Genomic DNA, 56,993 nt, shown 5'->3' with positions numbered 1-56,993 from the left:
ACGAACAGCTTAAACTTGGCATCCCTGATGACGAGGCTGCCATCGCGCCAGTGCGGCGGTTTACCCTAAGCGCACCAAAATCAAAGCTGCTCTCCCGCTTTATTGTCCCGTTGGCTTTGGGGGCATGGGCCTTTATGGCCAACAAACTGGTGTCTGCTGAACTGGAAAAGGTAGAATTCCGCCACACGCCACGCCCCCACATGCCAGAAGATAAACCGTCAGCGCACAAAGAGCCGGTCACGCAGAGTCCCGAACAGCCCGATGCCGCGGCGCAGCCTGATGATGGCAAGGTTGTTCAACTTGATAAATTCCGTCCATCTCCAAAATCCGAAAGCTCTGGCAGTGATCCGCTCGGCTTTATCATCAACAGAAAAAGTGATTCATTTCAGTATATCAAAGATGAATCCCTTGGTGCCGTTCATGCCGTTGCCGTGGTCGTAGATGTAAATCCCGTCGAAGGTGACGCGACGCAGGACAACATATCGTCACACAATGAAACGTCAGGGATTGCATCGGATAGCCATAAGGTCACGCCCAGCGCCAAGACTGCGCAACCCGAGCCCAAGGACGAAAAACAAAACCACCGCCCAACCGTCGTCAGCATTGTGGATTTGGGCAAAGCGCGCAAAAACGAAACCCTGCTTATCACGGTTGCCGCACTTCTGGCTGGCGCGGTTGACGCCGATGGCGACGTTCTGAACATCTCCCAACTTTCGGTGAATGCGGGCAGCATAATTCAACGTTCAGATGGCAATTGGCTATTCACCCCCGACAAGGATTATCAAGGCCAGATCAATTTCACCTATGCGATCAGCGATGGTCAGCAATCGGTCAAACAAACGGCGTTTGCAACCTATATCCCTGCGCCGGTAACCGAAACAGCAGGCACGGCTAACGACGACATCCTGGTCGGAACCGCCGGAAACGACGTCATCGACGCCAAAGCCGGGGATGACATCGTTTATGCACGCGAGGGCGACGATGTCATTTCGGGCGGCGATGGTGATGACAGGCTGATCGGCGGCGACGGAGACGACATCATCTTTGGCGGCGGCGGCAATGACATCATCTATGGCGGTCAGGGAAATGACATTCTGTTTGGTGATGACGGCAATGACCAACTATATGGTGACGCGGGCAACGACCAGCTGTTCGGCGGCACGGGCGATGACGTCCTCTCCGGTGGCCAAGGCGACGACGATCTTTTTGGCGGCGCTGGCGATGATTTCCTTTCGGGTGGTAGCGGGCATGATCACCTCTATGGCGGCCTTGGAAACGACACCTTCGTCGTCACAGAACCCGAAGGCGGCGACAAGCTGTACGGTGGCGAAGGCACCGACACCGTGGACCTGTCAGCGACCGCGGCTGACGCAACCGTCGATCTGGAACATCATCGTTTCAGAATTGGTGACGATGACGAAAGCGAAATCCACGACGTCGAAAACATCATAGGCGGCAATGGCCGCGATACTTTGGTCGCAGACGATAATGTAAACGTCATGTCCGGCGGAAATGGCAAGGACATCTTCGTTTTCTCGACCATAGACGCCATAACCAACAAAGGCCAAGCCAATGATACCATTACCGATTTCGAAACAGGGGATCGTATTGACCTGTCGCGCCTGATGCAGGATGGCGATGGCCTCACATTGATGAAAATGTTTTTCTCTGGCTACGGAGAGGCAAATTTCAGCGATGTCGGCGCAATATCCTACATCCATTCTCTGGCCCTCGATTTGCATGAAATCACGGTTATTTCAGGTTCAGTCTGGAGCAGCGACAACGACGATGGATACGAGGTTTATTCGATCAACCTGGACGGCAACAAAACCCTCACGTCCGATGATTTTGTGCTCGACATGCACGAATTCGGAATCACGGGTTGAACACTCAGCACAATAGGATGGCTAGAAAAATGAACGTGAAATCAACCGGCACTCTGCAAACTGGATTTTCGATCAAATCTCGCGTCGTGATGTGCGTTGTTTTGGCCTCGGCGTTGCTTGTGGCTTGCGGCGTCTGGGCTGCGCGGGCCCAACTGACGGGGGCGGTCATCGCGCATGGCTCCGTCACCGTCAAATCGCAGCTAAAAGAAATTCAACATCGCGATGGTGGCATCGTCGGGGAAATTCTGGTCGAAGATGGTCAACATGTCGCGGCAGGGGATGTCCTCATCCGCCTTGATGACACCCAGTTACGCGCCGAGCTTGGTGTTCTGGAATCACAGCTTTGGCAGTTGACCGGGCGCCGTGCCCGCCTGATTGCCGAGCGCAACGGAGCCGATGAAATCGAATTCGAGCCGGGCTTTCTGACCGCCGCCGAAACCGCAGACATCGCCGAAGGCGAGCTGCGATTGTTCCGCCACGACCGCGAAATGCGCGCTGTCCAGCGCGAGCAACTGGGCCTTCAGGTCTCCCAGCTTACCGAACAGGTGCATGGCCTAGAAGCCCAACGCGCCGCCAACCAGATCGAGCGGGGGATCATATCGGTCGATTACAGCCGCGCCCATGTGCTTGTCGACAAAGGTTTGATCGAGGTTTCTAAAGTAAGCACAATCGACAGGGATCTGGCAAAGATCGACGGCCTCAGCGGCGAAATCGTCTCTAACATCGCCCGCGTCAACGGGCAGATCAGCGAAGCAAAGCTGCGCATTCTCGAACTCGACAATCAAACCCGTGCGCATGCCCAACAGGAATTGCGCGACGTCGAGGCAAGGCTTGCCGAGTTGAAAGAGCGGCTTGTCGCGTCAAAGGACCGGCTAACCCGCACCGACCTGCGGGCGCCAATCTCTGGGATAGTGAATGACGTGTCCGTGCACACGATCAACGGCGTCATTGCACCCGGCGCAACGGTGATGACAGTGGTGCCAGATGGCGAACTGGTGGTCGAGGCGCGCGTGCTGACCACAGATGTCGATCAAATAGAAATCGGGCAGAGCGTAAAGCTGCGCTTTTCCGCCTTTAACCAACGAACAACGCCAGAACTGAAAGGGACAGTCATCGTTATTGGCGCAGCCGCTATCCTCGATACAGCCACCGGCGCGCCCTATTACCTTAGCAGCATTGCAATCGACGATGCCGATACTGCACTTGGTGGTAAAACCCTCGTTCCCGGCATGCCCGTCGAAGTCTTCTTCCAGACCGGTGAACGCTCTGCTTTGTCCTATTTGGTAAAGCCATTCATGGATCAGATGAACCGTTCCTTCCGGGAAGACTGATCTAACAGCCAGCCTTGGCCAGATGCCTTTCCAAGGCTGTTAACACCCGCTGCAACGCCCCCCGCCGCATGTCGCCATGCGGCCAACCCTGATGCAAATGCGGGCTTGCGGCGCAAAGGCCACGGGGCGCATTTTACCTGTGCCCCCGCGACTTTGCCGCATCAAACAAACACCTCTGGCCCCTTTCACCTCTGCGCTCTTCGCGCTACCCTAGTGAAAATTGCACAAACCGGAGCGACCCATGACCCAACGCCTTCACCTCGTCTTTGGTGGCGAACTGATCAGCACCCAAGGCACTGCCTTCAAGGATCCGAACAATATCCATATCGTCGGCATGTTCCCGAACTATGACGCGGCCTATAAGGCATGGAAGGCCGAGGCTCAGCGCACCGTGGATGAGGCCCAGACCCGCTATTTCATCGCGCATATCCACCGCCTGCGCGAAGAGAACGAGCCCGCCTCGGCCACCGAAGAGCTGGGGGGCTAATCGCCTGAAATGGCCTATTCGCTTGGGCTGACCCTTTATAACCTTGCCAATCGTGCAGCTGTCGCCAGCAAGGCCGATCGTCCCGCGCGGCCGACGGGGCTTTTGGTGTGGCTGCACGCCCCTGGCCCTGACAGTCTGGCGCAAATCACCGGCCTTGCGGCCAGGCTGGAAGAAGACCACGGTCTGAACATCCTGCTGACCAGCCCGACCGAGCCCAAAACCCGGCACCCCGGTGTCATCTGGCAACCCCCGCCCGAAGATACCCCCGCCGATGCCCGCGCCGTACTGGACCATTGGAAACCCGATCTGATGGCCTTTGCCGAAGGCGAGCTGCGCCCCGCATTGCTGCATGAGGCACATGAACGGCGTATCCCTGTGGCACTGGTTGATGCCCGCCGCCCCGCCCTTATGCGCGGACGCGAAGGCTGGTGGCCGGGCCTGATGCGCGGGCTTTTGGGCAGCTTTAGTGCCGTTTTGGCCATTGATCATACCGCCGCCACTGCGTTGCGCCGCGCCGGTGCAGACCCGAAAATCGTCGAGATTACCGGCCGAATGGAATACCCCAGCGCCCTGCTGCGCTGCAACGAGGCCGAGCGCACAGCGCTGGCGGCACAGCTTGCCACACGCCCCGTCTGGTTCGCCGCCGCCCTGCCCGAGAATGAAGAAGATATGGTCATCGCCGCCCACGGCTCGGCGATGAAACTGGCGCACCGCTTGCTGTTGATCCTTTCACCACAAGATGCGTCGCGCATCCCCGCCCTTGCCGCCCGCATCGAGGCAAACGAAGGCTGGATCACCGCCTCTCGCAGCCAAGAGCAAGAGCCGACCCCCGATGTGCAGGTGCTGATTGTCGATCCCGATGGCGAATACGGGCTTTGGTACCGGCTCGCCCCGATAACCTATATCGGCGGCGGCATGGGGGCTGCGGGAATCTCGCGCGACCCGATGGAGGCCGCGGCGCTTGGCTCGGCCATCATCCACGGGCCACGTGGCGGCCAATATGGCGCCGCGCTCGGGCGGCTGGCTTCGGCTTCGGCCACCAGCCTTGTGACGGATACGCGCAATCTGGCCGCAACCGTAGGTGAGCTATTGTCCCCCGACCGCTCGGCCAGCCTGGCCCAGGCCGCCTGGGTCGTTGAATCAGATGGCGCCGAGGCAACGGCGAAAACCGTGACCGCCTTGTGCAAATTGCTGGACGCGTCGAAATGATGCAGGCCCCCTCCTTTTGGCACCGCCCGCCCAATGCCCCCGGCCTGCGCGCCCGCCTGCTGGCCCCGCTGGGCTGGGCCTATGCCGCTGCGACAGCGCATCGTTTGCGCAAGGCGGGTGCCTTCAAGGCCGCAATTCCCGTGATTTGCATCGGCAACCTGAACGCTGGCGGCACAGGCAAAACCCCCACCACAATCGCCTTGATCGAACGCCTGCTGGCGCGGGGCGTGGCCGTCCATGTCGTCTCACGCGGGCACGGCGGGCGGCTGAGCGGCCCTTTGCAGGTGAATGAACGCCACCACAGCGCCGCCGATACCGGCGACGAGCCGCTGCTGCTATCGGCATTCGCGCCCACATGGATCGCGCGCGACCGCGCCCAAGGCGTGCAAGCCGCGCAGGCGGCGGGTGCGCAGGTGGTGCTGCTGGATGACGGGTTCCAGAACCCTTCGGTGGTTAAGGATGTGTCAATCGTTGTCGTCGATGCCTATCGCGGCTTTGGCAACGGGCGCTGCCTGCCTGCCGGCCCTTTGCGCGAACCTGTGCCAGTGGGCCTTGGCCGTGCCGATATGGTTTTGTCTATCGGTGACAAGGCCGCACAAGACCAGTTTTCCAACCTTTGGGGTGATGCACTGCACCTGCCGCATGTGACCGGCGCGCTAGAGCTGCTGCAAATGGGCATGGATTGGCAAGGCGAAAAGGTACTGGCCTTTGCCGGCATCGGCCACCCCGAGAAATTCTTTGCCACCCTGCGCGCGACCGGCGCCGATGTGATCCGCACCGAGGCGCTAAGCGACCATCAACCCCTGTCCGATGCACTGTTGCGCAGGCTGGCGCATGAGGCAGCAAACCTTGGCGCGCAACTTGTCACCACCGAGAAAGACGCCGTTCGTTTGCCCGCCGCATTTCGGCCCAAAGTGCTGACGCTGCCGGTGCGGTTGCGGCTGACGGATTGGCAAGTTCTGGATCAGGTTTTCGACCGTCTGGGCCTGTGACACAGGGTCGGATTCAGGTATTTTTGCCAAGATGAAATCAGCGGGCGGTTCAGGGTTTACACTGGTTTTTCTAGCCGCGAACCTGCGCCAGAATATCCGCGACAATCGCCTGCAGCGGTTGGTCGATACTGACCGAAATCGCCAATTCATCCGCCATCGGCGGCTCTAACGTGGCGAATTGGCTATCCAGCAAAGCCGTTGGCATAAAATGCCCTGCACGTGCCGCCATTCGCCCGCCAATCAGTTCGCGGCTGCCCGCAAGATGGATAAAGCACACCGGCGCGCCCGCCGCCGCCACGATCCGCTTACGATAGACCCGTCGCAGCGCCGAACAGCCCAGAATCCGGTCTGGCGTGGCCAGTTCGGCACCGACCAGATCAAGCCACGGCCAGCGGTCATCATCTGTCAAAGGCACACCGCGGGCCATCTTGGCAATGTTGGCAGGCGGGTGCAGATCGTCGCCATCCAGATACTCTGCCCCAAGCGCAGGCGCCAAAGCGGCCCCGACCGAGGATTTACCGCAGCCAGAAACGCCCATCAAAACATAGCGGCTTGTTGAACCCGTGCTCATGTCGACGCTGCTCTCCCACCATCGACATACGGATTATGCCGATTTGCAAAACTGGAAACTGCCCCAAACCCACAGGCGCCTACCCGCCGCAAACGACCCGCAGGCCTGCACTTTTCCAGCCACCCGCTGAAATCAGGATCAGCTGCCAAAGCCGCCGCAGCCTTGGCCAGCGCAAGGCTGCACAACGCCATCCGCTACACCTTATCTGCGCCAATTGCGGCCAGCATCGCCTCGGCCACCTCGATATCTTGCGCACCACTGCCAGAGCCGACACCGATACCCCCCACCAGCACGCCCTCCATCCGGATAGGCAAACCGCCGGCAAGGCCCGTCAACGCGCCATCCGTCGCCAGCGCCACTGCCACCCGAACTCCCTCGGGCAGGTTTGTGCTGGGCGCGCGCGTGCTGGCGGCTGTCTGCGCCTTGGCCCGTGCCGACCGCATCGCCAAAAACTTGGCGCCATGCATCCGCATTACCCCCAGATCGACCCCCGAGGCATCTACAATTACCAAACACTGCGGTTGCCCCATCTCTTGCGCCATGGCACAGCCCGCATCCAGCATCGTCAAAATCGCGGCATCATTCAGCACCCGCGCCTCTTCGGTAAAACCCATCACTAGACCCTTTTCCAGAAAACCCTTGGCTTGACCGCAGCCAAACCCACCGTTACCGCTAGCAAATCAGCCAGGGCACAAAACTGCAACGCCCATTTTCACCAATTAAGACGAGGCTTCCCATGACCCAATCAGACATCGGCCTTATCGGGCTTGGCACCATGGGTGCAATGCTGGCCCTGAATATCGCGGAAAAGGGCTTTCCCATCGCGGTTTGGAACCGCACCACCGAGGTAACGCATAAATTCGCGCAAACCGCAGGCGACCTTGCACCGAAAATCACGCCAACCGATACGCTGGCCGATCTGGTTGCCGCACTGAAAACGCCGCGCGCGATTATCCTGATGGTGCCGGCAGGCCAAGCGGTTGATGACCAGATCGCCGCCCTGACGCCCCTGCTTGACGATGGCGATATGATTATCGACGCAGGCAATGCCAATTTCCGCGATACCAACCGCCGCGCCGAAAATGCCGCCAAGGGCGGTCCGCGCTTCCTAGGTATCGGCGTGTCGGGTGGCGAAGAAGGCGCGCGTCATGGCCCCTCGATCATGGGTGGCGGCAAAACTGCAGATTGGATCCGCGTTTCGCATATCCTCGAGGCGATTTCCGCGAAATACCAAGGCACCCCCTGCGCCACCCTGATGGGCGAGGCAGGCGCCGGCCATTTCGTCAAAGCCGTTCACAACGGTATCGAATACGCCGATATGCAAATGATTGCCGAGGTTTACGGCATGTTGCGCGATGGCATGGGCTTTCATGCCCCTGATATTTCTGACGTGTTGGCCGGTTGGAACAAAGGGCCGCTACAATCCTATCTGATCGAGATTTCGGCAGCCGTCACCGCCGTTATAGACGACAAGACCAACGAGCCTATCGTCGATGTCATCCTTGATCGCGCCGGCCAAAAAGGCACAGGCCGCTGGACGGTGATCGAGGCGCAGCACCTGTCGGCGCCAATTCCGGTGATCGAGGCTGCCGTGATGGCCCGCAACACCTCGGCCCGGCTTGACGAACGCTGCAAAGGCGAGGCGCTGTTTGGCCCCGCCCCGCAGGCGCTGCCGCGTGGCACGCTGACCGTCGCAGAATTGGAACAGGCGATGATCGCAGGCAAAATCCTCTGCTATGCCCAAGGTTTTGCGCTTATCTCGGCCGCCTCGGCCGAATTCGGCTGGTCCCTGCCCCTGCCCGAAATCGCCAAGGTCTGGCGTGAGGGCTGTATCATCCGGTCATCCATGCTGAACGATATGGCAACCGCACTGGCCGAAGACCCAAGCCGCAACCTGATGCTGGCCCCGTTCTTTGCCGCGCATCTGGAAAAATCGCATAACGCCTTGCGCAAAGTGGTGGCCCATGCCGCGCTGAACGGTCTGCCCGTACCCGCCTTGGCCGCTGGCCTTGCGTGGTTTGATATCATGCGGACGGGCCGCTCTACTGCCAATATGATTCAGGCACAACGCGACTTTTTCGGCGCGCACGGGTTTGAACGTACCGACGGCGGGTCGGGCCACCACGGCCCATGGGCAATGCAAGGCTAAGGCGGCGCTGTGCTAACGTAGTGGTGCGCTTCTGCGCACCACCCGCACCGGTTTCCGCACTGCACGTCATCGGTTAATATTTGGTAAATTTTTTCGACATTTCATCTATTATCAACAGCTTACCGATCTGTCCGCGCGCGGTCACACTACTATCCCAACTCGGCCAGCCGCCGTTCCAGCCGCGCCATCAACAGCTCTACCTCGGCCACCCCCGCAGCCGAAAGCGCCGCCCCGGGCCGCCGTTGCGTGGCATGGGAAATCACGCCTCTTTTCATCAAAACATGCTTGCGAATGGCCAGCCCAAGGCCCGGCTGCTGCTCAAATCTTGCCAGCGGAAGGTAGGCATCAAACAAATCCCGCCCCCGATCCGGCGTGCCATTCAGATGGTTTTTCACCACCGAAACCATCATCTCGGGATAGGCAAACCCAGTCATCGCCCCATCCGCCCCGCGGGCCATTTCTTCGGGCAGGAAAACGCCGCCATTGCCACAAAGAATAGAAATTCGTCGGTTCAAAACGCCTTCTTTCCGCAAGGTGCCGATCTTTTCCAACCCCGGCCAGTCCTCATGTTTCAGGCAAACACAGGTCGGCAAATCCCGCACAATCCGCGCGATGACCAGCACCGACATCTGAACCCCCGTGACCAGAGGAAAATCCTGCACCACAAAGGGGGCATCCCGGATAAATTCCACAGCCTGATGATAATAACCGACGATCTGGTCATCGGTCCGCAGATGCCCCGGCGGCGCGATCATCACCCCTGCCGCCCCGCACTCCATCACCGATTTCGTCAGCCCCGCCATCTGGGCAAATCCGGGCGCCGAGACGCCCACAATCACCGGAACACGCCCCCCAACCCGTGCAATAATCCGCCGCACGAAGGCCGTGCTTTCCGCCTCGGTCAACTTGGGCGCCTCACCCATGATCCCCAGAACCGTCAGGCCCGTCGCCCCAGCATTCAGATAGAAATCCACCATCCGGTCGGTGCTTGCCATATCCACCGCGCCATCTGGCAAAAACGGTGTCACCGCGATCACATAAACGCCACTTGCGCCCTCATCCAACATCCGCATTCCCCTTTATTCCTGCCTAGATCGCCGCCAAATGCCGCGCAAACTCTGGCCGCGCCATTAACGCCTTGCAGCGGGCAAAACGCCCCTCGGCATAGGCGCGGAAATCCTCGGCCGGGTTGCCCTCGGCCAGCTGAATCAGACCCCATAATGTCCACAACAGATCGCACATCGCCTTGTAAATCACCATCCGGCCATGATCGGCCGCGCTGGGGGCTGCGCCAAAATAGGCCTGCAACAGCTCGGCATCCTGCGCCTCGGTAAAACCGCCCTCAACCGACAAATCGCCAAGATCCCACATCGGGTCATTCATGCCCGAATACTCCCAATCGACAATCCACATCTTTGCGCCCGTATCGAGAAAATTCTCACACAAAGGGTCGCAATGGCAAGGCGCAAGCGGCATTGGCCGGCGCGCCAAGGCGGTCCGCACACCTTCGGCCTCGGCCACAACGGCGTGATAGCCTTCGGGTAAGGCGATGTTCTTGGTCGCCAATAACCCAAGGTATTCGTCAATCATCGCAAACAGCTCAAACCGAAGCGGAAACACAGCGCCCGAGCGGTGCAGCCGCGCCAAGCTTACGCCCGCCCGTGCCACAGCACCGCTACGGCTGGCAAAACCTTGTGGCGTCATTGTCACTGCACCCGCGATAAACCGCGTCACCATCACCCCGCTGGCCGCATCGGCAAAGACGACCGCGGGGGCAATACCTGCCCTCTCTGCCTCAACTGCGGCCACCGCCTCATTCGCGCGGTCGATATAACTTTCAGTCCCTGTACCCGGCAGACGCAGGCATAAATCGGCCAAACGGTACACGCGGTTGGTCAACCCGCCCAAACGCTGTATCGGGCCAGTATAGCCTGAAAGTGCAGGAATAGAGCCGGTTATTGCGCGAACCTCTGCAGTCTCATCCATCGCCAACCTCCTTGCCGTTCTATCATTAGGCTTTCACAAACCGCAGGCTATGGCTATGATTTATGCAGCAGACAGGGGGCCAAAATGGCAGATTCCACGCATGGCGGCCATCTTGGCGCCGTTTACGCCGCAACTGCGCCAAATGAGGTGGCCGCCGCCTATGATAAATGGGCCGAAACCTATGAGGATGAAATGCGCAAGGCGGGGTATCGGCACCCCTCGGTCGCATTGGCCCTGCTTACCCGCCATTTGCCGCGCGGTGCCGGCCCCATATTGGACGCAGGCGCAGGCACCGGAATGGTTGGCGAATGGATGGGGATTGTCGGCTATCCGGTAGTAGAAGCGCTTGATATTTCATCCGGAATGCTGGCTGTCGCGGCGCGCAAGGGCGTGTATTCCCAACTGCACAATGTCGCGCTTGGCGGCGCATTGCCCTTTGCCGACAGGCAATATGCCGCAATTCTTTGTACTGGCGTCTTTACCACCGGTCATGTCGGTGCCGAAGCCTTGGCCGAACTGGTCCGCATAACCCAAACCGGCGGGATTATCGTAGCAACCGTAAAAGGCACAGTCTGGGAAGGCGGTTTTGCCGCTGAGATTGACCGCCTGACGCGCGCAGGCCTGCTGACCCTGATTGAAGAAACCGCGCCCTATATTTCCATGCCGGGCGAGGCTGCAACCTCACCCAGCCGTGCGATTGTTCTACGCCTTAACCCGTGAATTGCTAGGGTCAAACGGGGCCTCAAGGATGATTTCGGCAGGATAGCTTTGCGAGGCAACGACCAACGCATAACTGCCGGACGCAAGAAAATCGTCACTAACACCGCTGGAATTGCGCACATAGCCATAGCCAATCGACTTGCCGATCGAATAGCCATACCCGCCCGAGGTCAGATATCCCACGGCGACACCATCGCGCAAAATGGTTTCACGCCCAACCAAAACTGCCGAAGCGTCATCAAGCGTGAAACCGGCAAAGCGTTTGGTCAGCGGCCCCGCATTTGCCAAGGCCTGCGCACCAATAAACCCTGCGTTTTCCTTGCGCACGGCCCAGCCCAAACCTGCCTCATGCGGCGTATCATTCGGCGTGATATCCGACGACCACGCACGATAGCCCTTTTCTAACCGCAGGCTTTCAAGGCAGCGATAGCCGACAGGGCGCAAGCCGTGCCCTGCCGCCATCAGCTCATCATAAACTTCGCCAATCGCAGAGATCGGCACATGCAATTCCCAGCCCAATTCACCGACATAGGTAAGCCGCAAGGCCCTGACCTGTGCGCCCGCGATTGCAATGTCTTGCACCGTTCCAAAAGGAAACGCCATGTTAGAGACATTTTGTTGGGTCACTGCGGCCAGAACATCCCGCGCATTTGGCCCCATAAGGGACAGCGTTCCATAGGCCTCGGTCACATCGGTCAGGGTGCAGCCTGCGGCGGGCAAGTGGCTTGCGATCCACGCATAATCATGTGTACGAAACCCTGTGCCGGTGACGATATAAAACCGATCCTCGGCCAGTCGCGCCACCGTCAGATCCGCCTCTATCCCGCCGCGCGTATTTAGCAGCTGGGTATATGTCACGCGCCCAACTGGCCGACCCACATGCCCGGCACAAATATGCGCCAAGGCGTCGGCGGCGGCTGGGCCTGACAGCTCATATTTCGCGAAAGAGCTTTGGTCGAAAAGGCCCGCGTGGGTGCGCACATGGGCGTGCTCGGCCCCGACCGCCTCAAACCAGTTTTGCCGCCCCATGCTATAAATATCGCGCGGCTCCACACCCTGGGGTGCAAACCAATTCGGCCTTTCCCACCCGAGTTTAGAGCCAAACACCGCCCTTTTGGCCTTTAGTCGGTCATATAAAGGCGACACAATCCGCGGGCGGCCACTGGTGTATTCCTCATGCGGAAAACCGATGGTGTAGTGCTTGCCATAAGCCTCTAGCGTGCGGTCGCAAACCCATTGCCGGTCGCGGTGCATATCAGAAAACCGCAGAATATCGACGGCCCACAGGTCCAGCGGCGCCTCGCCCGTCATTGCCCATTCGGCCAGCACCCAACCGGCACCACCGCCCGAAGCAATACCAAAGGCATTGAACCCCGCGCCGACATACATGTTTTCACACTCCATCGCGCGGCCAAGAATGAAATTGCCATCTGGGGTAAAGCTTTCAGATCCGTTGATCATCTGCTTTAGGCCTGCCGTTGCCAGCGCCGGAACACGCAACATCGCCTGCTCCATATGCTGTTCAAAATGGTCGAAATCATCACCAAACAGGCCAAATTCCCAATCATTCGGCACATCGCCAGTAACCCATGGCTGAGGGTTCGGCTCATACCCGCCCATCACAAGGCCGCCGACCTCTTCCTTGAAATAGGTGCGCCGGTCCGGGTCGCGCAGCGTGGGGGCATCGAGCGACAGGCCCGCAATCGGGTCGGTGATAATGTATTGGTGCTTCACAGGCTGCAACGGCACATTAATACCTGCCATCGCGCCAACTTGCCGCGCCCATTGACCGGCGCAATTTATCACCTTTTCCGCAAGAATAGTGCCTTTATTGGTGTGAACGCCTGTGATCCGCGCGCCCTCCATGGCAAAGCCGGTTACCTGCACACCCTCAAAGATCTTGGCCCCGTGCATGCGCGCGCCTTTGGCCAGAGATTGGGTGATATCGGACGGGCTCGCCTGCCCATCTGTCGGCAGCCAACTGGCGCCAACCAGATCGGAAACCTCCATCAAGGGCCACATCCGCTTTACCTCATCGGCCGAGATCAGGTGCATTTCCATGCCAAAACTGCCCGCTGTGGTCGCCAGCCGTTTATATTCTGTCCAGCGATCCTGGTTCGTGGCAAGCCGCAAACAACCGGTCATTTTCCAACCGGTTTCCAGACCCGTCTCGTCCTTCAGCCGTTTGTACAAATCTACCGAATATTTCAAAACCTTGGTGATCGAGGCCGAGGACCGCAGCTGCCCAACCAAGCCCGCCGCATGCCATGTAGAGCCCGATGTCAGCTTGCCCTGCTCCAGCAGCACCACATCGGCGCCGTGATCTTTGGCCAGATGATAGGCCGTCGAACAGCCGATAATACCGCCACCAATAACAACAACTTGGGCATGAGAGGGCACGGTCATGGCAATAGCTTTCCGTAAAGGGCCTGATAGGCGTCAATTTGCGCCACAAGCCTAGATTGGTTTTCACTGAGATAGGCCGCGTAATCGACACCCGGCGCGGACAGATGCAGGTCCGAGACCATCGCCCACATGGTTTCACGCAACAGCGCGGCAACTTTCATCGCCTCAAACGCCCGCAAAAGTGGTGGTTCGGCAGGCGTTTCAAAATAGGTATTTAGCAATGTCAGAGCCTGTTTTTGCGTCATACCAGCGTTCGAGGCTGCATTCGCCAAGTCAAACAGCGGAGTCGAGAAGCCCGCATATTCATAGTCGATCAACCAAAGCCGCGCGCCATCATCCAGTATATTCGCAGGCAACAAGTCATTATGCGAAAAGATGATCGGCAGAGGTACTTGAACAGTCTCTAATACAGCAGAAAGCGCGGTAAATTCTGGCAGGAAGCGGCTGTAAACCGACCCGTTCAAGGTGCGCGCATAATCGCGGATCACATGAAACACCCAAAACAGCGATGCCTCGCCCGAAACAACCAATGGCATTTTCTGGTGGAAGCTTCGCAAAAAAATCGCAATACGCGCTGGGTTTTGCGCTACGTCCTTGGCATCCCAAGTTCGCGCCTGCACAAATTCGGTCACCATCACCCCCGGCGTGGTATATTCCACGGCAGGCGCGAAACTGCAGGCATGGGCAGCGCGTGAAACCATCGCCTCGCGCGCACGGTTGACGTGGTGGAACGGGTAGTCAACTCCAAAACGCAGAACATGCGGCCCCACCGCATCAGTCACTTTCCAAATTTCATTCGACAAGCCACCCGCAAGCGGCTCGGCGGTCACATCCCCCTGCCAGCACGGCAGCGCCAGAATCCGGTCAAGTGCCATCGCCGCCGCCCCCCAAACCTAACCCTGCCCGCGCGCGCGCAGCTGCCGCCCCGATCAAGCGATCAGCAATAATAGCGATGAAAGCCACGGCCAAACCGGCCACCAATCCGCGCCCGGAATCGGCCTTGGTCAACGCGATATACACCTCTTGCCCCAAGTCACGGGTACCAACCAACGCGGTGATGACAAGCATCGACAAGGCAAACATGATGGTTTGGTTTAACCCCAGCATGATCTCGGGCAGCGCCAGCCGCAGCTTTATCCGGGTCAAAATCTGCAAGTTCGTGCAGCCCATTGCCCGCCCCGCCTCTATCAGGCGCGGGTCCACCCCTTGCAGGCCAAGCGCCGTATAGCGGATAGCAGGCGCAATCGCATAGGCCACCACAGCAAGCATCGCCGTAAAATCGCCCACGCGAAACAGCATCACAGCGGGCATCAGATAGACAAAGGACGGCAGGGTTTGCAGCGTATCAATCGCCAGCCGTACCCAACGCCACAGGCTGTCGCGCTCGGCCGCCAAGACACCAATCGGCAGCCCGATCAGCATCGCAACGGCTACCGATAGCCCACACAGATAGACGGTTGTCATCGCCTTATCCCAAAGGCCGGTTGATGCGATCAGCACCACCAATACCATGACTAACATGGCCAAACGCATACCCTGTAACCGCCAACCGAGCAAACCCAGCAGCGCTGCGACCCCAGCCCACGGCAGACCGATCAGGAACCGCTTGAACGGGATCAGCACGTTCAGCAACAGCGCATTTTTCACCGCCTCGAGAGTGTCAAAATAGTTAACGTTAATCCATTCAACCACGCGGCTCCAAAAGGCACCGGTCGAAAGTTGCCAAGCCTCGGGATAGGTTTGCAGCTGTGGCATAATCGCGGCTGACAGTCCTGCCAGCCCGATCGTCACAAACGCAGCCAAAACATAGGCATTGCGCGCAACAATCGAAACAGGCCGTTCCTGTGCCATCGCCTGCGAAATACGGTCCAACGCAATCGCAAGGGCAACAATGGCGAAACCGGCCTCGAGCCCGGCGCCGAAATCAAGCCGTCGCAAGGCCGCCAGCACGTCAAACCCAAGGCCCCCTGCCCCGATCATCGAGGCAATAATCACCATGTTCAGCGACAACATGATCACCTGATTCACCCCCACCATCAGCCCCGCTTTGGCCGAAGGCATCATCACGCGCCACGTCAATTGCCGGCGCGAGCATCCGACCATCTGGCCAAGATCGCGCAGATCCTGCGGCACGCGCTGCAGCGAAAGCTGCGTGATCCGCGTCATCGGCGGCATGGCATAGATGACCGTGGCGATCACGGCGGCCACAGGGCCAAAGCCGAACAGGATTAGAATAGGCACTAAATAGGCGAAAACGGGGATGGTTTGCATTAAATCCAGCACCGGTGTGATGGTCCGCGCAAACCATGGCCAACGATAGGCCGCGAGGCCCAATGCCACCCCGCCAACCACACCAATCGGCACCGCGATCAGTATCGAAGCAAGCGTAATCATCGCACTCGTCCATTGTCCGAACACTGCCACGAACAAAAAGCAGGCGCCCGCAAGCAACGCCAGCCGCATACCGCCGAAGCGATGCCCGATCAGTGCCACCAAGATCACAACCGCCAGCCACGACAACGGCGGAACCTCGGCCGTGCCCGCCGACAACAGGTTCATCGCAAAGCGGTAGGGAACATCGACCACTGCCGAAATCCAGCGCGTTAATTCCTGAAAGGTAAACAGACCAAAGCTTGCGTCATTCAACAGCCATTTGGTAAAGGCCGAAATCCATTTTGCAGCAGGCATCACCAATGCCTTGGGCCAGTCGAACGCCCAGGGCATATAGGGTTGCGCCAGCGCGGCAAACGCCCAGAACCCGCCAAGAACAGCCGCCCAAACCGCTGCCCGCATCGCCCTAGCCCCCCAACATCAGGGCAACAACATCATCACGCTGCAAATGCCCAAGGGTTTCGCCTTGCGCACCGACCACGCGCAATACGGTTTCGGCCAAAAACAACGGCGCAGCCTCGGCAATCTTGGCCGTGGCGGCAATCGTTGCCGCAGGCTCTTCGGCGCCTGCGGGTCGCATCACGCTTGCCACGCGCACGACTTTGGCGCGCGGCACGGCACGGGTAAATTCGGCGACATAATCGGTCGCAGGGTTCAAAACGATGTCTTCTGGTGTGCCCTGCTGCACCACAGCGCCATCTTTCATGATGGCGATTTTGTCGGCCAGACGGATTGCCTCATCAAAATCATGGGTAATAAACACGATCGTCTTTTTCAGCACCGATTGCAGGCGCATGAATTCGTCCTGCATTTCGCGCCTGATTAACGGATCCAGTGCCGAAAACGGCTCATCCAGAAACCACAGCTCGGGGTCGGCGGCCAATGAGCGGGCAATGCCAACCCGTTGTTGCTGCCCACCCGAAAGCTGCCGAGGCAGCGCAGTTTCACGACCGTCAAGACCGACAAGCGCGATCATCTTGCGCGCGGTTTCTTCACGGGCCGCACGGGCAACGCCTTGGACCTCTAATGGAAATGCCACATTTTGCAGCACCGACATATGCGGCAACAGCGCGAAATGCTGAAACACCATCCCCATTTTATGCCGCCGCAACTGCCGCATTTCATCTTCGGATGCTGCCAACAGGTTTTGCCCGTGAAACCAGATTTCGCCCGAGGTTGGCTCTATCAACCGTGACAAACATCGCACCAATGTCGACTTTCCAGACCCTGACAGCCCCATGATGACGAAAATTTCGCCCTCATTCACCGCCAGATCTACAGATCGCACCGCCGCCACATGGCCACGCGCCGCAAATTGGCTGGCCTTGGCTTCAGGCCCAAGATCGCGCAAAACGCCAGCACCATTCGGGCCAAAGATCTTCCACACATCGCGGCAAAGTAGTTTTGGCGCAGGGTCAGTCACACACACCTCCGGCAAAAGGAGGCTGCCACCCATGAGGGGATCGTGGGCAGCAGCCAGAGGAACGACGCGGCCAGATCAGTTGATCCAGCCAGACCAGCGCGCCTCATTCTTTTCCATCCAGTCAGCGACGACCGCCTCTACAGTTTTACCGTTCAGATCGACTTCGGTAATCATTGCCCCCATTTCGGCATTATCAATGGTAAATGCCTTGATCGCCTTTTCGGCACCCGGCCATTTATCGGCAAGACCCGCCCAGCCGACCTTCCAAATCTCGCCAAACGGCTTGCCGCAATCATAGGCCATATCGGGGTTTATGCCCCAAGCTGGGTCGCTGTAACATTCGGGCGTATATTCGGGAAAGGCGACCCAATCGCCTTCAAACTTGGCAGGCGCCCAATGCGGTGCATAAATCCACAACATGATCGGCGCTTTGCGCTGTACGGCAGACTCCAGCTCGGCAAAAAGGGCGGCATCGGTGCCTGCGTGGATTACCTCAAAAGGCAGGTCTAGTGCCTCGATCCGTTCCTCATCAAACCCGCCCCATGTAACGGGGCCACCCAAGTACCGGCCTTTGGGCGCGGTTTCGGCGGTAGCGAACGCCTCGGCGCAGGCAGGCTCTTTCAATGCCTCCCAATTCGGCAAGCCGGGGCATTTTTCAACCATATAGGACGGATACCACCATTCCTCTTTGGCCTTCATCCCTGTTGGCCCAAGGTTCACAACCTTACCTGTGGCCGTCGCCGCATCCATCGCCTCGCGGCCTGTGGTTTCCCACATTTCCATGGCAACATGCAGATCGCCCGTCTCTAACCCGGCAAATTGTGCCAAATAATCGGCTTGAACATATTCGACGTTATAGCCGGCCTTTTGCAGGATCGAGCCCATCAATTCGGTGGTAATCAACTGGCCGGTCCAATCATGCAGCGTAAGCTTGATCGGATCGGTGCTTTCCTGGGCCAAGGCCGCCCCCGCCGTAAGCGCGATGACCGAAACGCCAAGCCGCATCATGTGATTGATCTTCATTCCACCCCCCCAATTGAATTTGCTGAATCACAACAAGTAACGCGCGAGTTCGGGTTTGAGTCAAATGTATTTTGTGGCTTTATGTGTATTTTGTGACTGGTTATGCCCGAAACTCTGTAATATTGCCTAAATAACGGTCACCTCCCCAAGGCCCACTATGCTGTCAAAACGCCATACCGAAATACTGAAAATTCTGGATGAAAAAGGCACCGTGACAATCTCGGCGCTGGCCAAGGCGATGGATGTCAGTCTGGAAACCATTCGCCGTGACGTGCGCCCGCTGGTGGATGGCGGTGCGGTTTTGCGGATGCACGGGGCGATCAGCCTGTCATCACAGGCCGGAGAGGCACCGTTTCGCCGTCGAATGCGCGAAAATGCCGCCGCCAAGCAGGCCATTGCCGCCGCCGCAGCCGCAACAATACGCCACGGCGACGCAGTGATGATGGACACGGGTACAACGACCAGCTTTTTGGCGCGCGCCCTGACTGGACATAAGCAACTGACAATCATTACCAATTCAACAGATGTCGCACGTACCTTGGCGATGGGTGACGGCAACCGCGTGTTTTTGGCAGGCGGCCAGATTATTGGTGACAGCGGTGCCGTGCTGGGTGCGCAAGCTGTACGCTTTGTAAACGGGTTTTCCGCCGCGCATGCCTTTATTTCGGCCGGGGCTGTCGATGGCAATGAGGTGATGGACTATGAAGAATCCGAGGTAGAGTTTGCCCGTGCCCTGCTGTCACGGGCCGACCAGCGTGTGTTGATTACCGATGCCAGCAAATTCGGGCGGCGCGGGCTGGTGACGGTATGCGAATTTGACGGGCTGGATGCGCTGATTACCGATGCAAAGGTCTCTGCTGAAATCATGGGCGGGTTGCGGCAGGCAGGGGTAAAGCTGACGGTCGCAAGCGGCTCTAATCCGGCTGAAACCCACCAATAAGCTGCCGCAAGCCAAACGTTGCCCCCAGCGCAATCGCGGCCAGCGTGACCGGCCCCGACCACGCAAGCGTGGCAAAACCTGAAACCCCTTGGCCGACCGAACAGCCCAGCGCCACCACGCCACCCACGCCCATCATCGCCGCACCCGACACTTGCCGCCCCAACTCGCGCGGGTCTTCGCAGGCCTCCCAGCGGAACAGGCCACGCCAGAGCGAGCCTGCAAACGCACCAACCAACACCCCGCAGACCGTACCAACCGAGAATGAAATACCACCGGCGGTTGATGTCATCAGCCAGATTAATGTGCGCCCCAAAGGCGCGGTAAAGGACAGCCCTTCAACCTGCACCGCGTCAAAACTGGCATTCGCCAGCCAGCTTGTCGCCGCAAACGACCATACGACCGCAAGCCCCGCCGCCACCCCCCAGACCAACTGCCGCGGTGACTGGCGCAAACCCTTATGTGCCAAGGCCCAAGCCAGAAACCCCAAGGCAATCACCCCGGCTGTCAACAGCGGCGACAGGCCGGTCAAAGCCTGAACAGCAAAGGCGATACCCTGTGGCCCAGTCGAATCGGCTTGCGAAAACAAGGCAATCCGCAAAGGCGCAAGCGGCCCCGACAGCGCGACAAAGGCAAAAACCCCCATCACGACCACAACCACAAGCGACCGCAAATCACCGCCGCCAAAGCGGACCAAAGCGCCAAAGCCGCAATTTCCGGCCATCGCCATACCATAGCCAAACAGCAACCCGCCAACGATCGAGGCCATCGGGTCCCAAGCGATCTGATGGTAAAAACTGGCGCCGATATTGATAAACCCAAGGCTGTCACCCAGATAGGTGCCAAAAATCGCGACGCCCAGCACGACACCCCACAACCGCAACCGCCGCTGATCATCACCATATAGCGCCGACTCAAGCGCGCCGAGCGTGCAAAAATCGCCCAAACGCGCCGAAAGACCTAACACAACGCCCGCCAACAGCCCCGCCAGTGCGGCCCAGACGCCAAAGGGTAGGTTTTCCATTGTCAGCCCCTTTTCTTGCGGTTTTTAACTCGGGTCACAAAACAGATCATAAATTAGGGCGACCGCACGCAAGACCTTGGGGTCTTGTAATGAATAAAAGATTGTCTTGCCATCGCGCCGCGCCGAAACCAGCCCTTCGAGCCGCAAACGCGCCAGTTGCTGGCTGACTGCAGCCTGACGAGAGGCTAGCAGGTTTTCCAACTCGGTCACGCTTTTTGGGCCCGACGACAGGTGGCATAAGATCATCAACCTGCCTTCATGTGCCAAAGCCTTTAGGAAATTGGCAGCCTCTTCAGCGTTTTCCAACATCTTTTCGGGCGGAATGGCGGCGCAGGATGCACCGGTCAAGAAGGGGTCTGGTCTGCTTGTGTCAGGCGGCATTCCCTGAACTCTCCTTCGGCTTTGTTCGCTTATGGCACATAGACCTGCCTATCCGCAAAAGCAAAACGCTTAGCTGGCCTTTAAGGCGTGATTCCGGCGTTTTTCAGCATCACCCCCAGCATCCCGTAAAAGAAATCCTCGCCGGGATAGCCTTCTATCCGTTCCAGCTCTTGATTGTTTTGAACCAGGATAAAGGTTGGCGTAAACACGGCTTTGCGGCCAAAGCTGATGCCCTCGGGCAATGGGTCGCGCAGCTGGATGCGTTTCAGTGGCGCAGCCCGGCCTTCGGCGGTTTTGTGATAGGCATCGCCCACCTCATCATCCCAGCGCGCGCAATAGATACAGCCGGGTTGTTCAACCATATAAAGCGTTGCCCCCTGGGCTGCAGCCATGACATGGGCCGCCAGAAAAAAGCCAAGCGCAAGGGCGCATTGACGAAACAGCGTGCGGATAGCTTTGACGATGACGCGCATGATTGACGACCTGACAAAATATATTCACATTGTAATATGAATCAGTGTTAACGCAAGTGCCTTGAAAGCTTGCGCTTGCGACGGTCGCCGGGGGGCTTCACGCCCCCCGGACCCCCCGTGAGGTATTTTTGCCAAGATGAATGAAGGCGCGGTATATGTTTGAGATCAGCTATGGGGGGGCGGCGCTGGCGGGGCTGCTAAGCTTTTTATCGCCCTGCATTTTGCCGATGGTGCCGTTTTACCTGTCTTATATGGCAGGGATTTCGATGCAGGAGTTGCGAAGTGACGGAGGGATAGCGCCCGGTGCGCAAAAGCGGCTTGTCGGGTCGGCGATTGCCTTTGCTTTGGGTGTGACCTCAATCTTTGTGCTGTTGGGGTTGGGCGCGACAGCATTGGGGCAGGCGTTTATCCAGTGGAAAGACCAGCTTTCCTATGTCGCCGCTGCGGTATTGTTGGTGTTTGGGTTGCATTTTCTGGGCATTGTAAAGGTGCCGTTTTTATACCGCGAAGCGCGGCTGGATGCCAAAACCGAGCCTTCGAGCCTTATTGGTGCCTATGTGATGGGGCTGGCCTTTGGCTTTGGCTGGACGCCTTGTGTCGGGCCCGCCTTGGCTGCGATTTTGATGGTCGCCAGCGGGATGGGCGATTTGTGGCAAGGCGGGTCGTTGTTGCTGGTTTACGGCCTGTCGATGACCCTGCCCTTTGTCATTGCAGCGCTATTTGCCAAGCCTTTCTTGGCCTGGGTCGGGCGCAACCGCAAATACCTTGGCTATGTTGAAAAGATCATGGGCGCGATGCTGATTGTCTTTGCCATTCTGATCGCGACGAATTCTGTCAATTACATTGCCGACTTTATGATCCGGAATTTTGATTGGTCAGGCACGCTGAAATAACCGCATAACGAGGAGGCTCTGATGGCCCGTATTTTTGCTACTATTGCGACCCTAATCGCCCTTGCCCTGCCCGTTTCGGCCACTGAGCTGGGCGATGATGGTTTGCATAAGCCCACTTGGTTGCGCGACACCTTCAAAGACTTGCGCGAAGACCTGCATGAGGCGAATGCCGAGGGCAAGCGTTTGCTTGTGATTTGGGAGCAGCGCGGCTGCATTTATTGCACCAAAATGCATGAGGAAGTGTTTCCCGACCCGAAAATCGATGCGCTGATCCGTGACAATTATTTCGTCGTGCAGATGAACCTGTTTGGCGATGTCGAAGTCACCGATTTTGACGGCACCGCCCTGCCCGAAAAGGAAATGGCGCAGCGCTGGGGCGTGGTGTTCACCCCCACAATGATGTTTTTCCCCGAAGAGGTTGAGGATGGCAAAACGGCCCAGCAAGCCGCCATTGTTTCGATGCCGGGTGCATTTGGGAAAGGGACAACTGCCGCGCTTTTGACTTGGATCAAGGACAAGGAATATCTGACGGGCGAGCATTTCCAGAAATATCTTGCCCGCACCATGGCAGACCAAGGTTAAAGGAAAAGCATCTATCGAAGACCCCTCCGCCCCCCATTCCTGGCACAATTCTGAATGTTAACCGCGCGATAGCGCTAAAAACCAGCAATATATGCAATAATTGAAATATCATTATTGCATAGTGTGGGATGCTTGGTCTATCCTCGGATTCGGAGGAAACAGGGAGGTTTTCGAATGACGCGCCAAATTTTTATTGGCATGGCTATTTCTGCGCTTGGCGCAACGGTTGCCATGGCAGAGATTGCACCGGAAAACGTAGAATTTACGGACGGCGCAATTGCACAATCACTTTCCGGCACCGCAGGCAATGCGGAAGACGGCAAAAAGGTTTTCTCAACGGCCGGTTTGGGGAATTGCGTTGCCTGCCATGCGGCGGAAATCAGCAAGGATATTCCGTTCCCCGGCACTGTTGGCCCCGCGCTTGATGGCGCTGCCGATCGTTGGACGCCCGAGCAATTGCGCGGCATCGTTGCCAACGCGAAAATGATGTTCGATGGCACCGTAATGCCCTCGTTCTACAAGACATCCGGCTATATCCGCCCAGGCGATGCCTACACAGGCAAAGCAGGCACAGAGCCGCTGCCACCGATTTTGAGTGCCCAGCAAATCGAGGACGTTGTCGCCTATTTGCAGACGTTCAAAGAATAAACCCGTGACACCCCTGTCCGGCATGTCCGGACGCGATTGAGGAGTGAAGGAATGATCCTTTCAAGAAGAGAAGCCCTTGTGCTTGCTTTGGGAAGCGTGGCTGCAGCTGCCATCCCGATGTCTGCTTTGGCAAGCGTAGATGACGCTGTTGCTGCCTTTACCGGTGGTGCTGCTGTAACCGATGGCGCCGGCGTTACGCTGACCGCACCAGAGATCGCTGAAAACGGCAACACTGTTCCAATTTCCGTTGATGCGCCCGGTGCGTCGTCAATTTTGGTTTTGGCAGCAGGCAACCCGACACCCGCAGTTGTGACCTTTAACTTTGGCGAATTGGCAGGCGCACATGCGGCCTCGACCCGTATTCGCCTGTCCAAGACGCAAAACGTGATCGCCATCGCCAAATTGGCAGACGGCACCTTCGTTCGCACCTCTTCGGAAGTAAAAGTCACCATCGGCGGCTGCGGCGGCTGAGTTAGGGAGAGAAAAACATGGCAAACGATGTAAAACCCCGCGTAAAAGTGCCAAAGTCAGCCAAGGCTGGCGAGGCAGTTGTTGTGAAAACGCTGATCAGCCACCCGATGGAATCCGGCCAGCGCAAGGACAAAGACGGCGCGTTGATCCCGCGGTCGATCATCAACCGTTTCACCTGCGATTTTAACGGCAAGAACGTAATCGACGTGACGCTGGAACCGGCAATCTCGACCAACCCGTACATCGAATTCGAGGCGATGATCGGTGAAGCGGGCGAGTTCAAATTCACTTGGTATGATGACGATGGCTCTGTCTATGAAGACAGCAAGCCAATCGCGATCAGCTGATTTCCGTAGCAACATATAGGGAGGAAACAATATGACGCCGCGGACAATCAAGACGGCACTGGCCGCTACCGCAGTACTTGGCTTTGCCTTTGCAGGCATGGCCAACGCCGAGGCCGCCGATGATACGCTTGTCATCGATGGCACCGAAATCGTGACGCGCGCTCCGGCATCGGCCCATCTCGATGGCGCCCTGCCCGAGCTGTATTCCGGTTGGCATTTCCGGGATGCAGACACCCGCGCGATGGAGGCCGATGATTTCGACAATCCGGGCATGATCTATGTCGATCGTGGCTTGGATTCCTGGAACACTGTTGATGGCACCGAGGGCAAATCTTGCGCTTCGTGCCACGAGGGCCCCGAAAGCATGAAGGGACTGCGCGCAGTGACCCCGCGTGTGGATGCCAAAACCGGCAAGCTGATGAATATCGAGGCCTATATCAACGACTGCCGCACCACCCGCATGGGTGCCGAGGCATGGGGTGATAAAGCCGAGGCTATGACCGATGTTATGGCGCTGATCTCGGTACAATCGCGTGGCGAGATTATGAATGTCGCCACGGATGGTGCCGCCGCCCCTTTCTATGAGAAGGGCAAAGAGATGTATTACACCCGTTATGGCCAACTGGAACTGTCTTGCGCCAACTGCCATGAGCAAAACTACGGCAACTACATCCGCTCGGACCATTTGTCCCAAGGTCAGACCAACGGCTTTCCGGTTTACCGCCTGAAAGACACCAAGCTGACCACCGCGCAAGGCCGCTTTGTTGGCTGCGTGCGCGATACCCGTGCCGAAACCTTCAAAATCGGCTCGGATGAATTTAACGCGTTGGAACTCTACGTCGCCTCGCGTGGCAATGGTTTGGCGGTCGAAGGCGTTTCGGTCCGCAACTAACCCTTTACGGGCGCCCCAAAGGCGGGCGCCCGCATTCGTTTGGAAATTTTTGAAATTCTGTCTTCGGCCTTTCACACCCCGTTCGGGTGACCGGGAAAGGCATGTCTTGAAAGGAACGCATCATGATCTCGCGGCGCGAGTTTTTACAGGCCTCGGTGGCCGCATCGGCGCTGTACGGCGCGTCTGGCGTTGGCAATTGGGCGCGTCTGGCCGCCCAGCAAGTGCTGACCCAAGATCAGCTGTTGCAGTTTGATACGTTCGGCAACATCACATTGGTGCATATCACCGACATCCACGCCCAGCTAAAACCGATCTGGTTTCGTGAACCCGAAATCAACATCGGCGTGGGCGATGTGAAAGGCGTGCCGCCGCATGTGACCGGTATGGACTTCATCAAGATGTTCAACCTGAAACCGGGTAGCCCTGAAGCTTATGCCCTGACCTATGAGGATTTCACCTCGCTCGGCAAAGCCTATGGCAAAATGGGTGGCATGGACCGCGTGGCAACCGTAGTCAAATCCATCCGCGCCGACCGCCCCGAGGCGATTATTCTGGATGGTGGTGACACGTGGCACGGCTCGATGACCAGCCTTTTGACCAAGGGTCAGGATATGGTCAACGTGATGAACCAGCTTGGCGTTGAGGCGATGACCTCGCATTGGGAATGGACCTTTGGCACCGAGCGTGTGAAAGAGATCGTCGAAGGCCTGCCCTTCCCGTTCCTCGGCCAGAATATCTTTGATAAAGAATGGGATGAACCCGCCTTTGACCCCTATACATGGTTCGAACGCGGCGGCAGCAAAATCGCCGTTATCGGTCAGGCTTTCCCTTATATGCCCATCGCCAACCCCGGCTGGATGTTCCCCGAGTATTCATTCGGTATCCGCGATGAACGAATGCAGGAAATGGTCGATGAGGTGCGCGCCGAAGGGGCTGATCTGGTCGTTGTTCTATCGCATAACGGCTTTGACGTGGATCGCAAGATGGCCAGCCGCGTTACCGGCATCGACGTTATCCTGACCGGCCACACCCATGACGCCATCCCCGAGCCCGTTCTGGTGGGCGAAACCATCCTGATCGCGTCGGGCAGCCACGGCAAATATGTCAGCCGCGTGGATCTGGACGTGCGCGATGGCAAGATGATGGGCTTTCGCCACAAACTGATCCCGATCTTTGCAGACGTGATCACCCCCGATGCCGAAATGGCCGACCTGATCGACGCCGAACGCGCGCCGTACAAAGACCAGCTAGAAGAAGTCATCGGCACCACCGACAGCCTGCTGTACCGCCGAGGCAACTTTAACGGTACGTGGGATGATCTGATCTGCGATGCCATGCTATCGGAACGTGACGCCGAAATCGTCATGTCGCCGGGCGTGCGCTGGGGGGCGTCTGTGATGCCGGGCGATAACATCACCCGCGAAGACATCTACAACGCCACCTCGATGACCTATCCCAACTGCTACCGCACCGAAATGACAGGCGAGTTTCTGAACGTCATCCTAGAGGACGTGGCCGATAACCTGTTTAACACCGACCCCTATTACCAGCAAGGCGGCGACATGGTGCGGGTGGGTGGCATGGGCTATGCCATCGACGTTTCCAAACCCATCGGTGAACGCATTTCCAACATGACCCACCTGAAAACGGGTGAGGCGATTGATCCTGCCCGCACCTATACCGTGGCCGGCTGGGCGTCAGTGAATGAAGGCACCGAAGGCCCGCCGATCTGGGATGTGGTCGAGGCGCATATTCGCAAAATCGGCACCGTTAAACTTGAACCCAACACCTCGGTCACCGTCACCGGGGCCTAAACCCAACCGCTTTAGAAAGGTTTCGTCATGTCAGACAAACCCACAACTGGCGCAACACGGCGCGGCTTTTTGGCAGGCAGCACGGCGCTTGTCGCCAGTGCAGCCGCCGCGCGCGCCCAAACCGCCGACCCGCTTATCACCGAAGTCCAAGATTGGGCCTCGGGCTGGGGTGCCGGTGTCGATGAAACACCTTACGGCCTGCCAATCCGGTTTGAATCAGATGTCATTCGCCGCAACGTGTCATGGCTAACGGCTGATCCGATTTCCTCGATCAACTTTACACCTATTCACGCGCTGGATGGCACCATCACCCCCGCCGGCTGCGCATTTGAACGCCACCACTCGGGCGCGATTGAGCTGTCGAAACAAGACTACCGCCTGATGATCAACGGTTTGGTTGATCAGGAATTGGTCTTTACCTACGCCGATCTGGAGCGCTTTCCGCGTGTGACGCGCACGTTCTTTTTGGAATGTGCGGCCAATACCGGCATGGAATGGGCAGGCGCGCAACTGAACGGCGCACAATATACCCATGGCATGATCCATAACATGGAATACACCGGCATCACCCTGCGTACCCTGCTGGATGAGGCCGGCATCAAACCCGAGGGCAAATGGCTCTATGTCGAAGGGGCCGATGCCTCGTCGAACGGGCGGTCTATTCCGATGGAAAAGGCGCTGGATGATTGCATGATCGCGTTCAAAGCCAATGGCGAGGCGCTGCGCATGGAACACGGCTATCCTGTCCGCCTTGTCGTGCCGGGGTGGGAGGGCAACCTCTGGGTCAAATGGTTGCGCCGGATTGAAGTAACCGATGCGCCGGTCGAAAGCCGCGAAGAAACCTCGAAATACACCGACACCATGGAAGACGGCACCAGCCGCAAGTTCACTTGGGTCATGGATGCCAAATCGATTGTCACCGCGCCCAGCCCGCAGATGCCGATCACCCATGGTCACGGCCCGCTGGTCATTACCGGCCTTGCATGGTCCGGCCGCGGCCCGATCACGGGCGTTGATGTGTCACTGGATGGTGGCAAAAACTGGAAACCGGCACGGCTTGCCGCCCCCGGCCAGCCGATGGCGCTGACGCGGTTCTATCTCGACCACAACTGGCAGGGCGAAGAAATGCTGCTGCAATCACGCGCCACCGACAGCACCGGATATGTGCAACCGACCAAGGCCGCCTTGCGTGCCGTACGTGGCGAAAACTCGGTCTATCATAACAACTGTATCCAAACCTGGTGGGTCAAACCAAACGGCGAGGCTGAAAATGTCGAAGTTTCTTAATCTAACCCTAGCCGCCACATTACTGGCAACGCCTGCTCTGGCGGAAAAGCTTGGCCTCGGCCGCCCCGCCCTGCCCGAGGAAGTCGCTGCATGGAACCATGACGTGCGCCCCGATGGCGTGGGCTTGCCCGTGGGGTCAGGCGATGCGATCGACGGCGAGGAAATCTTTGCCGAAAAATGCGCATCCTGCCACGGTGACTTTGCCGAAGGTATCGGCAACTGGCCCAAACTGGCGGGCGGCATGGGAACGCTGAACCGCAAAGATCCGCTGAAAACCGTCGGCAGCTATTGGCCGCATGTGTCCACCCTATGGGATTACGTCAACCGCTCGATGCCCTTTGGCAACGCCCAGACCCTTGCGCCGGATGAGGTATACGCGATCACCGCCTATATCCTCTATTCCAATGATTTGATTGAGGATGATTACGTTCTGTCGAATGAAAATCTGGCCGAATTCAAATTGCCAAACGCAGATGGTTTCTTCCTCGATAACCGGGCTGAAACCGAATACGCCCAGTTTTCCGCACCCGCCTGTATGGAAAACTGCAAAGACGATGTGAAAATCACCATGCACGCGACGGTGCTGGATGTAACCCCCGGCGACCCGACAGATGGTTCGGCTGCGCCTGCGGGCGCGTCGGGCGAAGGTGGCACTGCCGCACCCGCAGCCGAACCAGCGGCCGCGCCTACAGCAGAACCCGCCGCCGCGCCTGAAACCAAAGCCGAGGCGCCCGCAGCCGAACCTGCCGTTGAACTGGCCGCAGCAGACCCTGCTTTGATTGCAGCCGGCGAAAAGGTGTTCAAGAAATGCAAGGCCTGCCACAAGGTCGGTGAAGGTGCCAAAAACGCCGTTGGCCCCGCGCTGAACGGCATCGTCGGCCACGCAGCCGGTGCGGCAGACGGGTTCAAATACTCGTCCGATATGGCCGAGGCGGCGGCAGGTGGCTTGGTTTGGGACAGTGCAAACCTGCATGCTTTCCTTGAAAAGCCAAAGTCGCTGATCGCAAAAACCAAGATGTCCTTTGCCGGTTTGAAATCGGCCGAAGACCGCGATGCCGTGATCGCCTATCTTTCAACCTTCGCGCAATAGATGGGCAGGGGGGCATATCTCCTCGGCACACTTGCCGCAGCGCTTTCTACCGGCGCTGCGGCCCAAACCCTTGGCGACCCGGCCTATGGCGAATACCTGTCGGGCGAATGCACGACCTGCCACCTTGCGGCCGGCACAAGCAATGGCATCCCGGCTATCACCCATTGGCCGGCCGCCGATTTCGTGGCAGCCTTGCAGGGCTATAAATCCAAAACGCGGCCCAACCCTATCATGCAAATGATCGCTGGCCGCCTGTCGGATGACGAAATAGCGGCCCTCGCCGCCTATTACGAAAGCATTGAAAACTGAACCAGAACGGAGAGAAGACACGATGACATTTAACAGACGCCTGTTTCTCGCCTCGCTGACAGCCACACTCGCCGCCCCGATGGTAAAGGCCCAAACCCGACCCCGCGTTATCATTATCGGCGGCGGTGCAGGCGGGGCCACTGCCGCCCGCTATCTGGCCAAAGATAGCAAAGGCGCGCTGGATGTCGTGCTGGTTGAACCCTCACAGACCTATTACACCTGCTTCTTTTCCAACCTCTATCTTGGCGGCTTTCGCAGCTTTGAAAGCCTTGGCCATAGCTATGACAAACTTGCCGCCGCCTATGGCATCAACATTGTGCATGACCTTGCAACCGGCGTGGACCGCGCAGCCAAAACCGTCACACTCGCCTCTGGCAATACCCTTCCCTATGACAAGCTGGTGCTGTCGCCGGGCATTGATTTCATTGACGGCTCAGTCGCGGGCTGGTCCTTGGCCGCGCAAGACGCCATGCCCCACGCCTATAAAGGCGGCACGCAACAGCCCTTGCAGGCCCAGATCGCGGCGATGCGCCCCGGTGGCACCTTTGCCATGGTCGCACCACCCAACCCCTATCGCTGCCCCCCCGGCCCCTATGAACGCGCGTCGATGGTCGCCACCTATCTGCAAGCCAACAACCCGACAGCGAAAATCCTGATCCTCGACCCCAAGGACAAATTCTCGAAACAGGCGCTGTTTGAAGAAGGCTGGAACAAACACTACCCCGGGATGATCACCCGCATCGGCCCCGATATGGGCGGCAGCGCGATTGAGGTGCGCCCCGATACGATGGAGGTTGTTGTCGATGGCGAAGCCGAAAAAGTTGATGTCTGCAACGTCATCCCCGCCCAGCGCGCGGGTGATATTGCCAGCATTGCAGGCGTAACCGAAAACAACTGGGCGCCCGTACATGCTGACAGCATGCTGTCCAGACTGGACGAAAACATCTATGTCCTCGGCGATGCCACGAACCAGGGGGATATGCCGAAATCCGGATTCTCGGCCAATTCTCAGGCCAAAGTCGCAGCCAACCACATTCGCGGCGCACTGACAGGGTCACCTGTATTCCCGGCGAAATACGCCAACACCTGCTGGTCACTGATCGCGGCCGATGACGGCGTCAAGGTCGGTGCCAGCTATGCGCCCACACCCGAAAAAATCGCAAGTGTAGACACGTTTATCAGCCAAACCGGCGAAGACGCCGCCCTACGCAAAGCAACCTATAACGAAAGCCTCGGCTGGTACACGGGCATCACCACCGACATGTTTGGCTAACCAATAAGGGCGGGCCGCACCCGATCGGCCCGCCAACCCAAAGGACAAAACAATGAAACGACGCGATTTTCTGGCCCTTTCCGCCGCTGCCCTCGCACTGCCCCGCACAGGCTTTGCCGCCACCGAGCTCGGCTTGGGTCAGGGCAAGCTGATTACCCTGTCCGATGGCAACCTTACCCTGCCCGGTGATTTCGTCTTGGCCCAGATGGACCCGGCGTTGGCGGCAGCCATGCGCCAGAAATACAACCTTGATGCCAACAGCTATACCCCGCCCTGCAATGTCACCCTGTATCAGGACGGCACCCGAAATGTGCTGTTTGATGTTGGTGCCGGCCCCGATTTCATGCCCTCTGCAGGCAAGTTAGACGAGGCACTGGCAGCGGCTGGCATCACCCATGATGATATCACCCATGTCGTCTTTACCCACGCCCACCCCGACCACCTCTGGGGCCTGCTGGATGATTTTGACGAACCGCAATTCGCCAATGCCGAATACTTTATCGGACAGTCCGAATTTGACTATTGGACCGACCCCGACACCGTGAACACCATCGGCGCGGCGCGCACAACCTTTGCCGCTGGCGCCGCCCGCCGCCTTGATATTCTGGCCGAACAACTCCAGTTTTTCACTGACGGGGCCGAGCCCGTCCCAGGCGTCACCGCCCGCCTTTCGCCCGGCCATACACCGGGCCATATGTCCTTTATTGTGGGTGGCAAGGCGCTGATTACCGGCGATGCGATTTCCAACAACTTCGTCGCCTTTGAACAACCCGGCTTTGCCACCCCGTCTGACCAAGACCCCGCGATGGCCGCGACCACCCGCATCGCCCTGCTGGATCAGATCACCGCCGACAACCTGCAAATCGTTGGCTTTCACCTGCCCGGCGGCGGCATCGGCACCGTGACCCGCCAAGGCGACAGCTATTCATACGTCGAAGGATAACCCATGCGTTTTCTCGCCCTCCTCTTGCTCGCCACGCCCGCCTTTGCCTCCGAAGATATCCCCGACCAATACCCGCAATCGCTGCTCTATTCCAAACCGGTCGAGGTAATCCCGCATATCTTTTCGGCAATCGGCGCCACCGCCCCGCCCACCTATGAAAACGCAGGTCATAACAACAACCTGTCCTTCATCGTTACAGGTGACGGGGTTGTCGTGGTCAATTCCGGCGCATCCTACCTGCTGGCGCGCGCCTTGCATGATGAAATCAAGGCTGTCACCGGCCAACCGGTAAAACTGGTGATCAATGAAAACGGCCAAGGCCACGCCATGCTTGGCAACAACTACTGGATCGAACAAGGCGTGCCCGTGCTGGCGCATGCCGATGCCGCAGCCGAATTTGACCATAGCGCCGGCCAATCACTGACCGCGCTCAAGGCCTATGCACGCGAAAACGCCGAGGGCACAGATCCAATGGGCCCAACCGAAACCTTTACCGACAAGCGCGAAATCACAATGGGCGATTTCCGCATCGAGGTGCTGCACCTCGGCCCGGCCCATTCCCCCGGTGACACGCAGGTTTGGCTACCCGATCAAGGGCTGATGATCGCAGGCGACATTGCCTTTCACGAACGCATGCCCCCGATATTCCAAGGCACCTGCACCAGTTGCTGGATTGAAACTTGGGAAGGGCCGCTGACCGACCTGTCGCCAACCTATGTCATCCCCGGCCACGGCCACCCGACCAATTTCGCCCAGGTCACCCGCTATACGCATGACTACCTTGTTTACCTGCGCGAAAAGATTGCCGAGCATCTCGATGCCGGCGGCGACCTTGCAGGTGCCTATTACGTCGATCAAACGCCTTATAAAAACCTCGACACTTTCGAAGAACTTGCAACCAAGAACGCAGGCGTGGTTTTCGCGGAAATGGAGTTTGAATAGCCCCACCGCACACCCCGAATTTTCTGCGATAGCCCAAATCGCCCATTGGCGCGGCGTATCTTACAATTTCCCCCTTGTGGTCATGTGAATAGCCGCACACTCTATCGGCTATGAATTTCGCGGAAAATTTGGGACATGCCAAAAGGGGGCAACAAGATGTCGGACGCTATCACCATTCGCTACCAAGCTGCGCAAACCATCGCGCGGGATGCGGGCGCGCTGGGGCTTAAGTATTTCAACAGCTTTGATACCCTTACCATCGAGTCCAAATCCCATCAGGATTTCGTGTCCGAGGCCGATAAAAACGTCGAAACCCTTGTCCGCGCCGCGATTTCCGCTGCCTTTCCCGATGATGCGATTGTGGGCGAGGAAGACGCGCCCGCGCCCGGCACCTCGGGCTTTACCTGGGTTATCGACCCGATCGACGGCACCACCAATTTCATTCACGGCATTCCGCAATGGTGTGTGGCCATCGCGATTGTGCAAAACGGCCAAACCGTGGCGGGCATTATCCACGACCCTGTGCATGATGAATGCAACCATGCCATGCTGGGCAACGGCGCGTTTTGCAATGACAAACCCATCCGCACCCTGCAGGGCCGCCCAATTACCAACGGCTCGCTTGGCGTCGGCTTTTCCGGCCGCACCCGTGCCAGCGGCAGTGTGATCACCCTTATTGACTTGATTGTGCAGGCCGGCGGCGTGTTCTGGCGCAACGGCTCGGGCGCACTCAGCCTTGCCTATGTCGCACAGGGCAAATTGCTGGGCTATGTCGAGGAACATATGAACGCGTGGGATTGCATCGCAGGCCAGCTGATGATTGCCGAGGCAGGCGGCAAGGTCGAGCCGCAAAACGCTGATGATATGATCGCAAACGGCGGCCGCGTGGTGGTTGCAACCGCCGAGCTTTTTGATCAGGTGCAGGCTATGGCCGATCAAGCCTACAAGGCTTGAACCGCCGCCAGATCAATATCAACCACGCCCAAAACAGCCTTCGCCGCCTCGGCCCCCTTTTTCAGGAAATGCTGGGAATAGAACCCCACATGGTCGGGCGTGGGCTGGAAATGGTGCGGCGTCAGGCTGACCGAAAACACCGGCACACCGGTTTTCAACTGCGCCTCCATCAACCCGTTCACCACGGCGGCAGCGACAAAATCATGCCGGTAAATCCCACCATCCACCACCAAAGCCGCGGCAACAATGGCATCAAACTTGCCCGTTTCGGCCAGCTTTTGCGCCAGCAACGGCATTTCAAACGCGCCGGGCACGTCATAGCTTACCACATGCGCTTCACGCCCTGCGGCCTCCATACCCGCAGCAAACCCTGCCAACGCCTGATCGACGATCTCGGCATGCCAGCGGGCCTTGATAAAGGCGATTGTCAATTTTTCAGTCATAGGAACCTTCCTGTTACATGTCAGGCCCCCAAGGCGCAGCAAGGGCGGTAAAACCACCCCCACCGTTGTTCCTTCCATCCGGACTATACCGTCGGCCCCGGAATTACACCGAGTCTGCTGACCTCAGGATTTCAAGGAAATCCATAAGCGCTCGCGGGCTATCACCGCCGGTGGGGAATTGCACCCCGCCCCGAGAACGCCCGCACCCTAAAACGCAGCCGCGCCAAATGGCAAGACCGGCACGACTATTCAGGCACCAAAACCGGCCCTGACGCTGCGAAAGACAGCATCACATCCTCACCAACCCGCAGCGGCGCGGTTACATCATCCAGCACAGCAAACAGGCTGCCAAAAGCCGCCTCAACCGTGTATTCCATCCGGCTGCCAACATAGGTTGCTTTGGCAATGCGGGCAGGCATCCCTTGCCCATCCGCACCAATCCGCACCCGGCTGGGCCGCACCGCCACCCGCGCCTCGCCGGGCCGCAACCCGCGCGACGCCAAGGAATGCCGGAAATCACCAATCCCGATCTCGGCCGTATCACCGGTGACCGACAAAATCTCACAAGGGATCAGGTTCGCCTCACCAATAAAATCGGCGACAAAGGCATCGGCAGGCGCCTCGTACAGGTCGCGTGGCGTGCCCTTTTGGGCGATACCCGCATTGCGCATCACCACGATTTCATCCGAAACCGCCAGCGCCTCCTCTTGGTCATGGGTCACGTAAACAACCGTCAGCCCAAGGTTTTGCTGGATCTCGCGAATTTCCTCGCGCACTTGGCGGCGCAGCTTGGCATCAAGGTTCGACAGCGGTTCGTCAAACAGCAACACCTGCGGTTCCAGCACCAGCGCCCGCGCCACGGCAACCCGCTGCTGTTGCCCACCCGACAGCTCGCTTGGCAAGCGGTCACCGAAACCCGTCAGGCCAACCAGCCCAAGGCCAGCCACCGCGCGATCCTTGGTTTCCGACTTGTCAAAGCCTGAAAATTTCAACCCGTAGCTAACGTTTTCCATCACCGTCATATGCGGAAACAGCGCATAGGATTGAAACACCATCGACACATCACGGTCGGTCGCAGGCAGCGTGGTCACATCCTTATCGCCGATATAAATCTGGCCCTTGCTGGCAATTTCCAGCCCCGCGATCATCCGCAGGGTCGTGGTTTTCCCGCAACCCGAAGGGCCAAGCAGCGTCACCAAAGACCCCGCCGCAACCTCAAGGTCAATGTTATCCACGGCCACCACATCGCGCCCGTACACCTTTGTCACCCCTTTAAAGCTGACCGAGGCCGCCTTGGCGTTGATCTTGACCATGTCTTAATGCCCCCCCGAATTTGAGCTGCCCTGATTTGAACTGCGCCGCCCGATTTTGGTGCGCCCAACGGCCAGTTGCAGCGCCCCGACCGCGATCAGCATCACAAAAATCAGCGCGGTTGAGTAGGCAATCGCCAGCCCGTAATCATTGTTTTCCACCCGCCCGATGATATAGCTTGTCGCCATGTCATACCGTGCCGACACAAGAAAAATCACCGCCGAAATCGCCGTCATCGCCCGCACGAAACTATAGACCAATGCCGCCAGAATTGCGGGCCGCAGCAGTGGCAAAATCACCCGCCGAAAGGTCTGCCAAGAGTTCGCGCCCAAGGTTAGTGACGATTCGTCCAGCGATTTGTCCAGTTGGCTCATCGACGCAATCCCCGCCCGCACACCCACCGGCATGTTGCGGAACACAAAGCTGATGACCAGAATAATCCCCGTTCCCGTTATCTCAATCGGTGGCACGTTGAACGCCAGAATATAGGCCACCCCGATCACCGTACCGGGAATGGCAAATGACAGCATCGTGCCAAATTCGAACGACTTTTTGCCTGCGAAGTTCTGCCGCGTCAGCAAATAGGCCGTAATCAACCCCACCGCCGCCGTGAACGGTGCCGCAATCGTCGCGATCATGATCGTGGTAAAGAAACTGTCCCACGCCGAGCCCGTCCAGCGCACACCATTGTCACCCCAGCTTACGGCAAAGGCGGTCAGGTAATGCTTGAACGTCAGCGTATCGTCCACACCCCAAAGCTGCACGAATGATCCGTAGACGATGTAAAGATAAACCATAATCGTAAACAGCGCCCACACCGCCGCCACCGCATAAATTGGCAAGGCAAGGCCCAGCGGCATTTCAGGGTGAACGCCCGCATCGCCTTTGCCGGTCACGGTGGTATAGCTTTTCTTGCCCAGCCAGAACCGCTGCAAGTAAAACGCGCCCAGCGTAAAGCCCAGCAAAACCATCGCCAAAATCGCAGCGCGGCTTTGGTCATATTGCGCGCCGACGATGGCGAAAAAGATCTCGGTACTCAGCACATCGAAATTGCCGCCCAGCACCAGCGGGTTGCCAAAATCGGCCATGCTTTCGATGAACCCCAGCAAAAACGCATTCGCCAAACCGGGGCGCATCAGCGGCAAAGACACCGTACGAAATACCTGCCAGCGGTTGGCACGCAGGGTCTGCGCCGCCTCTTCCATACTTGGCGACACGCCTTCGACCACGCCGATCAGCACCAAAAACGCAATCGGGGTAAAGGCCAGAACCTGCGCCAGCAACACCCCCGGCAGCCCGTACAGCCACCGCGTCGGCTGCACGCCCAGCACACCCGAAACCCATTGCGTCACCGTGCCCGACAACCCGAACAGCAAGATCAGCGCCAGCCCGATCACAAACGGCGGGGTGATAATCGGCAATACCGTCAACGCCCGCAGGCTTTGCTTGTACCGAAACCGCGACCGCGTCAGCACCAGCGCGAACACAAGCCCCAGCAGCGTCGTAATCACACCCACCAGCACCGCCAGGAACAACGAGTTCCACGCCGCCCCGCAACTGGTGCCCGAAAAACAGCCAAGCCCCCAAATGCGCCGGTCTACAAACTTGCCGAAAAATTCAACAATCGAATAGCCGCCCTCATCCGAAACAAAGGCAGCCCCCAGCATTTTCACGATGGGAAAGAAAACAAAGATCGACACAATGGCGATCACACCGCCAATCGCCGCGGTTACGAACACATCGCCGTTCACCGCACCCCGCGCCGCAATACCTTGGGTGAACAGAAACAAAAACGCCGACGCCACGATCAGCGCGCCATACCCCATGCCAAACTGCCGGTCTTCTAACGGGCCAAACAGCGCCGTCATCCATTCATAATTAAACCCGCGCAGCCCAATGCCCAAACCCTGCGCCACAAGCCATGCAAAACCGAAACCACCTGCAGCAATCAGCACAACCCCATAAATCGGGTCGGTTTTGCGCCGCCTCAGCACCAACAGCGGCGCAATCAGCGCGGGCAGCATCGGCGCCAGCCACAGCTTTTGGCCCAGCGCGATCAGCATCGCGGCGGGGGCATGATCGGGGTCTGTCGGATAGCCGTCAAACAGCCATTCAAGGCTATAAAAATCCTCCACCCCATACCAAGGCAAAAGGAAATAACCGACCCATCCGGCGATGATCCAAAAGATCAAAACCGGATGGGTGGTGCGTTCAGAGGTTACAGTCCGCAATGGGTTTACTGCGGCAAGGTGGAAACTTCGTCATCCCACTTTTTCAGCAACCGCTTACGTTCATCAGACGAACCGTATTTTTTGAAGTCATAGTCGATCAGCTTGATCGCATCCAATTTCGGCGCCTTGTCAGATGATTGCGCCGATTTGTTCGACATCACCTGAAACGCGTTCACTTGCAGCGCCAGCGATTGCGCCTCGGCGGTCAAAGCCCAGTCATAGAACTTTTTGGCCTCTTCCATATTCCGCGCACCTTTGATGATCGACATCGAGCCAATCTCATAGCCCGTACCTTCACACGGGGCGACCGTCACAATCGGAAAACCGGCAACCGTTTGCGCCACGGAATCATGCATAAACACGATGCCAACGGTGGTTTCACCCGTACCCGCCGCCTTGATCGGGGCCGAACCTGACTTGGTGTATTGGTTGATATTGGCATGCAGGCGCTTCATGTAATCAAAGCCCTTATCCTCACCAAACAACTGCACCATCGTGGCAAGCGTTGTATAGGCCGTGCCCGAAGAATTGGGGTTCGCCATCTGCACTTTGCCTTTGAACTCCGGCTTGGTCAGGTCTTCCCAGCAGGCAGGCGCGGTCAGGCCCGCATCGGCCAGCAGCTTGGTGTTATAGCCAAAGCCCAGCGCGCCGGAGTATATGCCAATCGTTTTGTCGCCTGCCGAAGTGGCCTGCGCAATCGCCCAAGGGTGCAGCTGGTCACGCATCGGCGAAACATAGGGTTCCGTCAGGTCTTCCTCGGCGGCCTGCAAATGCGGGTCGCCCGTGCCGCCCCACCAAACATCACCCTTGGGGTTAACTTCCTCGGCCTTCACCTGCGCAAAGGTTTCGCCCGAGGATTTGCGGGTCATATCCACGTTAATTCCCGTCGCTTCTTCAAAGCTGCGGGCCATCAACTGGCACCAATCTTCTTGCGCCGAACAGTACAGGTTCAGGTTTCCAGCAGCCATGGCACCACCCGCCGAAAGCCCGGTCGTCAGCGCCATCACCGACGCTGCAAGTGTAAATTTCCGCATGTTTTCCTCCAGGACGTTATGTGTTTCGTCTTCCCCTAACGCAAGGTTGCGACGCTTTTGTGTATGTTGCAACTTATTTTGTAACAGAAAAATGACAGCCCCCGCACAGCCAGCCCAACTGGCCCAACACTTGCATGCTCTGCCCGCTGGCCAATCTGGCGTTGCAAACTGCGTTGACACAACAGCATTTCCGGCAGCAGACTGGTCCAAAGACACGCATCGCAAGGCCCCTGAAACGGCCCCAAAGATACGAGGATGGATGACACCTTATTTGCGCCCCTCCACGCTTCATGCAGCCTTGCAGGCCCTGCGCGCAAATGGCTTGGGCGGCAATAGCCCGCGCTTGCTTGCCGGTGGCACCGATCTTTACCCCGCAACCCAAAGCGCCTGCCTTGCCGGCGATATGATAGACCTGATGGCCCTGCCCGAACTGGCGGGCATCACACAAACCCCTGCGGGCCTGCGTATCGGCGCCTGCACCACTTGGGCCGCAATCGCGCAGGCCAAATTGCCGCCCGCACTGCACGCGCTGCAACAAGCCGCGACACAGGTTGGCGGCGCGCAAATCCAGACTGTCGGCACGATTGGCGGCAACCTGTGCAACGCCTCGCCCGCGGCCGATGGTGTGCCACCTTTGCTGGCCGTCGATGCGTCGGTTGAACTAACCTGCGCCAATGGCACCCGCCACCTTACCCTGCCCGATTTCATCCTCGGCCCGCGCAAAACGGCCCGTGCGCCGGATGAGATCCTGACAGCTATCCTTATCCCGAACAGCGCCCTTGGCGGCCAATCGCATTTCCTCAAACTCGGCGCACGGGCCTATCTGGTGATTTCCATCGCCATGGTCGCCGCCCGCCTTACAGCCGAAAACGGCAAGATCACCAGCGCCGCCCTTGCCGTTGGTGCCTGTTCCGCCACCGCCCGCCGCCTCGCGCAGGTTGAGGCGGCCTTGATCGGCCAACCCCTCGGCGCGCCGATGGTCGATGCAAATGCCGTCGCTGCAGCCCTGTCCCCGATGGATGACCTGCGCGCCACTGCCGCCTATCGCAGCCACGCCGCGACCGAGCTGCTGCACCGCGCAATCACCCGAACCTGTCAGGCCTTGGCATGAAAATCAGCCTTACCCTCAACGGCCAACCCGCCAGCTTTGACACCCCGCCCAGCCTGCGCCTGTCAGCCCTGCTGCGTGAAAACGCAGGCCTGCGCGGCACCAAGGTCGGCTGCGATGCCGGCGATTGCGGCGCCTGTACCGTGCTGGTTGATGGCGCACCCGTCTGCGCCTGCCTGATGCCAGCCGCCCGCGCCGATGGCCGCAGAATAGAGACTGTTGAGGCCGAAACCGATACCCTGACCCGCCTGCGCACCGCCTTTCACCGCCACGGCGCAGCCCAATGCGGCATCTGCACACCGGGCATGTTGATGGCCGCCTCGGCGCTTTTGACCAGCACCCCAAACCCGACCCCCGATCAGGCAAAACAGGCGCTTGGTGGCGTGTTATGCCGCTGCACCGGCTACACCAAGATCATCGCGGCAGTCTGCGATACCAACCCCGCGCCCGCGCCACAAATCACCGGCCCTGCCGTTGGCGCATCCATCCCGCGCCTTGACGGCGCAGCCAAAACCACAGGCGACATCTTCGGCGCCGACCTCTGGCAAAGCGGTGGCCTGATCGTCCACGCGGTCCGCTCGCCCCACCACTCCGCCCGCTTCACCCTTGGCGATACCGCTACATGGGCCAAAGCCCATAACGCCACGGTCTTCACCGCAGACGACATCCCCGGCATCAACCGTTTCGGCGCAATCCCCGCATATGCCGATCAACCCGCGCTTGCCGAAACCCACATCCGCCAGCGCGGCGAGGCCATCGCCCTTGTCGCTGTTGAGGACGGCATCCCAACCCCCGACCTCGCAACCTTTCCTGTCACTTGGCATCCGCTGACTCCGCTCCTGACGCCGACCGAAGCACTGGCCGCAAACGCCCCGCAAATCCACGAAAACCGCCCGCAGAATACGCTGATCACAGGCACCGTGCGGCGCGGCGACACCGCCGCAACACTCACCGCCTCGGCCCATACCGCCAGCGCCACGATTGAAACTGCTTTCGTCGAACACGCCTATATTGAACCCGAGGCAGGCGCGGCATGGATGGACGGCGACACCCTCGTCATCCGCGCCTGCACCCAAGCCCCGATCATGGACCGCGACGATACCGCAGCAGTCCTTGGCCTGCCGCATGACCGGCTCCGTATCATCCCTTCGGCGGTCGGCGGTGGCTTTGGCTCCAAGCTCGACGTGTCGCTGCAACCCCTCATCGGCTTGGTCACGCTGAAAACCGGCCGCCCCTGCCGGATGGTCTATACCCGCGCCGAAAGCATGGCCTCAACCACCAAGCGCCACCCCGCACAAATGACAGGCCGCATCGGCTGCGATGCTACTGGGCGCATCACGGCGCTGGAATTTGACGGCGTGTTTGATACCGGCGCCTATGCCAGCTGGGGCCCAACAGTCGCCAACCGCGTGCCTGTCCATGCCTCCGGCCCTTATTTCACACCCAACTATTCGGCCACAGCCCGCGCTGTGCATACCAACAACCCCACCGCCGGCGCTTTTCGCGGCTTTGGCGTCCCGCAAGCGGCAATCTGGCAAGAAATCATTTATGACAAACTCGCCGATCAGATCGGCATGGACCGCCTCGAATTTCGCTTGCTGAATGCCATTCGCAATGGCCAAACCACTGCGACCGGCCAAACGCTGCACGCCGCAGGCATCCATGAATGCCTGACTGCGCTGCGCCCCCACTGGCAAAACGCGCATGCCAACCTAAAGCCCGGTCGCGGTGTGGGCATCGCCTCATGCTGGTACGGCTGCGGCAATACCGGCCTGCCCAACCCCTCGACCATCCGCCTCGGCATCACGCCGCAAGGTGCGCTAACCCTGCACCAAGGCGCCACCGATATCGGCCAAGGGTCCAACACCGTCATCACCCAGATCGCCGCCGATGCGCTGGGCCTGCCCGTCGCGCAATTCCACCTGATCGGCCCCGATACCTTTCTGACACCCGATGGCGGCAAAACCTCGGCCAGCCGCCAAACCTATGTCACTGGCCGCGCTGCCCATGCTGCCGGCAGAAGCTTGCGCGCCGAAATCCTGCGCCGCCTGAACATGGGCGACGCCGCTACACTCGCGCTCACGGGCCAAACGCTCACCGCGCGCCAAGGCAGCCAAACCGCCACCCTGCCGCTCGACACCATGCCAGCCAATGCCCATGGCTACGCCTTGATGGCCCAGGAAACCTACGACCCTCCAACTACGATCCTCGATGAAAACGGCCAGGGCACCCCCTACGCGGTCTACGGCTTTGGCGCGCAACTGGTCGAACTCGACGTTAACCGACACCTCGGCACCGTCAAACTGGTCAAAATCACCGCCGCGCATGACGTGGGTCGCACCATCAACCCCCTGCTCGCCACCGGTCAAATCGAAGGCGGCATTGCCCAGGGTCTCGGCCTCGCGCTGATGGAGGAATACCTCCCCGGTCGCACCGAAAACCTGCATGACTACCTTATCCCCACCACCGGCGACATGCCCGAAATCGAAAGCATCCTGATCGAAGTCCCCGATCCAAACGGCCCTTACGGCGCCAAGGGCCTCGGTGAACATGTCCTCATCCCAACCGCCCCCGCTATCCTGAACGCCATTCGCCACGCCACCGGGGCCGAGATCACCCGCCTCCCCGCCCTGCCCCATCGCGTCCTTGCTGCCATGCAAAAGGCCACCAAATGACCCCCATCATCTATCCAAAAATATCCTCAGGGGGTGAGGCCGCAGGCCGAGGGGGCAGAAGGCCCCCTTTCCCCCGCCAACCCAAAGACCCATCGCCATGACCACACCCGAGAAAATCCGCTGCGATGCCTGCCCCGTCATGTGCTACATCGCCCCCGGCCAAACCGGTGCCTGCGACCGCTACGCCAATGACGCAGGCCGCATCATCCGCACCGATCCCGTCGTCCTTTTGTCCAAAACCCTGACTGAAGGCGGCCGCATCGTGCCCTTCGCCGCCCGCGATTGGAACGGCGACCCCTTTCCAACCGATACAATCGTAACCGGCATCGGCGCTGGCACCACCTACCCCGATTACAAACCCGCCCCCTTCATTATCGCGTCAGAGGTAGAGGGGGCCGATATGGTCACCGTCGTCACCGAAGCGATCTTTTCCTACTGCGGCGTCAAAGTGAAAATCGATACCGACCGCTTTCTCGGCCCCGAGGGCGCAACCGTCCGCGCCCAAGGCGAGGCTATCGGCCATGTCACCACCGCCGAATATGGCAGCCAAATGCTGTCACTCGGCGGCGTACATCACCTGACCGGCGGTGAAAAAGCCGAAGGCCGCGTCACCTGCGCCGCCCTTTTGGCGCTGTGCAATGGCGAGGCAGTAGAGCTGACGATAGACCAAGGCAGCCACGTCACCGTGCAGGCGGGCCGCGCACCCATCGTCGATGGCCGCGTTGAAAACCGGATGCGGGTGGGCTGTGGCTCGGCCACCATCGGCATGTTCGCCGATCAGTGGCAGGGGCTGGTGGATGAGGTGGTCGTGGTTGATGACCACATCACCGGCGTTGTGTCGGAACATCAGGCCGGCAAGGTGCTCGGCTGGCCCGACACCGGCATCAAGATCCTTGGCCGCCGGTCCACCCCCGGCCGCTATTTCCGCGTGTCGGAACCGGGCTTGGGTTGGGGCGGTACGTCAATCAATGACCCTCTGGAAATCCTCGGCCCGTGGAATGCCAAAAAGGGTGCGCGGGCAGGTTTGCGCTTGCTGATGGTTTCAACCACAGGCGAGGAATTCGCCTATTATATTCTGGACGAAACCCTAACCCCGCAACCCAAAGAAATCCCCGACGCGCTTATGCCTTCAGTCAAACTGATTGACGAAAACTGCGAGCCGTCGCTGTGCACAGTGCTGTTCATGGGGGGCGCTGGCGGCTCGCTTCGCGCGGGGGTAACGCAAAACCCCGTGCGCCTGACGCGGTCTGTGCAGGCACGACAAACCCGCCTCACCTCGGGCGGGGCAGAATGCTATGTGTGGCCCGGCGGCGGGATTACCTTTATGGTTGATGTCACGCTACTGCCCGCAGGCGCATTTGGCTATGTGCCCACCCCCGCACTGGTGGCACCGCTAGAGTTCACCTTGCCCCGCGCCGAATATCTTGCGCTGGGCGGGCATGCGGGCGCGATAAAGACCCTGCCTGACATGCTGCGGGATGGCGGCGAATACCCGACTGCAGCGCGTCTTATTCCGCAAAAGGCACCGCTTAAATGACAGGGCGGGATAGTAGGTATTTGTACCAAGATGAAATCAGGGCGCAGGGTTATTGTGCCAACCGGTGGCAATAAGGTGGGCGGGCCGCAGATCACGCCTCTTTCGGGCAACCGTTTGCACCTGAATCATGGGCCGATCGATCTGGTGCTATGGGCCGAGGGGCGGGACGTGGCGCAGGCCTATCGCCAAGCGATGGACCGGTTTGCGCATGTACTTGAGGAACTGGTCGCCGAATTGCCCGCATTGCGCAGCCCGGCGCCAAAGGCTTTACAAGGCCCGATTGCACAAGCCATGGCCGCAGCCGTGGCCCCGTTTCGTCCCGCCTTCATTACACCTATGGCCGCCGTAGCCGGTGCCGTCGCCGATGCGGTGCTGGCCGCGATGTGCAATGATCTGGCGTTGACTCGCGCCTATGTGAACAACGGCGGCGATATTGCGGTTCACCTTGCGCCGGGCCAAAGCCTGACGGCGGCGATGGCAGGCGGGGCCAGATTGGTTTTGCACCACGACCAAGCGCCCCGAGGCATTGCCACATCAGGGCGCGGCGGGCGCAGCCTTTCGCGCGGCATTGCCGATAGCGTGACGGTTGTGGCCCGCACCGCCGCAATGGCCGACGCCGCTGCGACGATGATCGCCAATGCGGTTGATCTGCCAGACCACCCCGCCATAACCCGCCGCCCGGCGCGCGCCTTACAGGCCGATAGCGACCTTGGTGATATTTTGGTGACAACAGGCGTGGGCCCTTTGACCCAAGCCGGCATTTCACAAGCCCTGAGCGCAGGCGAAACCGCCGCCCGCGCCTATGCCGCCCAAGGGCTTATTGCCGGCACTGCACTTTTCCTGCATTCTGAAACCCGTACCCTTGGCACGCTTAGCCTTGTAAAGGACCCCGACCATGTATGATTTCGCCTTGCGAAAAACCCTGCTGTTTGTTGAAGACACCCAACACGAAGGCGGCCCACCCGCCACAACACCGCACCAACGCGGGGCCATCATCGCCGTGGTCAAAAACCCCTTTGCCGGCCGCTATGCCCCCGATCTGCAACCCGCGATGGAGGCGCTGAAACCGCTTGGCCTGCTGCTGACCGACCGCCTGATCGCGGCGATGGGCGGGCGCGACGGAATTGATGCCTATGGCAAAGGCGCGATTGTCGGCGCGGGGGGCGAGATTGAACATGGCGCGCTGTGGCACGTGCCAGGCGGTTATGCGATGCGCGAACGGCTTGGCACCAGCAAGGCAATTGTGCCATCGGCGATGAAGGTTGGCCCGATGGCCGCCACGCTTGACGTGCCTTTGGGCCATATCAACGCCGCCTATGTGCGCAGCCATTTCGATGCCATGACACTTGGCGTCCCCGATGCGCCGCGCAACGATGAGATCGCCTTTATCCTTGCCATGGCACGCGGCGGGCGGGTGCATTCGCGCATGGGCGGGCTAGAGGCATGGGATGTAAAGGGCGAGGACGGGTTGCGCTGATGCGACTGGCGGCGATAATATGCCTGACGCCGGGTGTCGCACTCGCCTGCGCCTTGCCGCCATCGATCATCATGACTCTGCCGACCGACTATTACATGCTGGGCGCAGCAATCACCGTGGCCGTGACCGGATTGCTGGCCACCTCGCCACGCCTGCTGCCGCGCATGACCGCGCGCAGCCTGTTTACACGCCCAATATTGCTGCCTGTGACCGCCACCAGCTATGCGGCGTGGATCGTGCTGCTGGGCCTTATCCTTATCGGGTTTCTGGGCGCGCGCGACCCGATGCACAACCTGCTGACCCTGACAATCTGGACGGTGATCTGGGTTGCCTTGCCGATGGGCTGCACGCTGTTTGGCAACCTTTGGCACGCGATCAACCCGTGGACAGCGCCGATCCGCCTGACCCGCCAGATGCTGGGCCGCACCGGCAACATCGGGCTGGCGCGCTTTGGGCATCTGCCTGCGGTGGCGGGGCTGTTCGGGTTTTTCTGGTTCTACATCGTTTCCATGTCACCCGACGACCCGCAAACCCTTGCCATCGCCACCGCAACCTATTGGACCGCGATCTATGCGCTGGGCGTGGCCGAAGGCGAGGATTGGCTGCAAGAGGGTGAATTTCTGACCGTCTATTTCGGGTTCATCTCTAAAATCGCACCATTTTGGTTAGATATGAAAGGCAGCCGCGCCACGCTGAAACTCGGCTGGCCCGGCACACAAATCCTGATCATGCCAGCGCTTTCGCCCAGCGCCATCGCCTTTGTCACGCTGGCACTGGCGGGCCTTACATTTGACGGGCTGCGCGAAACTTTCTGGTATATGGGCCTGATCGGGGAAAACCCGTTGGAGTTTACAGGGCGGTCGGCGGTAATCGGGGTGAACAGCCTTGGCCTGATCGCCACTTGGGGGCTGACGGCCGCAACAATCATGGCGGCACTACACGCAGGGCCGATGTTGCAACGCCAACCCGCACTTGCCATGGCAGGTGGGCCTGTGCCGCACAAGGCGAGGCCAAACCTGATGCCGGTGATGCTGTCATTTTTGGCCATCGCGGCAGGCTATCACGCGGCGCATTACCTGACGACCCTGCTAACCGCTGGCCAATACATGATTTTCGCCCTGAATGACCCGCTGTTTCAGGGCGATGCCTATCTGGGCCTGCCACCCTTTTATATCTCAATGGGGTTCTTGACGGATCAGGGAATGATGACCCTGATCTGGAATACCCAATTCGCCCTTATCCTTGGTGCGCATATCCTTGCGGTCATCCTTGCCTTGCGCCTTACGCCTGCAGGGGTGCAAGCGCGGGTGCATTTTCCCCTGACGGCGCTGATGGTGGGCTATACAGTGCTGGGCCTATGGCTGCTGGCATCGCCCAGCGGCTAAAGCAATAGACAAGCCGTTTGTAAACGTTCATTCTTTCCCCAAGGCCTGATCAGGATGGCCACCTCCAGCAGCAAGGACTGTGACATGACAAGATTGATCGGAATGACCCCCTCTCGCCGCGGCCTGCTAAAGGGTATGGCCGCCACCGCCTCGGCGCTTGCGCTGCCCGGTTTTGTACAGGCGCAAAGTTCGGCCCCGATCAAGCTGGGGTTTCAATTGCACCGCACCGGTATCGGCGCCGCCTATGGCCGCTGGTATGAACGCACAACGCAGGCCGCGTTGAAAGTGGTGAATGATCAGGGTGGCATCAATGGCCGCCCGGTAGAGGTGATATTCGAGGATGATGGCACCGACCCGAAACGCGGTGCCGAAGTGGTCGAGAAACTGGCCAGCCAGGCTGGCTGTGACGCAATCTTTGGGCCGTTGTTTTCCCATGTCGTCATCGGCTCGGCCCCCCGCGCGGGCGAGCTGAAAGTGCCCTATCTTGTCTGCTCCGAAGGCTATCACGTCGCCAGTGGCATGTTGAACCGTTGGACCATGCAGCCCGGCATTACCGATGTACGCGCGCAGGTTTCATCCATGGCGCCTTGGGTTGCGAATAATTTGGGCAAAAAGGTCACGATGGTGTTCCCCGATTACGCCTTTGGCCATGACCACCGCGATTATTTCACAGCGGCAATTCAGGCGCAGGGCGGTGAGGTCATCAAGCACATCGCCATTCCGCCAACCGAAACCAGCTTTACCCGCTACCTGCCGCAAATCCCCAAGGAAACCGAGGTGCTTTACCACGTCATGGTCGGCCCTGCCGTTCTGACCTTTGTGAAAGAGCTGGGCGAGTTTTACGGCACCGGCGCACGCCCCGAGATCTTTGGTTTCATCGACAGCCTGGAAGCCGTTGATACCGCCTCGCCGGGCCTGGAGTTTCTGGAAGGAACCCATTTCTGGGAAGGCAATTGCCGCGTAAAACAGGCCGATGCCAGCGAGAATGAGGCCTTTTACCGCATGGCCGTCGGTGTGGATGACAATGGCGCATCGGTTTCGGATGCCAAGGACATCTCTACCTATGCCCATATGTTTTCGTGCTGGGAAACGCTGTTCATACTAAAGGCCGGGATGGAAGCGGCGGGATATCAAGGCGTCGCCGACCGCCAGAAACTGGTAGAGGCGATCGAGGCTATGACCACAATGCCCGAAAGCGCGGCGCATCCGCAGGGCGATAAGGTCTTTAACGCCAAGATGCACCAGGTCTTTGGTCACCAAAATATCTCAAAAGTAGAAGGCGGCAAATTGGTGCGGGTGTACCGGACCAGCATCGAGGAAACCATGTACGAGAACGACACAGATTACACAGCGATGTCGTTCTAAGGGACCGAAACAGGCAGGGGGCGCTGCCCCCTGACCCCCGAGGTATTTTTTCCAAGATGAAATACAGGTACGTCTGAATGGATTTCGGCCCTTTCTTGCTGCTGGCCCTGATGGAAGGCACTGTCATGGCCGCCGTTCTGGCGTTGACCGCCGTGGGGCTGTCGCTGGTGTTTGGGGTGATGCGGGTTGTCAATGTCGCGCATGGCGAGTTTTTCATGCTCGGCGCGGTGATTGCATGGTTTGTGACGCATTACATGCCGGGACCACCGGCAGTAGGATTTGCCGCGGCTTTGGTGATTTGCCCGCTGCTGGTCGGCGGGGTTGCGGCGCTGTCGGACACGCTGATCCTGAAGCGGTTGAACTATGACCCCGAAGCGACGATCGTGGCGACCATCGGGCTGAGTTACATTTTCCAGCAAGCCGCGCTGACGTTTTATGGCCCTGATGCGCGGCCGGTTGAGGCACCGTTTGACCTGCGTATTCAGCTGCCGTGGTTCGGTTATTCCGGCTATAAAATCGCGGTCGTGGTCGCAGCGATTGTGATTTTGCTGGCGGTTTGGCTGTTGATGACCCGAACCCGCGCAGGCCTGATCATGCGCGCGACGCAGCTTGATCGCACCACAGCCCGCGCCTTTGGTATCAATGTAGATCGGGTCTATGCTGCCGTTTTTGCGCTGGGCGCCGGGCTGGCGGCGGTGGCGGCGGTGTTGATCGTGCCAATTCAACAAGCCCATTACCTGATGGGGCATGACCCGCTGCTGCTGTCTTTTATCGTCGTGATCATCGGCGGATTGGGGAGCTTGCGCGGCACGTTGCTGGCGGCACTGGTCATCGGACTGTCCGATGGCGTGATCTCGGTGTTTTTCTCGCCCACATTGGCGAAAATCCTTGCCACCCTTTTGGTCGCAATGGTGCTGGTATTCCGCCCCCAAGGCCTGTTCGGGGTAAAGCAATGACGCGCGCGCTTGCCCTCCACCTTGGCGTAATCGCAGCGCTGTTTGCCGCGCAATACCTGCTGCCATCCTATCACCAGACCAACATCGCCCGCATCATGGTGCTGGCGGTGTTTGCAATGGGCTATAACATCGCCTTTGGCTATACGGGGCTGCTCTCGCTTGGCCACGCGTTGTTTTTCGCGGCGGGGCTCTATGCAACCGGCCTCGGGATAGAGCTTGCAGGCCTATCCGCTGCACCTGCCCTGCTGCTCGGCCTGATCGCAGGCGGCGCAATCGCAGCGGCAACCGGTGTTTTGGCTCTGCGGACCAGCGGCGTCAGCTTTATGATCGTCACTTTGATGTTCGCCCAAACCGGCTATCTGACCATCCTGTATTTCGGTACCTATACGCGCGGCGACGAAGGCATCGTCATCAACCGCGCCGCCCGCGCTATCGGCAGCTTGGATCTTTCGGCCGATACACCCCGTTATTTTGCCGCCCTCACGCTCTTTGCCATCGCGCTTCTTATCAACCTGATGCTCACCCGCTCGCGCCTCGGCCGGTCGATGATCGCCATGCGCGAAAATGAGCAACGCTCGCGCATGCTCGGCTATAACCCGTTTCGCGTAAAACTGATCGCTTTGGTCATCTCGGGCCTTTACGCGGGCGCTGCGGGTGCGGCCTATGGGGTGCTGTTCGGCTATGTCGGGGCCAGCTTTGCCACGATCCAATACTCTATCCTGCCGCTGCTTTATGTCCTGCTAGGGGGGGCAGGCACCACGCTGGGGCCATTCCTTGGCGCGCTTATCATGTTTTACCTCATCGACATCTCCTCCGGCTATACCACGGCACATTTGTTTGTCGTCGGCGCGGCGCTGTTGGTGCTGGTGCTGTTCGCGCCCAAAGGCATCCTTGGCACCCTGCGCGAAAGGGCGGTGAAATGGCTGCCATAATCCTGTTTGCACGCGGATTAACCAAGCATTACGATGGCATCAAAGCGGTTGAGAACGTCGATTTCGACCTGACTGCCGGCCAGATTCACGCCCTCATCGGCCCGAATGGCGCGGGCAAAACCACCTTTGTCAGCCTGCTGTCAGGCCGCATCACGCCCAGCGCAGGGACCATTCAGTTTGACGGCGCCGACATCACGCGCCTGCCCGCCCATAGCCGCGTCGCGCGCGGCATCGCCTACACGTTCCAAATCACCTCGATCTACGCTAATTTGCCTGTGTTTGATAACGTCGCACTGGCAATTCAACGCAAAGGCAGCAAACACCTGAAAACCGACACTATGGCCGCCCTTGCCCGCGTCGGCCTCGACAAAATGGCCGACCAAACCGCAGGCACGCTGGCCTATGGTCACCAACGCCTGCTGGAAATCGCGATGGGCCTGTCGATGAACCCCAAACTTCTGATTTTGGATGAACCGACCCAAGGCCTCGCCAATTCCGAAATTGAGGCTTTCAAGGCCCTGATCCGCGCCGTCACCCCCCAAACCACTGTCCTGCTGATCGAACATAACATGGATGTGGTGATGGACCTTGCCGACCAGATTACCGTGCTGAACTTTGGCGAAAAGCTGGCGACCGGAACCCCTGCCGAAATCCGCGCCAATAAAGCGGTGCAAACCGCCTATCTGGGGGGTTAGAAATTGCTGGAACTCAAAGCCATCAACGCAGGCTATGGCAATGTTCAAGTGCTGCGCAACCTGTCACTGACCGCCAAACCGGGGCAAGTCACCTGCGTTATGGGCCGCAACGGCGCCGGTAAAACCACCATGCTGCGCACGATCATGGGTCAGGTGCAGGCGCAGGCAGGCAGCATCACCTTGAACAACACCCCCTTACACGGCCTCCCCGCGCATGAGGTTCCGCGCCACGGCATCGGCTATGTTCCTCAGGGCCGCCGCCTGTTTGGCGAACTGACCGTCGCGCAAAATATCGAAATCGGCCTGATGACCCGCCACAAAACCGCAAAAACCCGCGACTACGTGCTGTCGCTTTTCCCCCGCCTGCGCGAAAGGCTTGCACAACGCTCTTCCACCCTCTCGGGCGGCGAGCAACAAATGCTCGCCATCGCCCGCGCGCTCTGCCTCGAACCGGCGGTCCTGCTGCTGGATGAACCAACCGAAGGCCTGCAACCCTCAATGATCACCCTGATCCGCGAGACGTTGCTCACCCTGAAAGCCACAGGCGTCGCCACCATCCTTGTCGAGCAACGGGTTGATGCAGTCCTCAGCATGGCCAATCAAATCGCATTCGTCAGCAATGGCACCGTGGCCGAGACACTGGAAAACACAAACCTCACACCCGCCACCCCGCAATTCCAAACCTATGTAGGTATCTAAAATGCACCCCCGCTTTCTTTTCGGCATAAATATCCACGGGGGGTCTGGGGGGCAGTCAGCCCCCCAGCCTTGCCATCAACCCTCCGGCACAAGCAGATGACCAACCTCATTGCAGGCGCCGATGTCGGCGGCACCTTCACCGATCTCGTTATTCTGAACCCCGCCATGGGTGAGGTGCGCCTCGCCAAAACCCCGACAACATTAGACCCCGCCACGGGCGGCCAGTCAGCTGGCGTCCTGGCCGCTCTCGAACAGTCCCAAACACCGCTCGATCAAGTTGCGCTTATCGTTCATGGCACCACAACCACCACCAACGCCGTGTTGGAACGCAAGCTCGCCAAAACCGGCCTCATCACCACCCGCGGCTTTCGTGATATCCTAGAGCTCGGCCGCCGTACCCGCCCCCACGCCTACGGCATGACGGGCCAGTTCACCCCCGTCATCCCCCGCGACCTGCGGCTCGAGGTTACCGAACGCATGGATGCGAAAGGCCGCATTCTTACCCCTCTGGATGAGGATGAACTGCGCCAAAACGTCACTAAACTGGCTAAAATGGGCTGCGAATCTCTCGTCATCCACTTCCTCCACGCCTATGCCAACCCCGCCCATGAACAACGCGCCGCCGAAATCGCGGCCGAAATCTGGCCCACCAACTACATCACCTGCGGCCATACCCTGCTCTCGGAATCGCGCGAATATGAAAGGGGCGTCACAGCCGCCGTCAACGCCGCCGTCCAACCGCTCCTTGAACGCTACATCCGCTCACTTGCCACCGCCCTCCACACCAAAGGCTATCAACACGACCTCCTCGTGATGAACGGCAACGGTGGTATGGTCCCGGCATCCCAAGTCAGCGCCGAGGCGGTCAAAACCGTGATGTCCGGCCCCGCGTCTGGCGTTATGGCCGCAGTCGCCACCGGCCGCCGCGCCGGCATCCCCAACCTCATCACCTATGACATGGGCGGCACCTCTACCGATGTCGCCCTCATCAAAAACGCCCGCGCCCCGGTATCGAACGAAATCGAAGTCGAATACGCCATGCCGATCCACGTCCCGATGGTTGATGTCCGCACGGTTGGCGCAGGTGGCGGCTCTATCGCGCGGGTCGATGGCGGCGGCATGCTGCGCGTTGGCCCGCAATCCGCAGGCTCTACCCCCGGCCCGATCTGCTATGGCAAAGGCGGAACCGAGCCCACCATTTCCGATGCCAACCTGCTGCTCGGCCGCCTTCCGGCGACCCGCTTCAACACCGATATAACCGCGCTTTCCGCCATATTCGGCACTAAAATAGGCCAACCCCTTGGCCTTTCCCCCGAGGCCGCGGCCGAGGCCGTGATCCGCATCGCCAACACCCATATGGCCGGTGCAATCCGCATGGTCTCGCTCTCGCTCGGGGCCGACCCGCGTGATTATGCCCTGTTCGCTTTCGGCGGTGCAGGCCCGCTGCACGCCACGGCCCTTGCGGCCGAACTTGGCATCCCCCGCGTTCTGGTCCCTGCCCGCCCCGGCATGACCAACGCGCTTGGTTGCGTCGTCGCCGACCTGCGCCACGATTCCGTGCGCACCGTCAACCGCCCGCTCGACAGTGCCGATATTGCCGAAATCCACGCCATCCTTGCCGATCAAATCGCCACAGGCACCGATCGCATCAACGCCGCCGGCGTCAACCTGACCAACACCCAGACCGAGCTTTCCGCCGATATGCAGTTCATCGGCCAAACCCACCTGCTGCGCGTCCCGCTGCCCCATGCCACCCCCACGCGCGATGACCTGCAACAACGGTTTGAGGCCGCCTACCACGCGCGTTTCCGGGTGAACCTGCCAACAATCCGCGCCAATCTGGTGAACCTGAACACATCCGTCATCGGCCAACGCCCTGAAATGGACCTGTCGCGCCTGATCGACCCCGCCGCGCGCCTTGCCAAGCCCACCCCACAAACCACCCGCCCCGTTTGGTTCAACGGTTGGCTAGAAACGCCTGTCTATTGGCGCGATCACCTGCCGCTAAACCTGCATCTTAACGGCCCCGCGGTTATAGAACAGATGGATACAACAACCCTTGTCCACCCCGGTTGCACCGTTACATCCGACCCCGATGGAAACCTGATTATTGAGGTGCCAAATGCCTGAAACAGGCTCTAACACCGCCAAAATTGACCCGATCACCCTCGCCGTGATTCAGGCAGGCCTGCAACAAACCTGCGATGAGATGGACCTGACCTTCAGCCGCGCCGCCTTTTCCCCCGTGATAGCCGAGGCTGACGACCGGTCAGACGGCATCTATTCCGCCAGCGATGGCGCGCTGATCGCCCAAGGCGCGCGCGGGTTGCCCGTCTTCGTCGGCACCATGCAGTTTTCGACTCGCCACATCATCCGCCGTATCGCCTCGGGCGAAACCCTGCCGCCTGAACCGGGTGACATTTACATCGTCAACGACCCCTACCTTGGCGGCACGCATCTGATGGACGTGCGCTTTGCCATGCCGTTTTACCGCGATGGCAAAATCTTTTGCTGGCTGTCCAATACCGGCCATTGGCCCGATACCGGCGGCGCTGTGCCGGGCGGTTTTTCCGCCTCGGCCACCGCAGCAGAACAAGAGGGCCTGCGCCTTCCCCCCGTCAAACTGTTCAAAAAGGGCATATTAGACACTGAAATCTGGGCGGTGATCTGTTCCAACATCCGCGTATCCGAACAACGCATCGGCGATGTGCAGGCCCAGGCCTCGGCTCTGCTGGTCGGTGCAGATCGGCTTACCGCGCTGCTGGACCGCTACGGCGATGCCACCGTCACCGCAGCCATCGCTGAAATTCGCACCCTCGCCGCTGCCCAAATGCGCGCCAAAATCGCGCTGATCCCCCAAGGCTCGTACAGCGCCAAGGCCTATATCGACAGTGACGGCGTGGTAAACGAACCACTAACCATCGCGCTGAAAGTCACCCGCACGGGCGATCGGCTGACCTTTGATTTCACAGGTTCTTCCCCGCCCTGCGCCGGCCCGATGAACTCGGTTCAGGCGACCACGTTTTCCTCGGTTTACCTTGCCCTACGCCACATTTTCCCCGATGTGCCGCTCTCGGCCGGCGCGTTTGAGCCGCTGCACATCACGGGCATTGATGGCACATTCCTTGATGCCCACTACCCCCGCCCCGTGTCAGGTTGCGCGGCCGAGGTCAGCCAGCGCATCGCCGAGGCGGTTTTTGCCGCCCTTGTTCAGGCGGTGCCAAAGCTGGTAACAGCCGCCCCCGCAGGCACCTCGGGCAATTTCGGCCTTGGCGGGCATGACCCCGAAAAGGGCCGGGATTTTGTGATGTATCAAATCTCAGGCGGCGGTTATGGCGGCAATAGTGACCATGACGGCCTATCCAACGGTTGCTCGACCATCGGTATTTCCAAGGCCCCACCGGTTGAAATTATGGAGCAAACTTTCCCCGTTCTCTACCGCCGCTACGCCCTGCACGAAGGCTCGGGCGGCGCGGGCCAACATCGCGGCGGCTTTGGGCTGGATTATGAGGTGGTGCTGCTGCGCGGCACCGCGCGCGCCAGTTTCGTAATGGACCACGGCCGAACAGGGCCACAGGGCGCGATGGGTGGCAGTGATGGGGCGGTAAACCGCGTTGAAATTACCCGTGGCGGCGAAACCTTTACCCCGCCTCACCTGTCCAAGGCCCAGGATATCGCCCTGCAACCCGGCGACAGCGTGCGCGTCCGCACCCCCGGCGGCGGCGGATATGGCAACCCTGCCGCGCGTGACCCTGCCCTGATCGCCGAAGACATCCGCCTTGGCCGCTACACCATTGAACAGGCGCGCACTTTGTTCAAACGCGTTTCAAAAGATTAATTTCAGGTTAATTTTTTTGGCGATAGTGTTGTATATCAATGCTTTACCAGAATGTCCGCGCGCGGTCCGCAAACTAGGATATGCGGCCCTTAAAGAACCTGTGAATCAGAATTCTGGTTCCGGCTTCCCAAATCAGTTTCAGATCAAAACAGATTGACCAGTTTTTTTGATAGATCAAATCCAGCCGCGCCTTTTGTGGCACGCATTTTTCTGAATAAACACGGTCCGTTTCCTCGGCGCTTTTACAGGCAGCCAAAAGCGCCTCTTCGCGGTCATGAAACCGCAGGCTGGCAAGCCCCGAAATGCCCGTCGGGCTTTTCAAAACCTGCGCATAAATTTCAGGAAATCGCTCGACATAAACCCGCAAAGGGGGGCGCGGGCCGACAAAGCTCATATCCCCTTTCAGAACGTTCCAGATCTGCGGCACCTCATCCATCCGGGCCCGCCGGATAAAGGCCCCCAGAGGCGTGATACGGCCTGCCTTATCACCACCCGAGACGCCAGCTTCGCCAGCTGAAACCGTCATCGTTCGCAACTTCCAAAGCCAGAAAGCCTGGTCCACGCCATTCATCCGCTCGGCCACGTAAAACAGCGGCAGACCCTCTTTGAAAAGCATCACAACCAGCAAAATTGAAAACGGAACGACCAGAATTGCCGACAAGATGAGAACCAAAACCAGATCAAGCAATCGTTTGCTGGGCGGAATTTTAGCAGGCATTCCGGCTCACTCATTCCCCTCTAACCTGACGCGCAGCTCGCGCAGAACCGGCATAAAGGCCCGCACACGTTCAGCCCCCAAGTCTGTCACGAATTCAGCGATCAGGGGCGCCACGGCCTGCACGGCGGCATCTCGCGCAGCGCGGCCTGAAGGGCTGATTGCCACAAACTTGCGTCGCGCATCATCCCAATCGGGGCGGATGTGAACATGGCCCGCCCATTCCAATTTGCTCAGCGTGTTCGTCATCGCCCCGCGGGTCACATGAAATGCCCGCGCCAACTGGGCAGGCGAGCGTTCATCGTTTACGCGGGTCAGATGGTTCAATACCGCGAAATGTGACAGCTCCATCCCGCGGGGCAAAACCTTGGAAATGCGGTTGCGGGCCAGCTGATCGGCCATGAACAGCTCTCCGAACAGGGAAACAGCAAGGTCTTCGGCGCTTTCTGGCATTATGGCCCCACTATCGCCCGATCATGCGAAATTGATGGAACACGGCCGCGTGCCTGCGCGACCTGTGCAAGGTCAATCTCGGCAAATGTGACGCCAACCTCGGTGCCACCATCGGCGATCACTTCGCCCCAAGGGGCAATCGCAAGGCTGTGACCATAGGTGCGCCGCCCCTTGCCGCCTGCTGTTTCATTGTGAAAGCCTGTTTGAGCGGGCGCGAGGACATAACAGCCCGTCTCAATTGCACGGGCACGCAGCAACACCTCCCAATGTGCGGCGCCGGTGATGTGGTTAAAAGCTGCCGGAAC

55 protein-coding genes and 1 riboswitch (3 of these 56 running past the window's edge) are annotated in these 56,993 nt (G+C 59.2%); of the genes, 36 read left to right on the top strand and 19 right to left on the bottom strand.

Annotated elements, in window-relative coordinates:
• Positions 1 to 13, top strand: the 3' end of a protein-coding gene (locus AKU79_RS15830) for a type I secretion system permease/ATPase (protein ID WP_050524539.1). It extends 1,775 nt beyond the left edge of the window; the window shows 13 of its 1,788 coding nt (coding positions 1,776-1,788); its start codon lies off the left edge, out of view; its stop codon occupies positions 11 to 13.
• Positions 1 to 1,886, top strand: the 3' portion of a protein-coding gene (locus AKU79_RS15825; RefSeq protein WP_050524538.1) for a cadherin-like domain-containing protein. It extends 4 nt beyond the left edge of the window; the window shows 1,886 of its 1,890 coding nt (coding positions 5-1,890); its start codon lies beyond the left edge, outside the window; the stop codon is at positions 1,884 to 1,886. Before AKU79_RS15830 ends, AKU79_RS15825 begins: the two co-directional genes overlap by 17 nt.
• A 29-nt stretch (positions 1,887 to 1,915) precedes the next feature.
• Positions 1,916 to 3,217: an HlyD family type I secretion periplasmic adaptor subunit gene (locus AKU79_RS15820; protein ID WP_197087367.1), complete on the top strand. Its 1,302-nt coding sequence runs from the start codon at positions 1,916 to 1,918 to the stop codon at positions 3,215 to 3,217.
• A gap of 241 nt (positions 3,218 to 3,458) precedes the next feature.
• Positions 3,459 to 3,704, top strand: coding sequence for a DUF4170 domain-containing protein (locus AKU79_RS15815; protein ID WP_050524536.1), 246 nt, complete (start codon positions 3,459 to 3,461; stop codon positions 3,702 to 3,704).
• Positions 3,705 to 3,713: 9 nt separating this feature from the next.
• On the top strand, positions 3,714 to 4,913 hold the full coding sequence (locus AKU79_RS15810; RefSeq protein WP_050524535.1) for a 3-deoxy-D-manno-octulosonic acid transferase: 1,200 nt from the start codon (positions 3,714 to 3,716) through the stop codon (positions 4,911 to 4,913).
• A complete protein-coding gene (gene lpxK, locus AKU79_RS15805) occupies positions 4,913 to 5,905 on the top strand; it encodes a tetraacyldisaccharide 4'-kinase (RefSeq protein WP_050524851.1) in 993 nt (330 codons plus the stop codon). The genes AKU79_RS15810 and lpxK overlap by 1 nt, the downstream gene beginning before the upstream one ends.
• Before the next feature lie 70 nt (positions 5,906 to 5,975).
• On the opposite strand, the gene AKU79_RS15800 is transcribed toward lpxK, so the two are convergent.
• Together AKU79_RS15800 and AKU79_RS15795 are read right to left on the bottom strand one after the other, a co-directional pair.
• Entirely contained in the window at positions 5,976 to 6,476 is a 501-nt protein-coding gene (locus AKU79_RS15800; protein WP_050524534.1) for a gluconokinase, read from the bottom strand.
• A gap of 194 nt (positions 6,477 to 6,670) precedes the next feature.
• A complete protein-coding gene (locus AKU79_RS15795; protein ID WP_050524533.1) occupies positions 6,671 to 7,090 on the bottom strand; it encodes a GlcG/HbpS family heme-binding protein in 420 nt (139 codons plus the stop codon).
• A 122-nt stretch (positions 7,091 to 7,212) separates the two neighbouring features.
• On the opposite strand from AKU79_RS15795, the gene gndA reads away from it, so the two are divergent.
• Positions 7,213 to 8,625, top strand: coding sequence for an NADP-dependent phosphogluconate dehydrogenase (gndA, locus tag AKU79_RS15790; RefSeq protein ID WP_050524532.1), 1,413 nt, complete (start codon positions 7,213 to 7,215; stop codon positions 8,623 to 8,625).
• A 149-nt stretch (positions 8,626 to 8,774) separates the two neighbouring features.
• On the opposite strand, the gene AKU79_RS15785 is transcribed toward gndA, so the two are convergent.
• Both AKU79_RS15785 and AKU79_RS15780 read right to left on the bottom strand, forming a co-directional pair.
• Positions 8,775 to 9,692 carry a dihydrodipicolinate synthase family protein gene (locus AKU79_RS15785; RefSeq protein WP_231580208.1) on the bottom strand — a complete coding sequence of 306 codons (918 nt, stop codon included), beginning with the start codon at positions 9,690 to 9,692 and terminating at the stop codon, positions 8,775 to 8,777.
• 22 nt (positions 9,693 to 9,714) lie between these two features.
• Entirely contained in the window at positions 9,715 to 10,611 is an 897-nt protein-coding gene (locus AKU79_RS15780; RefSeq protein ID WP_050524530.1) for a phosphotransferase family protein, read from the bottom strand.
• Between the two features lie 84 nt (positions 10,612 to 10,695).
• Here AKU79_RS15780 and AKU79_RS15775 point away from each other — a divergent pair, with 84 nt between their 5' ends.
• Positions 10,696 to 11,331, top strand: a complete 636-nt coding sequence (locus AKU79_RS15775; RefSeq protein WP_050524529.1) for a class I SAM-dependent DNA methyltransferase — start codon at positions 10,696 to 10,698, stop codon at positions 11,329 to 11,331.
• Here AKU79_RS15775 and AKU79_RS15770 read toward each other — a convergent pair.
• Genes AKU79_RS15770 through AKU79_RS15750 form a run of 5 tightly spaced genes read right to left on the bottom strand, consistent with a single transcriptional unit; the run spans position 11,314 to position 18,574 of the window.
• On the bottom strand, positions 11,314 to 13,737 hold the full coding sequence (locus AKU79_RS15770) for a GcvT family protein (RefSeq protein WP_050524528.1): 2,424 nt from the start codon (positions 13,735 to 13,737) through the stop codon (positions 11,314 to 11,316). The two genes, AKU79_RS15775 and AKU79_RS15770, sit on opposite strands and share 18 nt — an antisense overlap.
• Positions 13,734 to 14,612, bottom strand: coding sequence for a choline kinase family protein (locus AKU79_RS15765; protein WP_050524527.1), 879 nt, complete (start codon positions 14,610 to 14,612; stop codon positions 13,734 to 13,736). Before AKU79_RS15765 ends, AKU79_RS15770 begins: the two co-directional genes overlap by 4 nt.
• Positions 14,602 to 16,530 (bottom strand): ABC transporter permease, encoded by a 1,929-nt coding sequence (locus AKU79_RS15760; RefSeq protein WP_050524526.1) that lies wholly within the window; start codon positions 16,528 to 16,530, stop codon positions 14,602 to 14,604. Before AKU79_RS15760 ends, AKU79_RS15765 begins: the two co-directional genes overlap by 11 nt.
• A 4-nt stretch (positions 16,531 to 16,534) precedes the next feature.
• Positions 16,535 to 17,584 (bottom strand): quaternary amine ABC transporter ATP-binding protein, encoded by a 1,050-nt coding sequence (locus AKU79_RS15755; protein ID WP_050524525.1) that lies wholly within the window; start codon positions 17,582 to 17,584, stop codon positions 16,535 to 16,537.
• Between the two features lie 42 nt (positions 17,585 to 17,626).
• A complete protein-coding gene (locus AKU79_RS15750; protein WP_050524524.1) occupies positions 17,627 to 18,574 on the bottom strand; it encodes an ABC transporter substrate-binding protein in 948 nt (315 codons plus the stop codon).
• Between the two features lie 157 nt (positions 18,575 to 18,731).
• Here AKU79_RS15750 and AKU79_RS15745 point away from each other — a divergent pair, with 157 nt between their 5' ends.
• Positions 18,732 to 19,514, top strand: a complete 783-nt coding sequence (locus tag AKU79_RS15745) for a DeoR/GlpR family DNA-binding transcription regulator (RefSeq protein ID WP_050524523.1) — start codon at positions 18,732 to 18,734, stop codon at positions 19,512 to 19,514.
• Here the strand turns inward: AKU79_RS15745 and AKU79_RS15740 are convergent.
• The 3 genes from AKU79_RS15740 to AKU79_RS15730 form a co-directional block, all read right to left on the bottom strand.
• Positions 19,489 to 20,535 carry a YeeE/YedE family protein gene (locus tag AKU79_RS15740; protein ID WP_050524522.1) on the bottom strand — a complete coding sequence of 349 codons (1,047 nt, stop codon included), beginning with the start codon at positions 20,533 to 20,535 and terminating at the stop codon, positions 19,489 to 19,491. The two genes, AKU79_RS15745 and AKU79_RS15740, sit on opposite strands and share 26 nt — an antisense overlap.
• A 24-nt stretch (positions 20,536 to 20,559) precedes the next feature.
• Complete coding sequence (locus tag AKU79_RS15735; RefSeq protein WP_050524521.1) at positions 20,560 to 20,916, bottom strand: ArsR/SmtB family transcription factor; 357 nt, start codon at positions 20,914 to 20,916, stop codon at positions 20,560 to 20,562.
• 80 nt (positions 20,917 to 20,996) lie between these two features.
• Positions 20,997 to 21,389 (bottom strand): thioredoxin domain-containing protein, encoded by a 393-nt coding sequence (locus AKU79_RS15730; RefSeq protein ID WP_050524520.1) that lies wholly within the window; start codon positions 21,387 to 21,389, stop codon positions 20,997 to 20,999.
• A gap of 155 nt (positions 21,390 to 21,544) precedes the next feature.
• On the opposite strand from AKU79_RS15730, the gene AKU79_RS15725 reads away from it, so the two are divergent.
• The 14 genes from AKU79_RS15725 (at position 21,545) to AKU79_RS15660 (ending at position 33,834) form a co-directional block, all read left to right on the top strand.
• Positions 21,545 to 22,282 carry a cytochrome c biogenesis CcdA family protein gene (locus tag AKU79_RS15725; protein ID WP_050524850.1) on the top strand — a complete coding sequence of 246 codons (738 nt, stop codon included), beginning with the start codon at positions 21,545 to 21,547 and terminating at the stop codon, positions 22,280 to 22,282.
• 21 nt (positions 22,283 to 22,303) lie between these two features.
• A complete protein-coding gene (locus tag AKU79_RS15720; RefSeq protein ID WP_050524519.1) occupies positions 22,304 to 22,864 on the top strand; it encodes a thioredoxin family protein in 561 nt (186 codons plus the stop codon).
• Positions 22,865 to 23,038: 174 nt separating this feature from the next.
• On the top strand, positions 23,039 to 23,512 hold the full coding sequence (soxX, locus tag AKU79_RS15715; RefSeq protein ID WP_082224076.1) for a sulfur oxidation c-type cytochrome SoxX: 474 nt from the start codon (positions 23,039 to 23,041) through the stop codon (positions 23,510 to 23,512).
• A 51-nt stretch (positions 23,513 to 23,563) separates the two neighbouring features.
• Positions 23,564 to 23,983, top strand: a complete 420-nt coding sequence (soxY, locus tag AKU79_RS15710; RefSeq protein WP_050524518.1) for a thiosulfate oxidation carrier protein SoxY — start codon at positions 23,564 to 23,566, stop codon at positions 23,981 to 23,983.
• Between the two features lie 17 nt (positions 23,984 to 24,000).
• On the top strand, positions 24,001 to 24,330 hold the full coding sequence (soxZ, locus tag AKU79_RS15705; protein WP_050524517.1) for a thiosulfate oxidation carrier complex protein SoxZ: 330 nt from the start codon (positions 24,001 to 24,003) through the stop codon (positions 24,328 to 24,330).
• A gap of 31 nt (positions 24,331 to 24,361) precedes the next feature.
• Positions 24,362 to 25,222 (top strand): sulfur oxidation c-type cytochrome SoxA, encoded by an 861-nt coding sequence (gene soxA / locus AKU79_RS15700; protein ID WP_050524516.1) that lies wholly within the window; start codon positions 24,362 to 24,364, stop codon positions 25,220 to 25,222.
• A gap of 122 nt (positions 25,223 to 25,344) precedes the next feature.
• Complete coding sequence (gene soxB / locus AKU79_RS15695; RefSeq protein ID WP_050524515.1) at positions 25,345 to 27,036, top strand: thiosulfohydrolase SoxB; 1,692 nt, start codon at positions 25,345 to 25,347, stop codon at positions 27,034 to 27,036.
• A gap of 27 nt (positions 27,037 to 27,063) precedes the next feature.
• The gene (gene soxC / locus AKU79_RS15690) at positions 27,064 to 28,323 is read left to right on the top strand and encodes a sulfite dehydrogenase (RefSeq protein ID WP_050524514.1); all 1,260 of its coding nucleotides are present in this window, start codon (positions 27,064 to 27,066) and stop codon (positions 28,321 to 28,323) included.
• Positions 28,307 to 29,413, top strand: coding sequence for a c-type cytochrome (locus AKU79_RS15685; protein WP_050524513.1), 1,107 nt, complete (start codon positions 28,307 to 28,309; stop codon positions 29,411 to 29,413). Before soxC ends, AKU79_RS15685 begins: the two co-directional genes overlap by 17 nt.
• A complete protein-coding gene (locus AKU79_RS15680) occupies positions 29,414 to 29,722 on the top strand; it encodes a c-type cytochrome (RefSeq protein WP_050524512.1) in 309 nt (102 codons plus the stop codon).
• A gap of 22 nt (positions 29,723 to 29,744) precedes the next feature.
• Positions 29,745 to 30,995, top strand: a complete 1,251-nt coding sequence (locus AKU79_RS15675; protein ID WP_050524511.1) for an NAD(P)/FAD-dependent oxidoreductase — start codon at positions 29,745 to 29,747, stop codon at positions 30,993 to 30,995.
• Between the two features lie 52 nt (positions 30,996 to 31,047).
• Positions 31,048 to 31,938 (top strand): MBL fold metallo-hydrolase, encoded by an 891-nt coding sequence (locus AKU79_RS15670; RefSeq protein WP_050524510.1) that lies wholly within the window; start codon positions 31,048 to 31,050, stop codon positions 31,936 to 31,938.
• Between the two features lie 3 nt (positions 31,939 to 31,941).
• Positions 31,942 to 32,880 (top strand): MBL fold metallo-hydrolase, encoded by a 939-nt coding sequence (locus AKU79_RS15665; RefSeq protein ID WP_050524509.1) that lies wholly within the window; start codon positions 31,942 to 31,944, stop codon positions 32,878 to 32,880.
• A gap of 156 nt (positions 32,881 to 33,036) precedes the next feature.
• On the top strand, positions 33,037 to 33,834 hold the full coding sequence (locus AKU79_RS15660) for an inositol monophosphatase family protein (RefSeq protein WP_050524848.1): 798 nt from the start codon (positions 33,037 to 33,039) through the stop codon (positions 33,832 to 33,834).
• Here AKU79_RS15660 and AKU79_RS15655 read toward each other — a convergent pair.
• From AKU79_RS15655 to AKU79_RS15640, 4 genes are all read right to left on the bottom strand, one after another.
• The gene (locus tag AKU79_RS15655) at positions 33,822 to 34,277 is read right to left on the bottom strand and encodes a 6,7-dimethyl-8-ribityllumazine synthase (RefSeq protein ID WP_050524508.1); all 456 of its coding nucleotides are present in this window, start codon (positions 34,275 to 34,277) and stop codon (positions 33,822 to 33,824) included. The two genes, AKU79_RS15660 and AKU79_RS15655, sit on opposite strands and share 13 nt — an antisense overlap.
• A 63-nt stretch (positions 34,278 to 34,340) precedes the next feature.
• Positions 34,341 to 34,479, bottom strand: a riboswitch (FMN riboswitch).
• Between the two features lie 43 nt (positions 34,480 to 34,522).
• Positions 34,523 to 35,590, bottom strand: a complete 1,068-nt coding sequence (locus AKU79_RS15650; RefSeq protein ID WP_050524507.1) for an ABC transporter ATP-binding protein — start codon at positions 35,588 to 35,590, stop codon at positions 34,523 to 34,525.
• Positions 35,591 to 35,593: 3 nt separating this feature from the next.
• Positions 35,594 to 37,819: an ABC transporter permease gene (locus tag AKU79_RS15645; protein WP_050524506.1), complete on the bottom strand. Its 2,226-nt coding sequence runs from the start codon at positions 37,817 to 37,819 to the stop codon at positions 35,594 to 35,596.
• 5 nt (positions 37,820 to 37,824) lie between these two features.
• Positions 37,825 to 38,853 (bottom strand): ABC transporter substrate-binding protein, encoded by a 1,029-nt coding sequence (locus AKU79_RS15640; protein WP_050524505.1) that lies wholly within the window; start codon positions 38,851 to 38,853, stop codon positions 37,825 to 37,827.
• Positions 38,854 to 39,112: 259 nt separating this feature from the next.
• Here AKU79_RS15640 and AKU79_RS15635 point away from each other — a divergent pair, with 259 nt between their 5' ends.
• The 13 genes from AKU79_RS15635 (at position 39,113) to AKU79_RS15575 (ending at position 55,520) form a co-directional block, all read left to right on the top strand.
• Positions 39,113 to 39,964, top strand: coding sequence for an FAD binding domain-containing protein (locus AKU79_RS15635; RefSeq protein ID WP_050524847.1), 852 nt, complete (start codon positions 39,113 to 39,115; stop codon positions 39,962 to 39,964).
• Positions 39,961 to 42,636, top strand: a complete 2,676-nt coding sequence (locus AKU79_RS15630) for a molybdopterin-dependent oxidoreductase (protein ID WP_050524504.1) — start codon at positions 39,961 to 39,963, stop codon at positions 42,634 to 42,636. The genes AKU79_RS15635 and AKU79_RS15630 overlap by 4 nt, the downstream gene beginning before the upstream one ends.
• 97 nt (positions 42,637 to 42,733) lie before the next feature.
• On the top strand, positions 42,734 to 44,173 hold the full coding sequence (locus tag AKU79_RS15625) for a hypothetical protein (protein WP_050524503.1): 1,440 nt from the start codon (positions 42,734 to 42,736) through the stop codon (positions 44,171 to 44,173).
• A 30-nt stretch (positions 44,174 to 44,203) separates the two neighbouring features.
• A complete protein-coding gene (locus AKU79_RS15620) occupies positions 44,204 to 45,076 on the top strand; it encodes a UPF0280 family protein (RefSeq protein ID WP_156209818.1) in 873 nt (290 codons plus the stop codon).
• The gene (locus tag AKU79_RS15615; protein WP_050524502.1) at positions 45,069 to 45,650 is read left to right on the top strand and encodes an amino acid synthesis family protein; all 582 of its coding nucleotides are present in this window, start codon (positions 45,069 to 45,071) and stop codon (positions 45,648 to 45,650) included. The genes AKU79_RS15620 and AKU79_RS15615 overlap by 8 nt, the downstream gene beginning before the upstream one ends.
• On the top strand, positions 45,650 to 47,035 hold the full coding sequence (locus tag AKU79_RS15610) for a hypothetical protein (protein WP_050524501.1): 1,386 nt from the start codon (positions 45,650 to 45,652) through the stop codon (positions 47,033 to 47,035). Before AKU79_RS15615 ends, AKU79_RS15610 begins: the two co-directional genes overlap by 1 nt.
• A gap of 84 nt (positions 47,036 to 47,119) precedes the next feature.
• Positions 47,120 to 48,400 (top strand): ABC transporter substrate-binding protein, encoded by a 1,281-nt coding sequence (locus AKU79_RS15605; RefSeq protein WP_050524500.1) that lies wholly within the window; start codon positions 47,120 to 47,122, stop codon positions 48,398 to 48,400.
• Between the two features lie 77 nt (positions 48,401 to 48,477).
• Positions 48,478 to 49,356, top strand: a complete 879-nt coding sequence (locus tag AKU79_RS15600) for a branched-chain amino acid ABC transporter permease (protein ID WP_050524499.1) — start codon at positions 48,478 to 48,480, stop codon at positions 49,354 to 49,356.
• Positions 49,353 to 50,288: a branched-chain amino acid ABC transporter permease gene (locus AKU79_RS15595; RefSeq protein ID WP_050524498.1), complete on the top strand. Its 936-nt coding sequence runs from the start codon at positions 49,353 to 49,355 to the stop codon at positions 50,286 to 50,288. The genes AKU79_RS15600 and AKU79_RS15595 overlap by 4 nt, the downstream gene beginning before the upstream one ends.
• Entirely contained in the window at positions 50,276 to 50,983 is a 708-nt protein-coding gene (locus AKU79_RS15590; RefSeq protein WP_082224075.1) for an ABC transporter ATP-binding protein, read from the top strand. The genes AKU79_RS15595 and AKU79_RS15590 overlap by 13 nt, the downstream gene beginning before the upstream one ends.
• A 3-nt stretch (positions 50,984 to 50,986) precedes the next feature.
• On the top strand, positions 50,987 to 51,682 hold the full coding sequence (locus AKU79_RS15585; RefSeq protein WP_050524497.1) for an ABC transporter ATP-binding protein: 696 nt from the start codon (positions 50,987 to 50,989) through the stop codon (positions 51,680 to 51,682).
• Positions 51,683 to 51,778: 96 nt separating this feature from the next.
• Positions 51,779 to 53,812, top strand: a complete 2,034-nt coding sequence (locus AKU79_RS15580; RefSeq protein ID WP_050524496.1) for a hydantoinase/oxoprolinase family protein — start codon at positions 51,779 to 51,781, stop codon at positions 53,810 to 53,812.
• The gene (locus AKU79_RS15575; protein WP_050524495.1) at positions 53,805 to 55,520 is read left to right on the top strand and encodes a hydantoinase B/oxoprolinase family protein; all 1,716 of its coding nucleotides are present in this window, start codon (positions 53,805 to 53,807) and stop codon (positions 55,518 to 55,520) included. The genes AKU79_RS15580 and AKU79_RS15575 overlap by 8 nt, the downstream gene beginning before the upstream one ends.
• A gap of 73 nt (positions 55,521 to 55,593) precedes the next feature.
• Here AKU79_RS15575 and AKU79_RS15570 read toward each other — a convergent pair whose 3' ends face one another.
• The 3 genes in view from AKU79_RS15570 to AKU79_RS15560 are tightly spaced (at most 6 nt apart) and all read right to left on the bottom strand, a layout consistent with a single transcriptional unit that may run on beyond the window.
• On the bottom strand, positions 55,594 to 56,238 hold the full coding sequence (locus AKU79_RS15570) for a sugar transferase (RefSeq protein WP_050524494.1): 645 nt from the start codon (positions 56,236 to 56,238) through the stop codon (positions 55,594 to 55,596).
• Between the two features lie 6 nt (positions 56,239 to 56,244).
• Entirely contained in the window at positions 56,245 to 56,688 is a 444-nt protein-coding gene (locus AKU79_RS15565; RefSeq protein ID WP_050524493.1) for a MarR family winged helix-turn-helix transcriptional regulator, read from the bottom strand.
• Positions 56,688 to 56,993, bottom strand: the final stretch of a protein-coding gene (locus tag AKU79_RS15560) for a carbon-nitrogen hydrolase family protein (RefSeq protein WP_050524492.1). Its footprint extends 528 nt past the window's final position; 306 of the gene's 834 nt are visible here — the last part of the coding sequence; its start codon lies off the right edge, out of view — the gene reads right to left on this strand; the stop codon is at positions 56,688 to 56,690. The genes AKU79_RS15565 and AKU79_RS15560 overlap by 1 nt, the downstream gene beginning before the upstream one ends.

The sequence above is a fragment of the Pseudorhodobacter wandonensis genome, assembly GCF_001202035.1.
Lineage (GTDB): Bacteria > Pseudomonadota > Alphaproteobacteria > Rhodobacterales > Rhodobacteraceae > Pseudorhodobacter > Pseudorhodobacter wandonensis.
The sequence above is the reverse complement of the archived record's forward strand: the minus strand, read 5'-3'. Positions and strand labels throughout refer to the sequence as shown.

Bases quoted from the DNA above. Each gene is read 5' to 3' on its own strand.
- AKU79_RS15650 (WP_050524507.1), bottom strand. From the start codon at position 35,590: ATGGTCAAGATCAACGCCAAGGCGGCCTCGGTCAGCTTTAAAGGGGTG.
- AKU79_RS15740 (WP_050524522.1), bottom strand. From the start codon at position 20,535: ATGGAAAACCTACCCTTTGGCGTCTGGGCCGCACTGGCGGGGCTGTTG.
- AKU79_RS15590 (WP_082224075.1), top strand. From the start codon at position 50,276: ATGGCTGCCATAATCCTGTTTGCACGCGGATTAACCAAGCATTACGAT.
- AKU79_RS15765 (WP_050524527.1), bottom strand. From the start codon at position 14,612: ATGGCACTTGACCGGATTCTGGCGCTGCCGTGCTGGCAGGGGGATGTG.
- soxA (WP_050524516.1), top strand. From the start codon at position 24,362: ATGACGCCGCGGACAATCAAGACGGCACTGGCCGCTACCGCAGTACTT.
- AKU79_RS15745 (WP_050524523.1), top strand. From the start codon at position 18,732: ATGCTGTCAAAACGCCATACCGAAATACTGAAAATTCTGGATGAAAAA.
- AKU79_RS15660 (WP_050524848.1), top strand. From the start codon at position 33,037: ATGTCGGACGCTATCACCATTCGCTACCAAGCTGCGCAAACCATCGCG.
- soxC (WP_050524514.1), top strand. From the start codon at position 27,064: ATGTCAGACAAACCCACAACTGGCGCAACACGGCGCGGCTTTTTGGCA.
- AKU79_RS15675 (WP_050524511.1), top strand. From the start codon at position 29,745: ATGACATTTAACAGACGCCTGTTTCTCGCCTCGCTGACAGCCACACTC.
- AKU79_RS15720 (WP_050524519.1), top strand. From the start codon at position 22,304: ATGGCCCGTATTTTTGCTACTATTGCGACCCTAATCGCCCTTGCCCTG.
- AKU79_RS15630 (WP_050524504.1), top strand. From the start codon at position 39,961: ATGAAAATCAGCCTTACCCTCAACGGCCAACCCGCCAGCTTTGACACC.
- AKU79_RS15750 (WP_050524524.1), bottom strand. From the start codon at position 18,574: ATGAAGATCAATCACATGATGCGGCTTGGCGTTTCGGTCATCGCGCTT.
- AKU79_RS15565 (WP_050524493.1), bottom strand. From the start codon at position 56,688: ATGCCAGAAAGCGCCGAAGACCTTGCTGTTTCCCTGTTCGGAGAGCTG.
- AKU79_RS15760 (WP_050524526.1), bottom strand. From the start codon at position 16,530: ATGCGGGCAGCGGTTTGGGCGGCTGTTCTTGGCGGGTTCTGGGCGTTT.
- AKU79_RS15685 (WP_050524513.1), top strand. From the start codon at position 28,307: ATGTCGAAGTTTCTTAATCTAACCCTAGCCGCCACATTACTGGCAACG.
- AKU79_RS15595 (WP_050524498.1), top strand. From the start codon at position 49,353: ATGACGCGCGCGCTTGCCCTCCACCTTGGCGTAATCGCAGCGCTGTTT.
- AKU79_RS15635 (WP_050524847.1), top strand. From the start codon at position 39,113: ATGACACCTTATTTGCGCCCCTCCACGCTTCATGCAGCCTTGCAGGCC.
- AKU79_RS15575 (WP_050524495.1), top strand. From the start codon at position 53,805: ATGCCTGAAACAGGCTCTAACACCGCCAAAATTGACCCGATCACCCTC.
- soxB (WP_050524515.1), top strand. From the start codon at position 25,345: ATGATCTCGCGGCGCGAGTTTTTACAGGCCTCGGTGGCCGCATCGGCG.
- soxZ (WP_050524517.1), top strand. From the start codon at position 24,001: ATGGCAAACGATGTAAAACCCCGCGTAAAAGTGCCAAAGTCAGCCAAG.
- AKU79_RS15780 (WP_050524530.1), bottom strand. From the start codon at position 10,611: ATGGATGAGACTGCAGAGGTTCGCGCAATAACCGGCTCTATTCCTGCA.
- AKU79_RS15795 (WP_050524533.1), bottom strand. From the start codon at position 7,090: ATGGGTTTTACCGAAGAGGCGCGGGTGCTGAATGATGCCGCGATTTTG.
- AKU79_RS15730 (WP_050524520.1), bottom strand. From the start codon at position 21,389: ATGCGCGTCATCGTCAAAGCTATCCGCACGCTGTTTCGTCAATGCGCC.
- soxX (WP_082224076.1), top strand. From the start codon at position 23,039: ATGACGCGCCAAATTTTTATTGGCATGGCTATTTCTGCGCTTGGCGCA.
- AKU79_RS15725 (WP_050524850.1), top strand. From the start codon at position 21,545: ATGTTTGAGATCAGCTATGGGGGGGCGGCGCTGGCGGGGCTGCTAAGC.
- AKU79_RS15605 (WP_050524500.1), top strand. From the start codon at position 47,120: ATGACAAGATTGATCGGAATGACCCCCTCTCGCCGCGGCCTGCTAAAG.
- AKU79_RS15755 (WP_050524525.1), bottom strand. From the start codon at position 17,584: ATGGGTGGCAGCCTCCTTTTGCCGGAGGTGTGTGTGACTGACCCTGCG.
- AKU79_RS15820 (WP_197087367.1), top strand. From the start codon at position 1,916: ATGAACGTGAAATCAACCGGCACTCTGCAAACTGGATTTTCGATCAAA.
- AKU79_RS15775 (WP_050524529.1), top strand. From the start codon at position 10,696: ATGGCAGATTCCACGCATGGCGGCCATCTTGGCGCCGTTTACGCCGCA.
- AKU79_RS15665 (WP_050524509.1), top strand. From the start codon at position 31,942: ATGCGTTTTCTCGCCCTCCTCTTGCTCGCCACGCCCGCCTTTGCCTCC.
- AKU79_RS15815 (WP_050524536.1), top strand. From the start codon at position 3,459: ATGACCCAACGCCTTCACCTCGTCTTTGGTGGCGAACTGATCAGCACC.
- AKU79_RS15800 (WP_050524534.1), bottom strand. From the start codon at position 6,476: ATGAGCACGGGTTCAACAAGCCGCTATGTTTTGATGGGCGTTTCTGGC.
- AKU79_RS15600 (WP_050524499.1), top strand. From the start codon at position 48,478: ATGGATTTCGGCCCTTTCTTGCTGCTGGCCCTGATGGAAGGCACTGTC.
- AKU79_RS15615 (WP_050524502.1), top strand. From the start codon at position 45,069: ATGTATGATTTCGCCTTGCGAAAAACCCTGCTGTTTGTTGAAGACACC.
- AKU79_RS15610 (WP_050524501.1), top strand. From the start codon at position 45,650: ATGCGACTGGCGGCGATAATATGCCTGACGCCGGGTGTCGCACTCGCC.
- AKU79_RS15810 (WP_050524535.1), top strand. From the start codon at position 3,714: ATGGCCTATTCGCTTGGGCTGACCCTTTATAACCTTGCCAATCGTGCA.
- AKU79_RS15640 (WP_050524505.1), bottom strand. From the start codon at position 38,853: ATGCGGAAATTTACACTTGCAGCGTCGGTGATGGCGCTGACGACCGGG.
- AKU79_RS15625 (WP_050524503.1), top strand. From the start codon at position 42,734: ATGACCACACCCGAGAAAATCCGCTGCGATGCCTGCCCCGTCATGTGC.
- lpxK (WP_050524851.1), top strand. From the start codon at position 4,913: ATGCAGGCCCCCTCCTTTTGGCACCGCCCGCCCAATGCCCCCGGCCTG.
- AKU79_RS15620 (WP_156209818.1), top strand. From the start codon at position 44,204: ATGAAATCAGGGCGCAGGGTTATTGTGCCAACCGGTGGCAATAAGGTG.
- gndA (WP_050524532.1), top strand. From the start codon at position 7,213: ATGACCCAATCAGACATCGGCCTTATCGGGCTTGGCACCATGGGTGCA.
- AKU79_RS15670 (WP_050524510.1), top strand. From the start codon at position 31,048: ATGAAACGACGCGATTTTCTGGCCCTTTCCGCCGCTGCCCTCGCACTG.
- soxY (WP_050524518.1), top strand. From the start codon at position 23,564: ATGATCCTTTCAAGAAGAGAAGCCCTTGTGCTTGCTTTGGGAAGCGTG.
- AKU79_RS15655 (WP_050524508.1), bottom strand. From the start codon at position 34,277: ATGACTGAAAAATTGACAATCGCCTTTATCAAGGCCCGCTGGCATGCC.
- AKU79_RS15570 (WP_050524494.1), bottom strand. From the start codon at position 56,238: ATGCCTGCTAAAATTCCGCCCAGCAAACGATTGCTTGATCTGGTTTTG.
- AKU79_RS15735 (WP_050524521.1), bottom strand. From the start codon at position 20,916: ATGCCGCCTGACACAAGCAGACCAGACCCCTTCTTGACCGGTGCATCC.
- AKU79_RS15580 (WP_050524496.1), top strand. From the start codon at position 51,779: ATGACCAACCTCATTGCAGGCGCCGATGTCGGCGGCACCTTCACCGAT.
- AKU79_RS15785 (WP_231580208.1), bottom strand. From the start codon at position 9,692: ATGTTGGATGAGGGCGCAAGTGGCGTTTATGTGATCGCGGTGACACCG.
- AKU79_RS15680 (WP_050524512.1), top strand. From the start codon at position 29,414: ATGGGCAGGGGGGCATATCTCCTCGGCACACTTGCCGCAGCGCTTTCT.
- AKU79_RS15770 (WP_050524528.1), bottom strand. From the start codon at position 13,737: ATGACCGTGCCCTCTCATGCCCAAGTTGTTGTTATTGGTGGCGGTATT.